Here is a 52438-nt window from a genome sequence, read left to right as displayed (position 1 = left end):
CCTATTCACGAACCTTTAGGCAAACTTTAACCCCTCGTGAGATTGTCAATAAAACTTTAGCTTTCTCTGATGAACTTTGCTTTTATTATGAGCTTTATCAACTCCTGCTCTTCCATTTTCAAGAAAAACGAGCAACTGAATTCTTTGAGCTCATTGAAGATCATTTGGATCTGGTCAATCAGCCATTTTTAATCGTCTTCAAGACCTTTCTCAAATACAAGGCTTACATTACAAATGCTCTTAACCTACCTTATTCTAACGCTAAACTGGAAGCTACCAACAAGCTCATCAAGGACATCAAACGCCAAGCTTTTGGCTTTCGAAACTTCAAAAACTTTAAAACTAAAATTCTCATCGCTTTGAACATGCAAAGAGAGAGAACCAATCTGATTCTCTCTCGTGCTTAGTTATAAGTCACCCACTACAGTTGACAATGAGCCGTTATAAGTCACCCACTACAGTTGACAATATGCCAAAATCTTGAGTATTCTCTCCACTCTTTTTTATCTGATTTAAAAAAACAATTAGTTACTCAGCCATCTAAAGTTTTAGATGCTATCTTAAGAAAAGGGCTGCGCTGGCTCTTATTTAACCACAATATTGACTAGTTTATTAGGCACTGCGATCACTTTGATGATTTTTTTCCCTGCAATTTCAGTCTTGATTTTGTCATTGTTTAGAGCAATTTGTTCCAATTCTTCACGTGTTAAATCTTTTGGAACAACAGCTTTTGCACGGACTTTCCCTTTTATTTGCAGGACAATTTCAATTTCATTTTCAACAAGTTTACTTTCGTCCCAAGTTGGCCAAGCGACGTAGCTGATAGACTCACCTGACTGCGTCAATACTTGCCAAAGTTCTTCAGACAAGTGCGGGGCAAATGGTGCTAATAATTGAACGAAGCCCTTGGCATAATCAACAAAGAGTTGTTCTTCCTTATTGGCAGCATTAACAAAAATCATCAATTGAGAAATAGCCGTGTTAAAACGCATGGCTTCAAGGTGCTCTGTTACTGTTTTTACAACTTCATTATAAACCTTGTCTAAATGACCATTGTTTTCAGCAACGATGTCTTTAGAAGTGATGAGACGATAAACGCGATCAAGGAATTTACGCGAGCCTTCCAGACCTTCTTCAGACCAAGCAATGGAAGCATCAAGCGGTCCCATGAACATTTCGTAAACACGAAGGGTATCGGCACCGTATTGTTCCACAACATCATCAGGGTTGACAACATTCTTGAGGGATTTAGACATCTTAGCTGGGGCTTGTTCCAGTTCTTCACCTGTTTCGATGTTGAAGAAGGATCCATTGCGTTTTTCAACCTTGTCTGTTGCCACAAGAGCACCGCGATGGTCACGATAGCTAGTTCCTAAAATCATGCCCTGGTTAAAGAGTTTTTGGAAGGGCTCTTTTGTTGGAACGACACCTAAATCATAGAGAAACTTATGCCAGAAACGTGCATAGAGCAAGTGAAGAACAGCGTGTTCAGCACCACCAACATAAATATCAACTGGCAGCCACTGTTTGAGCAGATCCTCATCAGCCAGTTTTTGGTCATTATGCGGATCAATGTAACGCAGGAAGTACCAGCTGGATCCTGCCCACTGCGGCATAGTATTTGTTTCGCGACGGCCTTTAACACCGTCCTCACGGGTTACTTCTAGCCAGTCTGTCAAGTTAGCAAGCGGACTCTCACCAGTACCAGAAGGCTTGATATCAGATGTCACTGGAAGAACAAGCGGTAATTGATCCTCTGGAACTGCTGTTGAAGTGCCATCTTCCCAATGAATAATTGGAATTGGCTCACCCCAATAGCGCTGACGGCTAAAGAGCCAATCGCGTAAGCGATAGGTTACTTTCTTATTCCCAACACCCTTTTCTTCCAACCATTCGACCATCTTATCAATAGCGGCAGCCTTGTCAAGACCATCTAAGAAGCCCGAGTTAATATGAAGACCGTCTTCGGTGTAAGCAGCGTCAGCCACATTTCCACCTTCAAGAACGGGAATAATATCAAGGTTAAACTGTTTGGCAAATTCCCAGTCTCGGTCGTCATGGGCAGGTACGGCCATGATAGCACCTGTACCGTAGCTGGCAAGGACATAGTCAGCAATCCAGATAGGGATCTCTTTGCCATTAACAGGATTGATAGCATAGGCACCGGTCCAAACACCGGTCTTTTCCTTGGCAAGGTCTGTACGAGCAAGGTCTGATTTAAGACTTGCTTGGTGTTTGTAGTCTGCGACTGCTTGGACTTGGTCAGCCGTTGTAATCGCATCTACCAAGTCATGCTCGGGAGCAAGAACAGCATAAGTGGCACCGAAAAGGGTATCCGGACGAGTGGTAAAAACGGTGAAGTCTTTGTCAGTGTCTTTGACCTTGAAGGTCACATTGGCTCCTGTTGATTTACCAATCCAGTTGCGCTGCATATCCTTGATAGATTCAGGCCAATCAAGGTCTTCCAAATCTTCTAAGAGGCGCTCTGCATAGGCTGTGATTTTCAGCATCCATTGGCGCATAGGCTTGCGCACGACTGGGTAACCACCGCGCTCTGATGTCCCGTCAGGCAGGACTTCTTCATTGGCAATGGCTGTTCCTAATTCTTCTACCCAGTTGACAGGCACTTCCGCTTCATATGCCAAGCCTTTTTCGTACAATTTGGTGAAAATCCACTGAGTCCATTTATAGTAGTTAGGATCAGTTGTGTTAATTTCACGGTCCCAGTCATAAGAAAAGCCAAGTGACTGAATTTGACGTTTAAAAGTCGCAATATTTTGTGCTGTAAAATCAGCAGGATCATGACCCGTATCCATAGCATATTGTTCAGCAGGCAAGCCAAAAGCATCCCAACCCATTGGATGCAGGACATTGTATCCCTGTGCGCGCTTGAAACGGCTGAGGATATCCGTTGCTGTGTAGCCCTCAGGATGCCCAACATGCAGCCCAGCTCCTGATGGGTAAGGAAACATATCAAGGGCGTAAAATTTAGGTTTTGTGGCATCTGTTCCAGTCTTAAAAGTATGATGAGCTTCCCAGAACTCTTGCCATTTATTCTCAATTGCTTTGTGATTGTAAGTTGCCATAATTTTATAAAGTCAATCCAAAAGAGATTTTAAGAGTAAGATACTAAATCTCAGATCCTTTTTGATTGATTTTGGCTCCTTTCTTCTTCAAAAATAATATCTTTTTTATTATAGCACGTTTAAGCTTATTAGAGAATACACACTTACTTGACTTCTCTATTTTTAGACAGGACATACTAAAACAAACCAAAATAAAAGACCGCAGACAACACCAATGACAAGGCCAGCGAGTACATCTCGTGGGTAATGCACACCAGCAATAACACGCAGCCCAGCAATGATCAAAGTCACCAATAAACAAAACAAGCCCGGCCATAGACTAACACTAATTACTGCCATGGAAATAAGGCTGGCTGAAAAAACATGACGGCTGGGCATAGAATTCCCCTTGACTTCCTTGACAAGAATTGGCTTAATATCCCAAGCCTCATAGGGGCGTTTCCAATTCATCTGAGATCGTATAAAAGACAGCAAAACAAAAGTGACCCCTGAAATCAGAAAATAAAGTAAAAACACTAACCAGCCTTTAACCCACAAAAGATAAAGAAGCAGAACTGGATAAATGAGATACATCACTCCCGTTAGACAGTAATTAACCAAAGCAATTTGGCGGGCATAGGGAACAAACGGTCTTGACAAGCGCTCATAGCGTTCCTTGTAAGTCATAACACCTCCATAATAAGACGGACACACGCCTGATTTCTGCACAATTACTCGCAAAAAATGCAGTTCAAAAGATTACATATCAAACTCTTGATTTCGCAGAAATCTCTTTTTCAGCAAATCTTCCCTTTTAGTTGCTAACCCAAAACGGGCTATGCTCAGACTGTTTTGACACAGACTTGCTTTTCCCATTTCCCAGATCTAACGGTCTGAGAAAAAAGCAACTTCTGCATGGTTTAAAAAGCTTGGAAAAGCTGTTGAAAGGTAAGATTAGGACTGCATAGCTAGGCTTACTTCCACCTACTGCATCAGATTGCTCTTACCGATATATTGATAAGAGGCTGGATCTTTGTCCCAGCCTCTTATATTCCTGATGTTTAAGCAAATTTATCTTCTGACACTATGAAATCAGAAAAACCACACCTGCAGCAAGTTCTTACAACTCTGCAATTTGGTACAATTCAAGTTCTGCAGCCGTTTCTGAACCAAACATATTAATCATAATCTTGACCTTGTTATTCTCAATTTCAATAACACGGCCTTCCTGTCCTATAAAGGCACCATCAATAATTTGAACAACGTCACCTTCCTTGATATTGGTGTCAAAGACCTCAACTGTTTGTCCCATGGAGATAAGGATTGAACGAATTTCCTCTTCCAAAAGCGGAGTCGGTTTTGAACGGTTCCCGTGAGAGCCCACAAATCCCGTAACATTAGGTGTGTTACGCACTACAAACCAAGCCTCGTCTGTCATGACCATCTCAACTAGCACATAACCTGGGAAACGATTTTCTTCGACTTCTTTGGTCTTACCATTTTTTTCAACATTTACAGTTTGTGTCGGAATTTCCACGCGCAAAATATTGTCCAGCATATTATAAGTTTGCGCACGCTGCAATAGATTTTCTTTAACCTTGTTTTCGTAGCCTGAGTAAGTTTGCAGGACAAACCAGCCTTTGTCAAATGAATCTAACATTCTTTTTACCTCTTTTTGAAAATAGCAGAGCAAAGCTCTTTTGATTACAATAAAAAAGCCATCAGGCTTTTAATGCATTTTCCTGCCTTTAGTATAACACAAAAAGAGCAGGACTGCCTACTCTTTTTTGTTTTTTCTCCTAGAAAAGTTTAATCAAAACCAGAAGCCCGCGTCTCAGCAATTCGTCAAAGGCAAAAATGATGACGGTAAAAAAGGCTGTGTATTCCAAAATAGAAATGAAATCATGCCAACGCTGAGTACGATTAGGCCATGTGGTGTCTTTTAAAACTTTAAAAATGCTTCCTGTACGTCTCACGGTATCTCCTATCTTGTTTCCTTATGCAAGGTATATTTCTTACAATGTTTACAGTATTTATTAACTTCTAATCGTGTTGGTTTTGGGGCGCTGCTCACACTGATTGAATAGTTGCGGCTCCCGCACTCTGTACACGCTAGGCTTGCTTTTTTTTGTGCCATAACGCCTCCGTTCTTATTATCTTAACATGTTTCCCACAGTTTGACAAGTTAGTTGAAGATACCTGTGATGCCATCCCACAAATCTTTTGCTCCCTGTTCAATATCGCTGATAACATCACCAGCTTTATCTGTCCAGCTCTTAGAAGAAGAGTCTGAACTGCTGCTGCCTGTTTCTTCCTCGGCTGTATAAGTTAAGGCCTGACCATCAGCAGCGTAAGCATTTTCCACATTAAATTCATTTCCTGCGGTATAAGGCAAGACACCTGAAGCCATGTAACTAAAGATAGAAGAGGCCGTTCCTGAACTGCTGTCGTCTAAATAATGATTTTCATCTGTAGTATCATAGCCCACCCAAGTGGTCAAGACCACATCAGGAGTATAACCAATTACCCATTGGTCACTCGTCAAATCACTGTTAAAGTTGGCTTCAACAGTTCCTGTCTTACCAGCTAGGGTATAGCCATACACATTGGCATTGACTGCTGAACCATTTGAGAAAGTTCCCAACATCATACTGGTCATTTTATCAGAAACCGATTTGCTGATGATTCGGTTAGAACTGCCTTTATGCTTTGCAATGACATCGCCGCTGGCATTTTCAATTTTGGTAATGAAGTGTGCATCATTCATCACACCGCCATTTGCAAAGGTTGAGTATGCCTGAGCCATCTTGAGCGGGCTTGCTGTCACACTGCCTCCCAAGGCAACACCAAGCTCTTTTGAAACACCATCAAAATTAAGGCCGAATTTCTTACCATAACTAATACCTTTATCAATGCCAATTTCATTAAGCAAATAAACGGCAGGAATATTATAAGAATTAGCCAAGGCTTGGTACATAGGCAGGTCTTCTGTTTCAATACCGCCGTAGTTTGTTGGAGCATAGCCATCATAATCTTTGACCGTATTTGGCAAATCAGTATCAATATCCCAGCCAGAAGCAACAGCAGGCGAATAGACCACTAAAGGTTTAATGGTTGAACCTGGACTGCGTGATGATTGCGTCGCATAATTGAAATCACGAAAAGTAGTGTCTGTTGTACTGTTGACACGCCCAACTAAACCTCTGACAGCACCGGTCGTTGGATCTATTGCCACACTGGCAGACTGGGCGCTTGTGCCATCATAAGCCGATGTTGGAAAGAGACCCGTGTAAGAATAGGTTTCTTGCATATTGGTTTGGTAATTGGTATCCATCTCCGTGTAAATCTTGTAGCCATTCTTGACAATGTCGTCCTCACTTAAACCATAAGTATCAATAGCTTCATTGATAACGGCATCAAAATAAGATGGGTAATTATAATCGTTTGTATCTCCAGAATAAGTATCCACCAACTCGCTGGCCATATCAGCACTTGCAGCTTGGTTAGCTTCGTCCTGTGTTATTTTTCCAGCATTGACCATATTATCAAGCACTGTATTGCGACGGTTAACAGAATTCTCTAAATTATCAATTGGATTATAAAATTCAGGACCTTTAAGCATTCCAGCTAAAGTAGCCGCCTGATCCAAGGTCAAGTTAGCTGCCGAGGTGCCAAAATATTTCTGGCTGGCATCTTCTACTCCCCAGACACCATTGCCAAAGTAAGCATTGTTGAGATACATGGTCAGTATCTCATCCTTAGTATACTTCTTGGTCAATTCCAGCGATAAAAAGAATTCTTTTGCCTTACGTGTAATTGTTTGTTCCTGACTCAAAAAGGCATTTTTCGCCAACTGCTGCGTAATGGTCGAACCACCGCCATAGCGCCCTAGGGTGACAACTGCCAGCAAGAAACGCTGGTAATTAATCCCGCTGTTTTCATAGAAAGTCCTATCTTCAGTCGCAATAACAGCCGCTTCCATATAATCACTCACAGCATCCAATTCCACATAAGAGCCTTTTTGACTGGAGAGCGATCCGGCCTGATTACCTTCGCGGTCATAAATAACGGTTGTTGCTTTTAAAGCATCCTGAAGTTCAGAAACCTTTGTCGTTTTAGCGATGTAAAACAGGTAAGAGCCCACTACCAAAACAAACAAGCCTGACAGAATCAGCAAAACCTTCCCCAAGTGATAACGCCGCCAAAAACGTCTCAGAGGATTACGAGGTGACAGTGCAAATTTTCCCAAAAAAGCTTTGACTTTCCCCAATCGGGTTGATCTGTCAATTTCTTTCTTTGGTTTAGAACGCCGATAATGCGAACTTACAGAAGGCTCTTCTTCAGCTGCCAAATCGTCGGCGGTTTTCTCATTATCTTTTTTGGTGAAAAGTTTTTTCAAACCAGAGCCAATAGACTGCTGGAATCCGCTTTTCTCAGCAGATTGTTTTTTTCTCTGCGGTCCATCTTTCAAAGGGGTAAACCAGGCGGTTTCTTCAAGATCACGCTCATTTTCCTGAGCATCTACAATCTCCGCATCCCGTTTATCCTTTCTAGAGAACCATTTTTTTAATGTATCAATAATTGCCATACTCCTATTATACCAAGTTTGTATTTTTTCTGTCTTAATTTAGCTGTCTCTTTTAGGAAAATAATGAGCTGCCGCTAGCTTCATGTTATAATAGAGGCATGACATTACACCTAAACTTCCCTAATCCCTACCCTGCCTGCACCGTCAAAGATCTGCTGGAGAAACACCTCTTAATCCCGCGAAAAATTAGGCATTTCTTACGCATCAAAAAGCATGTCACGATTAACGGAAAGGCTATTAACTGGAAAAGCTTGGTTCAAACTGGCGATGAAATCGCTCTTACTTTTGATGAGCAAGACTACCCTCAAAAAGTGATTCCATTTGGACAGGCAAACCTCGTTGACTGCCTCTACGAGGATGACCAATTTATTATCGTTAATAAACCTGAAGGCATGAAAACCCACGGTAATGAGCCTGATGAAATTGCTCTGCTTAATCATGTTGCTGCCTATTGCAAACAGACCTGCTATGTTGTCCACAGATTAGATAAAGAGACCAGCGGAGCCATTATTTTTGCTAAGAATCCATTTATACTGCCCATTCTCAATCGCCTGCTGGAGAATAAAAAAATTTCTCGCCAATATTGGGCTGTAATCCAAGGAGATATAAAGTCAAAAGAAGTAACCTACAATGATAGAATTGGCCGTGATCGACATGATCGCAGAAAGCGCCTTGTTGACCTCAAAAAAGGACTGACAGCTCTTACAAGAGTTACCAGACTCAAAACCTTTGAGCAATTTAGCCTAGTAAACTGTCGGCTGGCTACTGGCAGAACCCACCAAATCCGTGTCCATTTAGCTCATCATAATCATGCTATCATGGGCGACCCTCTTTATAGCAATATCCCAGCATCAAGACTTATGCTCCACGCTCACCAGCTCAGCCTCATTCATCCGCTGACTTTGGAAAAAATAAAAGTGAACGCTCCCTCCTCTACCTTTGAACAAGAACTTCATAAGTTAAAGTGATTTTCTTGAATCCATTTGACCCAACATAAAAATTTTTATATAATTATTCAGTCTTTATAGACTAATCTATAACTCATTTAGGAGGTTTTTTATGACTCGCGCTGAATTAAAAACTCGTGCCAAGCAAAAATTAGCTGGTAACTGGGGCTGGGCTGTTGGAATTTCAGCTATTCTGCTTGTTATTAACATTATCTTTGGTTTTAGTATCTCCAAAGATGTGGTAAGCGGAACCTATCAAATCCTGACAGAAACTGGCACAGATAGGTCTGTAATATCTGGAACATATCATATTTCTTTAAGTACACGCGCCCTACAATTTGTTGTCTCAATCTTAGCAGCTAGTATCTCACTTGGCTTTCTTCATCTGGTTGACAACCGAAGAGACAGTGATTCTTTCTCAGCCGCTTTTGCTGGTTTTCGTGAACAAAGGGTTGGCTCCTTCTTATTAACTTGGCTATTAAAATGGGTATTTACCTCCCTGTGGACACTTCTCTTTGTTATTCCAGGTATCATCAAATCATATTCGTACGCTATGTCTTTTTACATCGTAGATGATTTAAAGCGTCAAGGAAAAGACATCAGTGCAACTGAGGCTATTACAAAATCACGTCGTTTAATGGATGGCCATAAATTTGATCTCTTCGTCTTGGATTTGAGTTTCCTTGGCTGGAGTATTTTATGCCTGTTCACAGCTGGAATCGGCTATTTGTGGCTTGCCCCTTATGTGCAAACAACTCGATCAGAATTTTACCGTGCACTTGTCTCACAAAATCCATCTGCTCTATTAGATTAATAACACGAAGGCTAGGATAGCAATCCTGCCTTTTTTAAATGATAAATTGCAAGAATAAGTGCAACTTTTTAAAACTCATTCAAAAGTACCTCAAAGGGTGTTTCTGTAACCTAAACATTTGCGTGGTTGATGGTTAATGTGAAACAGCACTGAGAACAAGTCCTCATCACGAATGCCTAAATAAGATATCATGAATTTACCAGCTTAATGGGGAAGCAAAAATGGATAAGGAAGCTTTTAACAAAATCTGTCCCCAGACAGCTATTCTTCCTAAGCCTAGTCCTGATAAGATATAAATGATAGAATAAACACATGGTACGATATAAAGCAACAATTTCTTACGACGGGACTTTATTTGCTGGTTTTCAGCGGCAAACTAAAGAGCGATCCGTTCAGGAAGAATTAGAAAAAACTCTACAAAAACTTAATAGTGGCAAACCCGTTAAGCTGCAAGGAGCAGGCCGTACAGATTCTGGAGTTCATGCTTATGGTCAGGTTATTCATTTTGATTTGCCAGAAGAGCGGGATGCTGAAAAGCTGCGCTTTGGGCTGGATACACAAGCACCTGAGGATATTGATGTTATCAGCGTTGAAAGGGTTAGTGATAATTTTCATGCGCGTTATAACAAACACAGTAAGACCTATGAGTTTTTAGTGGACAGCGGCCGCCCCAAGAATCCTATGATGCGTAATTATGCTACTTCCTACCCTTATCCACTGGATTTAAGCCGTATGCAGGAAGCAATCAAAGATCTGGTAGGCACTCATGATTTCACCGGTTTTACGGCCTCTGGCAGCGCTGTTCAAAATAAGGTTCGCACCATTAGCCAAGCAAGGGTTGAGAAGGATAACAAGACTGGCTTTTTGGTCTTTACCTTCACAGGCAATGGCTTTCTTTACAAGCAAGTCAGAAATATGGTCGGCACACTTCTGAAAATCGGTAACGGACGCATGCCGGTCAGCCAGATTAAAACTGTTTTAGAATCGAAAAATCGCAGCCTTGCAGGCCCAACAGCTGCGGGGAGAGGACTTTATTTGAAGGAGATTAGTTATGACGACTAAATACATTTTGGCTATTTCAGGCAATGATATCTTCAGCGGCGGCGGTCTGCATGCAGATCTTGCAACTTACAGCACCAATCACCTGCATGGTTTTGTTGCTGTGACTTGCCTGACAGCAGTGACAGATACAGGCTTTGAAGTATTTGCCACAGACAAGACTGTTTTTCAGCACCAGTTAAATAGCTTGAAAGATATTGATTTCTCAGGGATTAAGCTGGGGCTTTTGCCTAATGTAGAAATAGCAGAGCTGACTTTAGACTTTGTTAAAGCGCACGCCTCTATTCCTTTAATCCTTGATCCTGTGCTTGTCTGTAAGGAAAGTCATGACGTTGAAGTTTCTGCACTCAGGACAGAGCTTCTGAAATTTTTCCCCTACACAAGTATCATCACACCAAATCTAGTAGAAGCTGAGCTATTGTCCCAAAAAACAATCAAAACCTTAGACGACATGAAGGCGGCCGCTCAAAAACTACACCAGCTAGGTGCCCAAAATGTGGTCATTAAAGGGGGCAATCGCTTTAGTCAGGAAAAAGCTATAGATGTCTTTTATGATGGTAAAAAACTGCATGTGCTTGAATACCCTGTACTAACCAATAACAATATAGGAGCTGGCTGTACCTTTGCTTCCAGCATTGCCAGTCAAATCGTTTTAGGTAAATCTGCTCTTGAGGCTGTTGAAATTTCCAAAGACTTTGTTTATCAAGCGATTTTGCATTCCGATCACTATGGAGTAGATCAAAACTATGAGAACTGAAAAAACTAAAGAACTAACACTAACGGCAATTTTGACGGCGCTAAGTGTCGTATTGGCTTACATACATATACCAACGCCAACAGGATTTTTGACCCTTTTGGATGTCGGCATTTATTTTGCAGCCTTTTATTTAGGGGCAAAGGCTGGCGCTGTGGTCGGCGGTTTGTCCGGCTTTCTGATTGATCTGCTGCTAGGTTACCCGCAGTACATGCTACATAGTCTGCTGGCTCATGGAATGCAGGGCTTCTTTGCTGGCTGGACTGGGAAGAAACGCTTATTAGGATTGGGACTTGCCAGTTTGGCTATGATTGGCTGGTACTTTGCTGCAGCCCTGCTTTTAGGATATGGCTGGGGCGCCGCTTGGGCTAGTGTTCTGGGAAATGCCCTGCAAAATTTCTCCGGTATGGTTATTGGCTATATTTTATTTTTAACCTTTGAAAAATTGGGAAAGCATTAATATTTATAAAAACAGTCATCAAGTATTCGCTTGATGACTGTTTTTTAAGTTTGATTTACCTTTTCACTTACATCATGCCACCCATCATTGAAGGATCCATGGCTGGTGCTGCAGGCGCTTCTGCTTCTGGTTTGTTAGCAACGACAGCTTCAGTTGTCAAAATAAGGCTGGCAACAGAGGCTGCATTTTGCAGAGCAGAGCGTGTCACCTTAACAGGATCAATGATTCCAGCTTCCACCATATCAGCCCATTCGCCGTTAGCAGCATTGAAACCTGTTCCGACTTCGCTATTTTTCAAGCGGTCAATGACAACAGAACCTTCATAACCTGCATTTTTAGCAATTTGACGGACAGGTTCTTCCAAAGCACGTTGGACAATGTTACGTCCAGTAGCTTCATCACCATCAAGGTCAAGAGCAGCGACTTTGCCGATAACATTGACAAGGGCAGTACCACCACCTGCAACAATACCTTCTTCAACAGCTGCGCGTGTGGCGTTGAGCGCATCTTCAATGCGTAGCTTCATTTCTTTGAGTTCGGTTTCAGTTGCAGCACCGACTTTGATAACTGCTACGCCGCCTGCTAACTTAGCCAAGCGTTCTTGCAATTTTTCGCGGTCAAATTCTGATGTTGTCGTTTCAATTTGTGATTTGATCAAAGCCACACGATTGGCAATGGCATCAGCAGCGCCAGCACCTTCGACAATGACAGTATTATCTTTATCAATCGTCACTTTAGCGGCCTGACCAAGCGCAGCAATTGTCGCATCTTTGAGCTCAAGGCCAAGATCTTCTGTGATAACCGTTCCGCCTGTCAAGATAGCAATGTCTTCAAGCATAGCTTTGCGGCGGTCACCAAAGCCAGGTGCTTTAACGGCAACAACATTGAACGTACCGCGGATCTTATTGAGGACAAGAGTCGGAAGAGCTTCGCCATCCACATCGTCTGCGATAATCAATAGCGGACGGCTGGTTTTGAGGACTTCTTCTAAGAGTGGCAGCACATCTTGAATGTTAGAGATTTTCTTATCTGTAATCAAGATGTAAGGATTATCAAGATCAGCTACCATTTTTTCGTTGTCAGTCACCATGTATTGTGACAGGTAGCCACGGTCAAACTGCATACCTTCAACCACATCAAGTTCAGTTTCCATACCGCGTGATTCTTCAATCGTGATGACACCGTCATTGCCAACTTTTTCCATGGCTTCTGAGATGTATTCACCAACTTTTTCAGAACGTGATGATACAGCCGCAACCTGTGCGATAGCTTCTTTACCGGAAACAGGCTGGGCAATCACTTTCAATTCTTCTACCGCAGTGGCAACAGCTGTCTCAATCCCGCGGCGAATACCGATTGGATTAGCACCTGCTGTGACGTTTTTCAAACCTTCACGGACAATAGCCTGTGTCAAGACAGTTGCTGTTGTTGTTCCGTCACCAGCAATGTCATTGGTTTTAGAAGCCACTTCGGACACGAGTTTGGCACCCATATTTTCAAAATGATCTTCTAATTCAATTTCTTTAGCAATGGTAACACCATCATTGGTAATAAGCGGTGAACCAAACGATTTTTCCAAAACCACATTGCGGCCTTTAGGGCCAAGTGTCACCTTAACGGTGTCAGCCAATGTATCCACACCGCGCACCATAGCTGCACGCGCATCTGATGAAAATTTAATTTCTTTTGCCATAATTATGATACCAAGTCCGTCCCTAATCAGACAGAAAAATATGACCTCAAGCACTAGCTAGCATTTTCAGGACAATTTCTTTCTGACGACAGGGACGGATTCAAATCCTTTCATACTTAAAATGTTATTTATTTTCGAGCTTGTATAGACTCATCCTTATGCCAAGACAGCCAAGATGTCTGCTTCACGTACAAGAGTAACAGTCTCATCTCCATCCTTGACTTCAATTCCTGCACCATTTTCTACAAGAACCCTGTCACCCTCATCAACACTAGGAGCTACCAAATCACCCGTCAATGTGCGAATGCCCTGACCAACTGCCACAACTGTTGCTTCCTGTGTTTGTTCTTTACTGCTTCCCGCTAGGACAAGTCCGCCAACAGTTTGTTCCTTTTCTTCCGCAATCTTTACGACCACGCGATCACCTAATGGTTTTAACATGTTTTTGCCTCCGTTTTATTTTTTAGAAAAAGCTGAGCTGAAAACCTTCTTTTTCCTTTTTAGCACTCTGTATGTATGAGTGCTAACTTTTACATTCCTTATTTTATCACTTGGTCAGAAATAGTCAAGAAAAAACCTCTGAAATCTTTGAAAATTTCAGAGGCAACAATTAATGAAAGGATTGTAACTTTGTTTCAAAATCATCAATCACGCGATTGACATTGCGTTTCCCTTTGTAAATACCATAGCCAAATAAGAGCATACCAAGTATTCCCAGAACAGTAAGAACGATTCCAATGATGAATCCAAGTAAAACGGTCTGATGAAAAAGATAAATCATAACCACACCGACACTTGCAAGAAGAAAGAGAAGAAAGGACCATCTTCCTAGATTATCAATCATATGTTTTTGATACTGAATCTCGCTTTCATAGCCTTGAATCAATTCTTGTTTTGTCATCGCATTCTCCATTATCACGATTAGTAAGAAAGACCTGGATCAAAGAATCCACAAAGTACACCAACTAAGGCAATAACCACCAAAAGCAGCATGACCTTAATAGGAGAGATATTTTTCTTGGCCATTAGCCACCAGCAAAAGACAATGAATGCTGCTGTCAATAAGCCCGGATAGACATTATCCAGTTGATCTTGAAGGACCAAATAAGGATGTTTAGCGCTGCCAAGCTGGAAAGAGGTCTTAACTGAAACCCAAGTTGCAGCTACACCACCGACAACCATTCCACCAATAATTGAAACGGCCTTGCGGATAGCTTGTCCTTGAGCTCCCACAAGAAACTCAACCGCCTTGTCACCAAGTTCATAACCTTTAAAGTAAGCAAAACGCATACCAAAGTAAGCCAAGAGGTTCCAAACAACAATGTAAAATACTGCACCAATTGGAGAACCGCCTTTAGACAGACCAAGAGCTATCCCAAGGATAACAGGTATGAGAGTCCCAACGACCATTGAGTCACCAATACCGGCAACCGGTCCCATCAAACCTGCACGAAGGCCATTGATGGTTTCATCATCAACTTCTCCAGAGCCATTAGCCCTAGCTTCTTCCAAACCAGCTGTGACCCCTACGATTACAGAACCAAGTTGAGGTTCAGTATTGAAGAAAGCTGTATAAGTTTGCATCGAACGTTCTTGGTCTTCTTTTTTATCATAAAGTTCTTCGATAATTGGAAGCATTGATGTTAAGTAACCAAACGTCTGCATATGCTCTTGAGAAAAGCAGGTCAAGTTACCATAATACCAATGATGGAAAGATTTTGTTAAGGTTTTCTTTGAAATTTTCTTTTGAGCCATCTTAGATATCCTCCTCATCATCGTCTTCAAAATCATCACCAGCTGCCGCCACTGTGACTCTGGCATTTTTAGCCATTTCCAGTTCGTAGAATAACACTGCGAAAATTAATGAAATCACTGCACATGATACCAAATTTAAACCAAGTGATGCTGCCAAGGTAAAGCCAACAAAAAATGGAATGAAATCAGTTGCTTTATCAACAATTTGTTTTAAGAGGATAGCAATCCCTACACATGGCAGCAAGGCACCAACGGTGAAGAGGGTCTTCATTGGAATGCCATCCATTGGCAAAGCATCACGCAAAGCTGTAACAGCTGTTGCACCAAGCTTACACATAATCAAAGTTGGAATGAATGAAAAGATAATGTGCGAAGCCCATGGATAGAGCCAGTCAACTTTGTAAAGCTGTTTAAAGTTTCCTTTTTCTACGGCTTTCCAACCGATATGCTGCCAAACTAGATTAAGAGTAGCAGTTCCATAAAAGAGAACCGTACCAACCGTACCAACAAGGGTTCCCATAGATTTAGCTAGGTTAGCTGCATCTGCTGAGTCTGCCGACAAACCTTGTGAATGGATGGCCACCATTGCCAAAGGAATACCAATATAAGAAACCGCACGAACATCAGCAGAAACGGTACCGCCTGGTGTTACAAGGGCAATGTAAACCAGCTGCATGGCAACCCCGCAAATAATCCCAGTTGTAAGATCTCCAAGAATAAGCCCACAGACCAAACCACCGACCAAAGGACGACCCAAAGTGTAGTTACCAATGGTAGTACCGCCTAGACCAGGCATAGAAGACAAACATGCAAACAAACCTAACAAGGCTGCTTGTAACCAAGAAATTGTCATAATAATTTTCTCCTGTCTATCAAGTTGTGAAGGGTAAACCAAAGCGCCTTACCCTCTTTAAGTACAATGTGAAATAACAATCTCAAAGAACAGCTGACCATTTTCAATAATCTGCTAAAGTTTTGATTAGCCAGCCAAGCGAGATTTTTTAGAAGCCAAATTTAGATTTGAAATCAGACCAATAACCGATTGAAACATCTGGTAAAAGTTGGAATTTCACTTTATAACCAGCCTTTTCAATAGCTTCAATAGCTTCTGCTTCTTCTTGCGTGATGGATTGGTTATTTCCCAATTTAACAGCGCCTGGACGGTCATTTGCTGGACCTACAATGATTTCTTTGACATCACTTGGTACGAAACCTTGATCAACCAAGATGGTCTTCATGTCAATAGGATTTTTAGTAATTAGGAAATAACGAGTATCTGAGTCCAGAACTTTTTGTGATTTTTGTCCGAAGGCGTCCACTGTCCAAACAAATGTTTTTTTATCTGAAGCTCCCTTGTAAGCCTGGGTTAAAACTTTATTAGCTGCTGCTGCATCATTGACAGCGATAAGACCATCGCATGGGTATTCCTTGGCCCAGCGTGTCACCGTTTGACCGTGAATCATACGGTCATCAATACGAACAAATGAAACTGACATAATTTTTCTCCTTTTTTATAAATCTTCTATCATTAAATATCATCGTCTTCAAAGTCTTCATCATCTGATACGACTTTGAACTCCTGCAGCGCAGCTTGCGCCTCTGGTAAAACAGCTGCGACAAATGCATCACCTTCAAGTGCATCTTTCATCACAACCGAAGTAACAGCCATTGGCAGATTCATCCCGCCAAGTACTACTGCTGAACTGAGCAAGCCTTTCTCTTCTAAAACACTGCAAGCCGTTGTCAATGGACTTCCGCCGACAATATCTGCTAAAACAACTACGGAATCAGCAGACGTCAGAGGAGCGATTGCCTCTCGAAATTCTTCTGCAAAATCATCAACAGATTTTCCATTTTTCAAACCAGTCGCTATGACCTGATCAATCTTATCCTCAGCAAACATGGCAAGCGAAGTCTTGAGACCTTCTGCAAAGCCGCCGTGACTGACTAAAATCAAATACTTCATAAGCACTCTCCTTTATTTCTTATCTTTATTTTACGCTTATAGTTAGCGCTTTCAAACTATGGTTTGTCATTTCTTAAGATGATAATTGTAATGGCATTTTTTGACAAATGTCATTTATAAAATTAAAAAATCAGAACACATATTTGTTCTGATTTTTGATGGCAATGATTAATCAATCGTATCCTCAATCTCCTGCTGAATTTGAGCGAGATCGGTATCAATAGTCCCTTTTGACAAAGACTGGGTAATGAGGTAGTCCGCTTTTTCCAGCAGATCATTATATTGCTTGAATTTAGGTTCTGGGATGGAAGTTTCAAGCATTTGATTGAGCGTATCCACCGTGAGTGCGGTTGAGCCAAAGCTGTCACCCTGTAAGATCTCTTTTGTGTCAGCGCTTTTCATAACTGACTTCAAAACAGACGCTCCCTGCGATTTCGCAAAAACTTCCTGCTGGGTTTCTTGATCCGCACAAAGCAGTTCTAAAAATTCCCAAGCTAATTCTGTCTGATTTGTTTTAGCCGACATGGCTAAAAGCGATGTGCTGGTTTGAGTCGTTGCTGTCACATCTGCGGCGCTTGGCATTTGCACACAAGTCCAAGTAAATGACGAATACTTAGACACATGATAAGGATAAGGTTTGTAGGTCCGATACTCAGCCAGAGTCATAGGCATAAAGGCAACATTGCCCTTGTCAAAATCCGTACTGGATACCGTGTAATTGCCATTTAAAGTATTTAGCTGACTCACCCAGTTTAGGATTTCCCGCATCTTCTCGTTGTTAAGATTGACTTCATCTCCAGCTTCATTAAACAGACTCAAACCATTCGCAGCAACCGCATTTTGCCAAGTATAGCCCACACTGCCATACTGATCAATAATGCCATCTCCGTCTGTATCTTTGGTTACCTTTTTACAAATTTCATAAAATTCTTCCAAGGTCCAGCCAGACTCGGGAATAGCAATATTCTCTTGCTTTAGCAGCTCGCTATTAATACACATCATGACGGGGTTGTTTTCAAATGGCAGAGCGTATTGATCATTTCTGTATTCTCCAGCCTTGAGACTGGAGCTATAAAAAATGGTCGTGTCTAAATCACGTTTCATCTTGCTGTTTAAACTAGCCAGAGCATTGGTAGAAGCCAAAAGATTGAAGTCATTTTCAGGCACCATAAAAACATCTGGCTGATCGCCTTCCACAATCTTGTCTGAAAGCCAGTTTGAATAATCTTCCTTGGAAATGCCGCTTTCATAGACGACTTTCACATTAGGATGTTCCTTTTCAAAACGCTTGATAACGTCATCAATAATCTGGCTGCCCTGGCCGCTAGGCACATCCCAACTGCTTCCGGTATAAACACCAACAGTCAGCACCTGCTGAGCAAAATAATGGCGATAAATCAGCCAGCCTAACCCGATTCCCAAAACAAACAGCAGCAACAGATAACGCTGTAGTTTGGAGCCAAATAATTTAATCTTCATCAGTATAATTCCTTGTGGTCACACCGGTTTGTACCGCCCAAATAGCTAACTGAGTGCGATCGCGCAGCTGCAATTTAGACAAAATGGTCGAAAGGTAATTGCGCACAGTCCCTTCAGACAAATAAAGTTTTGCTGCAATTTCTTTATTTGATAGGCCATTTCCAATCTGCTGAATAATCCGCCATTCTGCTTTTGAAATTGTTTCTGCTCCCTTTTGATTAACCTTAATAGTAGACTGAGGATGTGTCACTTGAGAGAAAAGCCGAAACACTCTGCTTGCAATATCAGGATTTAACATGGCATTCCCGCTATTTACCGTCAAAATAGCTTGATGTAAATCTTCCATCGAAATTCCTTTAAGAATGTATCCCGAAGCACCATATTGCAGAGCGCTGAAAATGAATTCATCATCATCAAAAGTCGTCAAAATAATCACTTTAATATCAGGATAGGAAGCCTTGACTGCTTTTGTGCAGACCACACCGTCCATATCAGGCATACGAATATCCATCAAGATAACATCAGCAGGATTGTCTTTCAAATAGTCTAATACCTCAAGACCATTGACACAAGAAGCTACCACCTCAATGTCTTCATAAGATGACAAAACAATCTTAATGGATTCTCGAATCAATTCTTGGTCATCAGCAATTATTACTTTTATCACGTTTCTTCTCCTTTTCGTTTAGGAATGATAATGGTTGTCTGAAAACCATCAGCACTGTCAAACTGAACCTGACCGCCTATAATAGCCAGACGTTCCTGCATTTGTGTTAAACCATAGCCATAGACCAAATTTTCACAGCCCACACCGTCATCATTGATGGTAATGACATAGTCAGTATCGCGGATATACATGCTAATTGCTACATGACTGGCATGACCATGACGAAGGGAATTGGTGATAGATTCTTGAATCACGCGAAAGATGATATCTTCTTTGGCAATGTCTAAATCCACCTGTTTCCATTGATAATCTAAGCTCACACTAAGCTTTGATAAATTTTCGTAGTCTGCAATCATTTTAAGCAGGGCTTCTTTCAGACTTCCGCGTTCTAAAGCTCCCGGGCGCAGTTTTTCCAAGGAACGGCGAACATCTTGAATCCCCTCACGAACCACACCCGAGATATTTTGCAGCTGTTTTTGTGCATGAGCTGGATCATGTTTAATCAGTACGGTCACAGCATCTATTCCTGCTGAAATTCCAGTTAAGGCGTGACCAAGAGTATCATGAATTTCTCTTGCAATCCGCTTACGCTCACGATCTTCAGCCATTTTTTCAGCCAGTGAAACATAGTTGGTCAACTCAGTATTCGCCCGATCAGCCATTCGCAGCTCTTCTTCAATCTTGTGGTTTTCTGACACCGAATACATGATGAAAGCTACTAGAGAAATAATAAAAACCACCATATTAATTAAGCTTAAAAAATTCTTGAAAAAAGTCAAGATAAACTTAAAAGATGTCGGTAGAAAGGCCAAATAAGCATCCAAAGACGGTAATTTAATAAGCATTGATAAAAGTTCAAAATTAGACAGCAAAAGCATGGTAAAGCTAGCCGAAATAAAAATAAACCAATAACGCTGCCGTTTGATCTTGTAAAAGTCAGTATAGCTATAAAAAATATCCAAAAAAACCAGCAGAATCAACCCATTATAAGAAAATTGCATGGAAGTCAAAAGCAAAAGCAGCAAGAGAACTTCCGCTACAGCCAGCCAGTCATTATGTTCTTTTAAATTCGCTGCTACATATTCTCGGCAATACATGATGATTAAAAGAAGGGCAAACAATGACAAGCTCAAACTAAAAATCGTAACCGGATTGTTGGGAATAGTTGTTAATTTTGACAAAAGCAAATGGCTCTGCCCTGTTTCAATGATATACTTGCTGGCAAACAAGTAAATAGATACATTGAAAATGACAGCCGCAATATTAATCCAAATCAGAACAAATTTGGACCAGCGGGCATAACGCCAATAAGAATATCCGCTCATCACTGCCACCCCGTTACATCATATTGGCCAATCGTATCTTTAGTAATCAATTCTACAGGAATCACAATTTTTGCGCGGCAAGACTGTCCTTTGGTTAATTGATAAGCGGATTTTATTGCTTCTTGTCCTATGCTATGAGGCGATTGAGCTACCGTAGCCTGAACATCGGTCGTTGTGGCAAGCAGACTTTTCATGTTAGGAGAGCCATCAATACCATAAACTAAGATATGATTGGTCAGCCCAGCCTCTTCGATAGCTGCCACTGCTCCCAGAGCCCCTTGATCATTTAAGGACATGACTGTATCAAAGATCACTCCTGATTTAATAACCTCCCGAACCGCTGGCAGTGCAAGCTCTGTTTGCCCTTGCACATCCACGCGTGAAACTACTTGATAAGCATCATTTTTAGCAACAGTATCTAAAAAGCCTCGGATACGGTCGCTTGCAGATTCCGTCGAACGGTGCTCCAAAAGCAATATTTTAGCCTTGTCTTTGTTTGCCATCAGATTTTGAGCACAAAGAACGCCTGCTTCGTAATTATCCGATAGGATTGTGGTATCAACAAAGTCTGCTTGATTCAACTGACTGTCAACCACTACTATCCGAATCCCTTTATGATGAGCTTTTTTGAGACTGCCAAGAAGAGCGGAACTGTCACTGTCAACAGGATTAATGATGATAACGTCTACACCTTCTTTGATAAAATAATTCACTTGCTCTGCCTGTTTGTTGGCATCCAAAGCTGGGTCCCTTGTGATGAGAAGGTCATTATTTTCCGTGACTTTTTGTTCAATTTCTTCATTGAGAATTTGATAAAATTCATTGTTCATGGTCATATAGGTTGCACCGATTTTGACCTGATTCGATAAAAGAGACATGCTTTGATATATTCTAAAGAGACCCAACACCAAGATTCCCAGCAGCAAAGCACCTGTTAGAAAGGGCAAATGAGCTTTAAGCTTTTTCATAAGCTCCCCTTTTCATCTATAATTTTTTCCAGCGCTTGAGCAATCCCATCATGATTGTGATCTGCAGTCACTCGGCCGATTCGTTTTTTGACTTCCTCAGGGCCATTGGCCATCACATAACCCTCACCGACAGCTTCCAGCATATCCAAGTCGTTAAAATTGTCGCCAAAAGCTATGGTATCAGCCATAGCAACCCCATAATGCTGCGCCAATGTTCTGACCGCCTGTCCTTTATGAATACCAGCAGCCATGATTTCAAGATAATAAGGCAAAGACCTTGCAATAGAAAGCTCGGGATAGAGCTGTTTGAGTTCTTCTTCCAAAACTGCTATCAGCTCTGGCTCCCCCATTAATAACAATTTATGAACCTCAGGAAGATGTCCTATCCGCTCTAAATCAGCCTCCTGAGACTGTAAACCAACCACCCTCTCTTCGCGGGCAATCCAAGTATTTTTTCTATCTTGAGACAGCCAAATTTCTCCACTGTAAACATTCCAAGCTATCTCTGCTCTCTCTGTTTCGACATATTGGCAGATAGCTCGAGCAAGCTGAGAAGACATAGGAGTAGAACCGATAACATTTCCCTGTATATCTTGTATAAAAGCTCCATTGTAAGAAATAATTGGTACAGCTGGCAAAAAATCCCCAATAATAGGCTTGATAGCTTCTGGCATACGAGCAGATACAGGTACAAATAAGATGCCTTTCCCCACTGCCTGACTCAGAATTTGGCGTGTTTTCTTACTTACCATCAAATCCTCATTAAGCAAAGTACCATCAATATCACTGAAAATAATCTTAACCATACCTATCCCCTTTATGTACGATTTTTCTAACTTACCTTTCAGTATAACATTTTTTGAAAGGGCTCTCAAACTTTCTAAAAATCCACTTAAAATAAAAAAGCGGCTGTAGCAGCAGCTTCTTATAATTCCATAGATTTCAAGGCATCTGCCAGCCTAGCAAAGTCTGCAATCGTCAGTGCCTCACCGCGAATAGATGGTTGCAGTTCTGCTATTTCCAAAGCCTTTTCCAACTTAGCCTTAATCTCTTCGGTCTTGCCAAAATGGCTGGTCAGATTGTTCCAAAGGGTCTTACGGCGATGAACAAAGGCAGCTTTGCACACACGGAAGAAGAAATCTTCGTCCTTTACTTGCACTAGCGGTTGCTCACGGCGGGTCATCTTGAGAATGGCCGAGTCTACATTAGGTGCTGGCACAAAAACTGTACGCGGTACGATGAAGGCTACCTTAGCCGTCATGTAATACTGCACAGCTATTGACAAGGAACCATAAGCCTTAGTATTGGGCTCAGCCGAGATACGGTCTGCTACCTCTTTTTGCATCATGACCACAAACTCCGCAAAAGGAATTTTACTCTCAATCAGGTGCATGAGGATAGGCGTCGTGATATAGTAAGGCAGGTTGGCCACCACCTTGATGGGCAGATCAGGATTGGCAAACTCCTTGATGCGAGTCTGCAAGTCCGACTTGAGAATATCCTCATTAACAACTTTGACATTGTCAAAATCGCGCAGGGTATCTGCCAAAATCGGAATGAGACGATCATCAATCTCAAAAGCCATGACCTCAGCCGCATTCTCCGCCAAAAACTCGGTCAAAGCACCGATACCAGGCCCAATTTCGATAACATTGACAGTCTTGTCAATCTCAGCTGTGTCCACAATCTTCTGCAAAATATTCGTGTCGGTCAAAAAGTTCTGACCAAATGATTTTTTAAAGGTAAACCCGTGACGCTCTAAGATAGCGCGGGTAACGGTTTTGTCTGCGATTTTCATAAAATCCTCTACTTCTCAATATTTATCCTTTAATCATATCGGAAATAATATTCGATGCTATTTGCGATATGACATCTATAGTAAATACACCTAATTTTTCAGTACGTGATTTGGTCTCTCTCCATATCTTTGGACTTCTTACAGAATCTAGAAACTGGTGACCATTATAAGTGAGACCGTTAATAAATCCCATTTGTAGTTCGTTATTTCCATACATAGGAGCCCATTTTAAAAAACCTGCTTCTTCAAGAAGGTTACAGTGATAGGTAATGGTTTTAATATCATACTTCTTCGCTCTATTGAATTTTTCGGGTGTTGAGAATGTAAATGGATTTGGATCCTGATGCAATTCCTCAACGTCCAATAAAATATCTCTAGCAACTTCTGGTTCAAATTTCATTAAATTTTCTCACTTTCGTAATTATTACTAGTAAACACTTATATATCTTAACCTTGTTTGCTAGTACCCTGTCATAATAAAGCAATTTTTCACTCTCTTATTGTAACACAAATAAAAAGCAGAGTCTGCCACTATTGACCTCTGCTTTGCCTTTATTCAATGATTTCCGTAAATTCTTCAACAGATTTTCTCACATGCGGATGACCTGCCTGCACTGCCTTTCCCACCGGCAGCATTAAAATAGGTTCCCAACCATTCGGCACGTCAATATAGGTTTTAATGGCATCAAAATTGACACCGCGCATAGGCACACTGTCATAGCCAAAAGCTCTCACTGCCTGCATGAGATTCATGGCAAAAAGGCCAACATCCAAACGTAAGCCCTCAATCTCCTTATCCTCGGGATGAAGGGCAAAGTACTGACCAATCCGCTCAGATCGGACAGCTGCCTCAGCTCTTGTAGCAAGACCTTTTTCCACATGAAATGCCTGCCACCAATCCAAATCATAGGCCTCTTTATCTCCAAATAAGAGAAACACTGCAGATGCTGTCTCAACCTGCGGCTGGTGGGCTGACAATTGCTTCAGCTCTTTTTGTTTTGCCTTATTTTTAACAACAACCACGCGCCAGGGCTGAAAATTGTTGCCAGACGGGGCATAGCTGGCATGCGCCAGCATTTCTCTGATAACTGCATTAGACATTTCTTCCTTAGCATCAAATTGACGAACTGAACGGCGTCCGTCTAAAAAATGTAAATAGTCATTCATGATTAGTCTCCTTACACTAGGATACAAAGCTGTTAAGCACTCCAAAAAAAATAGGGAACCCTTCTTGAATCATTAAAGATTCAAAGAAGGTGAGTTTTTTTCACAGGAGTGTAGGCGTGTTCATACTCTTTGAAAATCAATTAAGTTTTTTCAAGATAATTCCATTATAATAGGATTATCAAAAGAAAAACAGTAGGCACTTTTTTGTGACCTACTGAATCAGGAGAAATCATGCAAACAAAACCAAACTGGAATTGTGGTTTAACCCGCATCATGGACGCCCTTTCCGGCAAATGGGTATTACAGGTTTTTTGGAACATTTCTCAAAATGAACCCATACGCTTCAATCAATTGCAACGCGAGGTTAAAGGAATTACCAAAATCATGCTGACGCGTTCCTTGGACAGCCTGATTCAAAACGAACTCATTCTCAAAGAAGATTTCAAGACTTGGCCGCTTCATACCCAGTATTCCCTGACTAATAAAGGCAAGGAATTGTTAAATCTACTGATGTCTTTAAATGGCTGGGGTAAGGAAAATTTATAACATTTTACAAATAATCAAGTGCAGGAAATTTTTAACAAATTTGACACACTATTTTTTCTGTGTTAGACGAATGACTATTTGGAGATTTCAAAAACTATTAGGTTTGACTGCCTCAGCTTATCAGTGCCCTAACTGTTCAAACGGCAAACAAATTGACAAGAACAGAATTGATAAACTCATCCAAGACTAGGTAAAAAGAATGACTTGTATCGCCATTCTTTTTTACTTTTATTTGACATTCATTTAGTTAGCTCGTTTAAAAAAGGCTTTAATAGCTGGTTCATAAGCCTTTATTAGTTCAATATCCGACAGCCCTTGAGCTTCCTCTCCCCATATAGAATAGAGTGAACCAATCAAATACTTGGTCTGACTGCGGTTGCTGGGAGCTTCGTTTGTAGGGTAAGCGATGCCATTCCACATTTCTGGTTCCCAATAGTTCAAGGTATCTGATACTTCTTCCTCTAAATTTTCTTGTAAATCAGATAAATTTGTCTGCTTGGGAACACTGTAAAGGTAGTAGCTATTGGCATTAATAATATCGAATCCTGCCTGTTCCAGTTCCGTCAAGGTAGTCCTATTTTTACGCCGATAGCGATTCACTTCTTGATCCCAATCACTATTTTTATCATTGGCATCCCCGTTTAGACTCCAATAAATAATTTGAAGGTGCTCTCGTTTTAGGTTTGCTAAATCTTTTTTTAGCACCGTATCATTCCAAATTCTTGTTACAATGCCTTGCTTTGCCAAATGATTGCTCAGTGTATTGACATAGTGGACATAGGCTGGATTGCTAGCTTTCTGATCGTCATCAAATTCGTCGCCACCAATGACAAGAGCTTGCTGCCCTGCAAAAATTTTTGCTAATTCACCATATAGTTCTCTGGCAAAAGCTAGGCCCTCCTGTGTTTCGTAAGCCAATTGGTCCCCATCTAAAACTTGCTTTGCTATTTCGGAACGGTTGATACGTAAAAGCTGAGCTGCAGCTTCAAAATGACCTGGGGTGTCGAAATCCGGTATCAGTTTTATGCCTTTCTCATTGGCAAATTGTATTAACTTTGTCATTTCTTTTTTGGTTAAAAAAGGCTGATTGGTCTTTCGATTATAATGTATGCCGTCCCTGATTTCGCTCTGTTCTTCTGTCTGTCCTAAAGCTTCTAATTCTATGGCGACATTTTCATTATCGGATAGATGAAGCTGAATATAGGAGCCCCCATTTTCAGACACCTGATTTATCAATAATTTAATGGCCTGGGGACTATAAAATTTACGAGCAATATCCAAATTAACGCCGTTAGCAGCTGTTTTCAGCTGAGACCGATTCAAGTGAAAAACGGTTAAAAAAACCGCTAAGCTTCCCAGTAGCACCAAAAGGAAAAAAGCTCCAGTCCATTTTTTAATGTAAAACATACATTACTCCCTCTAAAAAAGGCTCATCTCACTCAATCGTACAATCACATTCAACTTTCTCATGGTAACTGTAATACCTAGTTGTTTTTCGAGATAGTTGGTGTTTAGTTTTTTCTTCTTGGCATCTCGCGGCAAATACATGTAAAGGCACTGACTGCACACAGCTCCTCATCGCCAAAATCCTGCTTCAACAGTTGGGCGATATTTCCATAAAATTACTTTCCGTACTCCTCCATACATTCCTCAACATCCGCCAAGGTCACACCAAAGAGTTCTAAGCGTTTCAATAGCTGTTTGCCGTTGGTATAACCTATGCGCAGTCTTTCGCCTAGGTACTCACGGCGTTTGCAGCTGTCTGATCCCATGGTGGTTATTTCATCATCGATCACCAACTTTATCAATTTTATTGGTCCAGACATAACCATCATAGCCTTTTGGTATCTGTTTCAAGTCAGTTAGGCTATCAAAACCTTCAGATTTTGACCCATTACCTAAAATCAGTTCAACTTTCGTATTGACACTGCGCATTCTTTCCATAAATTTATTTGGCCAGCCCCATAAAAAAGAGGCGTATTTTAAGGGAATTCTTAATTCAGTATTTTTAATATCATCGGGTAAATAGCCTGTAAAACCGGACACTTCGTAAAGAGCCAGTGCTCGTTTCATCCTATTTTTAGAAGATAGGCGCAGAGTTTTACTTTGCTTCCGCAAATAATCTGCTCCTTTGTCATTGGAACAAAAAATGGTTAAGAGCTTTCTTTCCTGCTCCGTCAGTTGGGATAATTTTTTCCAAACAGCCTCATAAGTCTCCATTTTCCCATCTTTTACCTCAATTAAGAATTCTTTCTTGGGAAATTTTTGCAGTACTTCATCCAAGCTTGGCATTAGCCCCACTCCTTTACCTCTGAAAGGATAGGTTTTGCCATTATCAGCCGTGTAACCATAACCAATATCCACTTTTTTGAGCTCCGATAGGGTGTAATCTTGAATTTCACCCGTTACATTTGTTCGATACTTGAGATTATTATCGTGAAAGAGAACCAAGTGGCCATCCTTACTCAATCTGACATCAAATTCAACTGCCTGAGCACCTTTATCAAATGCCGCCTGAATAGAAGCCAAAGTATTTTCCAGATAAGAATGCTCCGGCTTGTCAATGACAGCGGCAGTATTTGTCTCCATACCAACCTTAGACTCATCAAAAGTCTGTGCCATGCCCCTATGAGCAAGAAATACATAAGTATCAGCATTCTTTTTCACAAAGAGATTAGTATTATTCAGCCAAATGGCAAACATAAATGCCAATAGAATAACTAAGAACACACGCTTTCTTGACTTCTTACTCCTATTCAAAACGGGATATTTCTTATTAAATATCATGACGTTTCCTTTCAAAAAAGATACTTTCATTATTTTCACTCACGTATCAATTCTGACAATATCCGTCAGCGCCTTATTTCGGTAAATCAAGTCTTCTCTCACGGTGAAGCCGCACTTTTCCCAGAAGGCATTTCCTGCCTGATTGCGGTCAAAAACAACCAGAGCTGCCTTGTGAATTCCCTCCTTCTGAAGCGCAGCAAGTCCTTGGTCAACCAGCTGCTGACCAATTCCGCGATGTCTGAAATCTGGGTGAACCGCCGTATGATAAATATAGCCACGCCTGCCATCATGCCCTGCCAGAAGAACACCAACAATCGTATCTTTCTCAACAGCTACTAAGCAAGTTGTTGGATTGCGCTTAAGAAAAACAGCAATCCCTTCTCTCGAATCATCCAGATTATTCAGCCCCATCCCTTTGCAAGACATCCATAACTGGTAAACCGCGTCGTAATCAGAAATCGTCATCTCTCTAATCATGTGGTTCCTCCTATACCATTGTTGAATAAATACTGTACACTTATTTCTTTCCAATTTTAAAAAGGCAAGTTTTCATCATCAATATTCAAAGATGAAACAGACTTTGGAAACTTATTTTCATAAAAATCAATCAAAAACAACCCAAATGTTGCACAGGCATTCACTACAAAATAAGCGTATAAAGGTTGGTCAATCAAATATTTTTCTGACGCTTGTCCATGGTGCAATGTCTTATCGCTTCTCAAATCTTCAATTGCTTTTGAAACTGTTATTAAAGAACTACCAATTGCTTTCATTTCATCAGGCATTTTAGGGCTACCAGGATTAAGCTGAAATACTTTCAAAATTTGTCTAACCAAATTTTTGTTTTTTTCCGAGTACTCTATATCTTCAAAACGTTTATCTGATAAGATTTCTTTGATTATACTTTCTAAAACAGAATTTGCATAACCTACTGCTTCTTGTGGATCTGCTTCAATATTTTGAAATGCTTTCTCAAAACTTTTAGCGGCATTTTTATAATCAGATTTGAGCTTGTTCCTAAAAGTTGGAATTGAAGGAATAAAGTCAGGTGTCTCAATACCTAAATCTATAGCCATTTTTAATAGCAGTTCAGAATCTTCCTTTGCAATATAACTCAATGTTTTAAATAGATCAATGATATCTCCGTAAAGCGGGTCAGACAAACGGTAAATATAAAAATTCGAATTAAAATTATCATAATCTATTTGCCAAAAGAGCAAGTATTGCTCAACTTCATCATAACTTTTATATTTGTTTAAAAGCTCTTCTCGGACTTTGTTAACTAAATCCATTCTATAAACTGGCGATATTTCCATAAAATTACTTTCCGTACTCCTCCATCACTTCTTCCACCTCTGCCTTAGTCACACCAAAGAGTTCTAAGCGTTTCAATAGCTGTTTGCCGTTGGTATAGCCTATGCGCAGCTTTTCGCCCAAGTACTCGCGGCGTTTGCGGCTGTCAGTTCCCATGAGGAGACCGAGGCGCATAAGGTCTGATTTGGTGATATCAAAGCGATTGTCGTCATCATAGCTGCCAACAACACCTGCCAAGGCTTTTTGCAAATCGTCAAAGCTGGCATGTTCGACGCCCAGCGAACGGCCTTTAGTCTTAGACTTGGGCTTGGCTTCGTTACGGTTGAGAAAAGCATGCTTGACGTTTGGAATGGCATTCATGATAATTTTACGAATGCGTTCACCATTATAATCGGGGTCGGTAAAGACGATCACGCCACGCAGGTCATTGAGTTTTTCAATGCGCTCAAGGTCATCGTCAGTGATGGCAGAGCCTCTGGTTTCATAAGTGTCTACGTCATAGAAACGACGGAGATTGGCGGTGTCGTCCTTGCCTTCGACGACGAGGACTTCTTGTATTTTGATTTTTTCTGTCATAAATTCTTTTTTTTGACAGCTTGCCTGAGGTAGCATGGACGCAAGCAAACCTTCGGTTTCATTGCTAAACTTCAAGTCTAAGGTCTTGAAGTTTCCATCGTCCTCTAACAACTGTTTGTTAGAGGACTTTTGCTACGGCGGCAGCTGTCCTATCGAACGACCTTCGGTCGCATTCTCTTCTCCAATGTTTTTTAGCATCATGGTTCACAGCGGAAACTATCGGTTTAAGCGACCGTAGGTCGCTATTCCTCTAACCTAGTCTTTCAATCCAAATACCCGCATGGCATTGTCATAAGTTGCTTTTGCGACTTCTTCTGTTGTGAGACCGCGGAGTTCTGCGATTTTGTCAACGACGTAGCGGGTATAGGCGGTGCGATTTTCACGGCCGCGTTTGGGGACTGGGGCTAGGTAAGGTGCGTCGGTTTCGACGAGGATTTTATCCAGTGGCAAATGCTGCGCTGCTTCTTGGACATCCAGAGCCTTTTTAAAGGTGACCACGCCAGAAAATGAAATGGTCATGCCCAAATCAACAAAGCGCTCAGCCATTTCCAAAGAACCTGAATAAGAGTGCATAATACCACCACACGGACCAACACCAGCCTCCTTAATGACTTGGTAAGTGTCTTCGAGGGCGTCACGGGTGTGAACGACGAAGGGCAGATCGTGATCTTTAGACAGCTGGATCTGACGCTTGAAGACCTCAATCTGTAGCTCCTTAGGATCTTCCATCCAGTGGTAATCCAAGCCAATCTCGCCCAGAGCAATCACTTTTGGATCGTGCAGGTGGCTGACAATCCTGTCCTCCACTTCCTGCGTGTAAGAACCGGCCTCGGTCGGGTGCCAGCCAATAGTGGCGTAGAGTTCCGGATAGAGCTCTGTCAATTCAAGGGCGCGCTTGATGGTGGGCGCGTCAAAACCAACGATGTTGTGGCGGGTGACGCCTAGCTCCTTAGCAAGTGCTAGTTCCTCATCCTCGCGGCCGGCAAAATTGTCAATGTTTAAATGCGTATGGGTGTCAAATATTTGTAACATGCTAACATTATAACATAGGCTAACTAAAATTTAGTTCACTTTTTATTTGCTCAACGAGATCAAAAATCATATAATATGTATACAAACTATTTGTGTACATATTATATAAAAAGGGAATATCAAATGGAACTAAATGAATCCTTAGGCTATCTTTTAAACATAAGCGCAAAACTTATCAAAAGGAATCTTGACCTATTGCTTAAAGACTACAATCTCACTTCATCTCAATGGGCTGTTCTAAAATTATTAAGTTCTGAAAATGACTTATCACAAGCAGAAATTGCGGAAAAAACCAACACTGACCGTGCTACCTGCGGAGCTATTATTGATAAATTAATTGCAAAGCAAATGATCTATAAGTCATTATCGCCAACTGATCGTAGAAGTTATATTGTCAGCATTACATCAGATACAGATAAGCTAGTAAATCATATCTCACATTTAGCAGAGCAAACCAATCAGCAAGCCTTGCAAGGATTTTCAGCCAATGAAGAAAAACAATTAGTTACTTTTTTACATAGCATTATTAAAAATCTGGAAAAATTATAGGAGGGGTTAGATGTTATTAACGACAATCTTAGTACTTGTTTTTGGGCTTATTGAAATTATTGCAAATGGATTTTTTCTATTTCTTCTCTTTAAGCATAATAATTTGGAAATCGCTCAAAAATTTCACGGAGATTTACCTAAAACTGCCAGAAAATCTATTTGGAAATTTAAAATTCTAAGCTCATTTTTACTTGGTATTGTAGCACTGGTTGGCGCCCTTTTATTAGGCTTTCATCAAATCAGCCTTGGTTTATTCATCTGTCATCTATTCGCAATCGGCATGCTTTTACTGTGTCTCTTTCAATTTTATTGCTATGGTAAAGATTTTCTGCCTGCTCGACTAAGTCCTTTGTTTGCTTTATTGATTCTTGTACTTGTGCTTCTACATCCTTAAAGTATTAATTCTTAATTTATGAAGGGAGTGGGACAAACCACGATGATTGCTGTGCAATCACCCACAGAAGAGTGTAATCGTGAAGATTACGTATAAAAGAAAATATCCAGTGGATGTTTTCTTCATGAGCTTAAAAACAAAAAAGCGAAGCGGATTTCATAGAAATTGATTTCTCAGCAAGCCCTAATTTTTACTTGCTGATCTGAAACAGTCCACTGGACTGTTTTTGACATTTGCTTCGAAAGTTTCATTTCCCGATTTAAAAGGTCTCCCAGACCTTTTAAACCCACCTCGCACAAAATTGATTAGGGATTGATATGAACTAATACTCTTTGAAAATCAAAACTAAACGTCGTTGACTTCAGCTTGCCGTACGCCAGTAATCCCTGCGCTTTGTCGCCTAGTCTATTTTTGATTTTCTTTGAGTATAACGTTTATGGGATTAGATAAGCCCCAACAGTTCCACAAACTGTTGGAGCTATCACTTGCGTAATTGAACACGAGCTGCGGATTGTGTCAAAATAGGGATTTCCAATCAACCACTGCGTCAATCTGATAAATCTAGGACAAAACAAACAAAAGAGGCAGGACATTGGGCAAAAATCCAGCCTCTTTTACACTAAAGATATTTTCCATCCACCTTTAAGGCCTTACAAACAGCACGTAAATCATCTTTAGACAGAATATTATTTTCATAAATGGATTTTCCACTAATATTCTGTAAACTAAGAGCAATTTTTGCTGCCTTATCTACCGTTTCAATCAACCCAAAGCAATCTTGATAGCTTGTTCCTGTTGAAAGAACGCCATGCTTTGCCCAAACGACTAAACGATGATTGGATAATTGGGTAGCTGTATCCAAACCAATTTGGTAAGTTCCAGGCACTTCCCATGGCAAAACAGACACACCATCAGGAAAGACAACAATAGACTCTGTCAAGACGGACCATAAATCTAAAGTCAGAGATTCACTAGTAACCTCATTTAATAAGGAATAAATGACAATATTAGTCGCATGATTATGAACAACAACACGCTGATTCGGACTTTGTCTTAGTCGTGCTGAATGAGACAAAATGTGCATAAAAATTTCACTAGTAGGTTTCTTACCTGAATTAAAACCAGCAACAACCTGATAACCTTCTTTTGTCAATTGAATGATGCCTGTATCAATTTGCGGTTGATCTCGTAAATGCCGAAATTGACTGCCCGATGCTGTAATCAGTAAATATTGGCCCTGCATATTGTCAGGAATGGGCATGACAGCTACCTCTTCTAGTGGTTTATCATAAACAATAAAACTGGTATCTCTCAAATCTTCTGGTAGTGACTGAATTTGATTTTCAGTCAACCTGTAACTAACATTACCACCATTATACTCATCCCAACCTCGATACCACATATCATGTGTCAGTTCCATTAACTGACTAATATAATTAGGAAAAGTCATAGTAACGGCTCCTTTCTCGTTAAGTTCTCCTTTTTGCTAACTTGCTTTTCTTTTCATTTTCCCAATCTTTAAACAGATTTTGTTTTTCCAAATAAATACTTAATATTAATACCAATAATGTTAACCAAAGCTGCTGACTAATAATGGCATAGACAAATAAAACAGCAGATAAAACAATAAGAGATTTACGCATAAAGCCCCCCATCCTTTGTTTTTATAAGGTAAACTAGTCTTGTTTTAACGTTTGATTATATTTTTGACGATCTTTTATTAGCCAAACGAACAATCCTAGCCAAGCTATCATAAGAAGAATGGATAATATATTCCCTTGGAAAATTGTCGCCAAAAGGTAACGAATATCTGGTCCTTCAAATGTTGACCAACCAATCATTCCCTTATGTCCAAGCGTACCTGTCTCTTTAGCCAACCTTGTCATATATGGTGCAAAATAGGTTGCTCCGTACAAAAAGAATGGAGTTGTAATAAGACCATGAATAATCATACGAATAACATTACCATTCGTTAATAACAAGGAACCGACAACAAATGATAGATTGATGATACCTGCAAATGGTAAAACAATATTGCCAGGAAGAATAATAGAACCAATCAATAAGAAAGGAATGGTAAAGATAACAGCTACCCAAAGTTCATTACGCCCGCCAAGAATTGGCCAATCTAAACCAATATAGACTTCTCGATCTTCAAACCGATCACGCATAAAATCAGAGACAGCTTCTGAAATTGGAGACAAAGCTTGCGAGAACAATTTTGATACCATTGGAAATAGAGTTAGGGCTGTCGCTGCTTGAACAGCAAGTGTCAAAGCATATTTTACCCCATTTCCTGATGCAAGACCTAAGGCCAAGCCAATAATAGCTCCCATTACAGAATTCTCACCAAAAATACCAATTTTTTCTTTCAATTCATCTGCACTAAAATCTTTATTTAGAGCAGGTATTTTTTTAAGAAGTTCATCAATCGGATGTAATAAAACAGCTATCAAACAAATAAAATGCGGTACTGTTACCCCAGGAATACCTGTTAAACGTTCTACTTCAGGAGCAAAAGCGTCTCCTAATTTAAGTTCTAAGATCATAATAACTGCCGCGGCAACAAAACCTAGAATAATATTATTAGTAAAATAAGAAACAATGACAGCTGTAAAAATTTTATTCCAGACATTCCACAAATCAACATTTAATGTTTTTGTTTGATGAGTAACTAGCATCACAAAATTAATGACTAATTGTAGTGGAAAAGCCAGAAAAGCATACGGCCATGCCCAAGTAATAGCAGCAGCACCAGGCCAACCAATATCAACAGCAGGCAGCGATAAGCCAGTGTTTTTAGTTAAATCATTGGCTGCGGTCCCAACACTATCTTGAATAAAATTTATCAGTAAATTCATACCTGTAAAAGCAATACCCAAGGTCAAGGCTGCTGTGAAAGCATCTCTGAACTTCATTTTCATGCACAAACCAACTATCAGCATTAAGAAAGGGACAAAGACTGCTGCTCCAAGATCTAAGATATATTGAATAACTGTTTGTAATATATCCATAACGATACCTCCTAACTTTGGATAAACTTAATAATCTTTTCCAATTCTTGTTGTTGTCCTACTCCGGTTAAAAAAGCAATACCATTAAAAACCGGAACCCCATAATCTTTTTTAACTTTGACTATAGAAATGTAGCCATCAGCAGTTTTCAAGTGATGCTCCAACGATTTCATATCAACTGCCTCAATAGTACAAGCAACTTTGGCATCTTTCAACAAACGATCTACTTTCGAGGCTACTGTTTGAGAAGTAGCCACTCCTGAACCACAAGCAACAATTAATTTTTTCATAATAAGTCCTCCTTCATCTTTTTTAGAACTTGTCTTTATAATTTTTTTGCCATCTTTACCACCCAAGGAGATTGTTCTTTTAGTAAAGTTTGGGACAAAGATCCTAATCTCGCTATATAAAATGGTGATAACAGTTTGACGCAGTAGTTAGGAGTAAGACTAACTGGCTTTATGCTCAAAAAAAATCAAAATCAGACGAGGCAACGTCTTAAGAAAATCCGCTAATGCTGGATTTTCTACGCCAAGCTCTATGGAGCTGGCTAAAGCCCTTACTAGCTGTTGGTGAAATAATATCAATTTCACCTCCTCGCGTCGCAACGAACCACAGACAACTTCAATTATCCAGTGGATAGTTGAAGGCTGAAATGAGACAAACCTAACTTGTATCACTGGAGTACGGCAAGGCGAAGTTAACGATGTATTATTTTAATTTTCAAAGAGTATTAGTCCCATTTTCCTTTACTAAGCTAGCGCCTATCACATCACTAAACTATTTTCTACGAATACAGGTTCTTACCTTTTCGTAAACAGAGCAATAATTTCTTCCTGAGAATTCGAAAGAAGTAGTTTTTGAATAAAGTTCTTATTTCCAAATAATTCCATCAACTCAACTAATAACCCTGTTTGATTTTTAGGATCCGTTATTCCTAAAACAAGAACAAATCTCACCTCAACTTTCTGATCATCCGTTCCCATTTGAATAAAAGTTATCGGTTGCTCCAATTTATTAATATAAATAAAAGGTTCAACCACATGCTCAGAATAAGTATGAGGAATGGCAACGGCAGTATTTTCTAATTGTAATCCAGTTGGAAATTCTTCCTCTCTTAATAAAAGTGCTTTTTGAAAAGTTTCTCTGACATAAGCCTTAGCAAAAAGGTCTTCTGATAATTTCGATAGTAATTCTTCTTGATTATCTGCAAATTGATGAAGTTGAATAAGATCTTTTTTAATAAGCTGAGCAACAATTCCCATTACTTTCCTCCTTTTTCTTTTTTAATCATAAGTTACTTCTGAAAATAAATGTGATAAAAATACCTCTTTCTCATCTGATTGCCACAAATCATCAATATATTTAAAACTATCAATTTTAGAATAAATGCTAACTAAAGCATCAACATAGGCTTTCAAATCTCTTGATTCAATCGCCACTAACATGACTACCTTAACATAATTATTCCCCCACAAAATAGGCTTATCCAAAGTCATCATCAGCAATTGGGAATGTGACACAAATTCTGGATCGGCATGGGGCAGAGCGACACCTGTATAAGTACTAGTATTTCCAAGCTCCTCTCTTTTCCAAATCGATTTCTCATATTGTGGCTTGCTTAAATTTGCTTTGTGAGATTGTTTTATTAAATAATTTAAGCATTCTTCAACGCTAGTAAATTGACAATGAAGATAAATAGAATGATTTAATAATTTTTTGATTAAGGACTGAGAAAATAAATTATTGTTTCTTAAGAGAGAAACCATACTACGATTACTTTTGCTAAAACGATAATATTGTCTTTGAATTTCCTGCAATTCTTGATCTTTAATAATGGTTCCTACTAAAATATAGCGGGTATGAGGCAAGTCCAAATGCACAGAGCTGATTAGTAAATCGGTTTCTTTTAATTTAATTTTTGGCAAATCAGATAGCTCAACTTTGATAAGATGGTCATAATCTGAAATAATACGTCTTAGTTGACTCATTATTAATTCTGAGGTAGCTAAATTATGAGGACAGACAACATAGACTGTCAAGGGTTGGATTAATTTTTCAATGGCAATTTCAAAATGTATCGTTAAAAAGGCAACCTCAGCATCATTTAAAACAATATTAAATTGTTCATTGAGTATTTTAGATGAAATCCAAACAACATTATATAAAATGCTATATTGTGTTTTGATTTCCTCAACGATTTGATTTTCAATAATGATTTTATTTTTGAGGCGAAAAATCATTGGCTGAACATGGTTTAATAGCATCTGTCTCAGATAGTTATCAGATGATAAATCAAGACTAATCAAATGCCCCACATTTAAAATAAATTGTTCTACAATACGACTCATATTGTGGTTATAAACAACTTGAGCACTTTCATAACCAACTGATAACAGGGAATAAACAATGCTTACAATTTCATTTTCAGGAATTTGATTAATTTCCAATTCCAAGATGGAACTCAACAAATCACCCGAGAATAGAAAAACTTCATAGCCTTTGATATTTTTTGATAAAATCTTATCTACTTCCGTTAAAATTTTTTTATTATGAAATCTATGCCGAGCAATCAAAAGATCAAAAATCAAAAATAGCTTATAACTTTCGTTGAGATTAAAATGATAAAGATAGGAATAGCTATCTACTTTTTCTATAACCATTTTAATCTCAGACAAACTAAAAATGGTTTGAAGTTCTTTACATTGCAATATTTTGTCAAATTGATTGACATAATGATAAAGCAAATAATTTCGAGCAAATTTTCTAATATTCTGCTCACACCCCACTAAACGAATTTCCCCGCTTTTCCTTTCAAAATATAAGGAATAATCTGCTAATTTTGTTTCCAGTTTTTCAATATCTCTTCTGACTGATACTTCACTAACATAATTTAAAAGCGACCAATCAATAATATCAATCTTGCCCGAGCCAAAAATAAGTTCCTTAACAATCTTTGCTTCTCTCATTTCAGGAGATATCGTTTGGCTGTTCAATGGTAATTGTTGGTCATAAAAAGTTTTATAAAGTTCCTCTCTTTCTTCTCTATTAGCATCAAGAATAATTCCTTTTCTCGGAGTCCTTTTGATTCTTACAAAAAAAGATTCTAATGCTTCATTTATTAAATCAATATCATGATAAATTGTCTTCGTTGAGACAGAATAATTAGCGGATAAATCCTGCGCAGTTAGATAATTCGCCGCTGATAAAAATTGATGTAAAATATTTAATTGTCGAACGTTCAAAACAGCCTCCTTTCTCGAAGTACCTCTATGGTTTCATTATAGAAAAATAAAGATTTAATTAAAAGTCATTCTAGTTCTAGATTAATCTAGAAGTTCTGTTAATTTATTATGATCTTAAAGCCTGTATTTACAGAAAAATAGTTTAGCGTGTGATAAGTGTTAGCTTGGTAAAAAGTAATCGCAAGGTCACTATAAAAGGGCCGTCTCTACACCCAAAGAAACTGGCAAAAAAGTTCTGAATACAAGTTCTTAAATGTATTTTAGCCAACTTATCTCAAGAGTTTTTACAAAGTGGCTAACTTCAACTTGAAATTTGCTAATGAAAAAATTATTTATTTTTTGGCAAAAAAGTGTTGACAACTATCACTAACTAGTATATACTTAAATCATCCTAAACTTTTCTTTTTTCATACGAAGGTTTAATCCTCCTTCGTGTCATCTCTCTAATCTCCTTTAGAAGATGAAATCTCCTAACTCAGAGCGTCTGGTCTTCCCTCCAGACGCTCTTCTTTATGTTTAAAAATAAATAGCAAAAATCCCAGCAGGCTCGAGTTCCTACTGGGATTTTTAAATGAAGTCAATTCCATTATTAAGCTGACAAGACTTTACGTCCTTTACGGCGACGGCTAGCAAGCACACGACGTCCGTTTTTAGTTGCCATACGATGACGGAAACCATGTTTACGCTGACGGCGGATTTTACTTGGTTGATAAGTACGTTTCACCTTGAATACCTCCTCATAGATTTTCGTATTCGTTTAGCCGGCTATGTGATCATTACTAAACATACCATGCTATTCTATAAGAAATAGCAGAGCTTGTCAAGTTTTATTTTCTTGTTTTTCCTGTAACTTACGGTTAATCCTGCTAACACGTCGATAAAAGGTTAGGTAAACCACAAACCAAATCACAAGGTAAATCATTGCGAAATTCAGAAAGAAAGACAGAGACGAGGGACTAGCCGCCTTATTCAGAATATTCATCAAAATGACTAAGGCATAAACCGCTATAAAATGTAATATTATTTGCCAAAGCAGAGCCGGTCTCTCTAGTTCATAAATCATCGTCACAAGGCCTATTAGGGCACTAATCCAGACAACATTACCAATCTGACCAACCGTCTGCGTTTGAGCTCCTGCAGTCAGCAGACTAAGGACATAGATAAGCCCACCGAAACCAACACCGACGAGGATATAAATAATGATTTTTCTTAACATTTCTTTCACTGTTTTCACCTCACAATCCTAGGCGCTGCTCTAGATTTTTTAGGTAACGACGGCTCACATGCAGCTTACGTTGACCCGTTAGCAGCGCTAGCATATTGCCAGAAAAACTAGCTTCCAAGGCTTCTAAATGATTGATGTTGAGCAAACTTTGCTTGGAAACCTGCACAAAATCAGGGTTATTTAGTCGCTCCTTAAACTTGTAGAGTCGCTCTATAATGAGATACCGCCCTTTGAAAGTCTCCAAAATAAGATTCGTCCCGTCCACATCCACATAGATGAGGTCAGCAATTTTGAGCATTTCAATCCTATCGGCAGTTTTAATAGGAATAATAGCTGGCGCTTCAGTCTCATAAGCCGCTACATAATCCAAAAAGCGCTGAACAGATGATGTCAAACTTTGGCTGCGCACCAATACCTCAATCTCCTCTGCTGTCAGATTTGCTACCTCTTCAAATCGAAAATCCATGACAATCCTTTCTGAGTCCTATTTCTCCTATAGTACCTTTTTTGAGGACTTCATGCAAGCTGCAGCCTAAGCAAGGAAAATCATGAAGCACAGACATAGGATATAGAGATTACTAGAGTAGAGAAACAGCCGCTCCAACAAGCCAAAGTAAGGTTTAAGCGGAGGTAAAATCATGGCTGCAACAAGACCGTAAAGTCCAACCTTGACCAGTTGCTCTAAAAGGTGACAAACAGAATAGAGAGTTGGGTTGATAGGACCAATACTTTTGGTAACATTGAAAATAAAAATAGCTAGCGCTGTAAACTGCAAGACAGCAAATAATAAATGCAGGGCACCTATGAGCGTGCGCTCTTTGCCTTCAAGATCTGTTGGAAAAACAGCAACACCTACAAAACCAACTAAAGTCAAGGCTAGCAGAGCAATTCCTGTGCCCTTAAAAGAAAACGAATAAGACCAGCCGGCTAGTGCTAGCATCAGTGCGATAGTCCTTACCGTACTGACCAAACCTGCCAATTGAAAGTATTTTTGATAAGGTCCAACGCCATAGTCACTGACCGCATGTTTAATGGGATTATAGGTTCCCTTATTTTTAAGATGAAGTACTATCATCAAGTAACCATAAGCGATGATACCTAGAATGGCAACAAGACTAAATCCTTTTGAAATCATTTTGAATTTACCTTTCTTCTAAACCGTTTATCACAGAGCAAGGCTAACCTTCTCAGCTCTTTACCGCTAATTTTCCTAGACGCGTCTTGCCTTGTCCTTTTACCCAAAGAAAGCTAAAAAGGACAAGGAGACTGACAACAATTACGGCAGCTATAATAAGGATATTTTGCTGACAGGTCAACAGATGGTCTCCCCACTTAAGGTCAATACCTAGGTATTCTTTGATGTCAAGACTAGACTTCCATTTTGGAATATCATCTCCAACCAAAATTTGACGAAAGACTGAGGCTACATAGGCACCTGGTACCAGTTTAATGACCTTCTGAGCAACATCAGGAAGCGTTCCCATCGGCATGTAGACGCCCACCAAGAAACCTGATGCCGTTCCAATGATGGTTGACAGACGTTCTGCGACTTCTACAGTTTTCACAAATTGAACCAATAGCAAGGCAAGAAGGGCTGACATGACTGAACTTAAGACAATCACTCCTACTACGGAAGGGAGATTGCCCCCCTCAAAACGCAGACCATCTTGGTAATAAAAATAGAGAGACATAATGGCATACATGATAACCTGCATAACACTGCCAATCACACTGGCACTGAGCAGATAGCTGACGTTCAATCGGAAGTTCGTCGTATCTGCCAGCAGAAAATCAGAGAATTTCTGGCTTTCCTTATCACGAACCAGCCTTGCTGTTGCTGACCAAGTTGTCGTAATGCCAGTTACGGCTAGAATACCGCCCATTACCCAGCGATCCAGAAACTTCTCGGGGTGAGACAAGGTGCTCCAAGCATCTAGCATATTCTTTTGCAAGAAAATGATGTACAAAGCAAAGGCAATCCAAGCTCCCATCAGTGAGAAAAAGACACTAGCCTTGTTGCTAAAATAAAGTTGTAAATTGCGTTTAACGGTCGTTAGCATCAGCTAATCTCCTTTCCTGTGATGGCAATAAAGGCTTCGTTGATAGTGCCTTGTTTGAATTCGAAATCTGCTATAGCTTCTCGGTACTTGCCCAGTAGACCAATAACCTCCTGTGATGACAAACCTTCTATCAGGTAGCCTGCTTCCGTTTCTTTTAGGGAAAATGGCAGAGCTGCCAAGCTTGTTGGGTCTGCAACCTTGAGGAGCAGTTGACTCTTGGCATATTCCTTAACAAGGTCAAAAGCTGTGCCCTGTGCTAAAATTTTCCCGTGGTCAATGACATAAGTGACTTCAGCATTTTCAGCCTCTTCTAAGTAATGAGTGGTCAAGAAAATGGTCAACCCTTGCTCTTTTTTCAAGCGGTAAAGCAGCTGCCAAATCATCTGGCGGGTTTGGATATCAAGTCCAGTCGTTGGTTCATCCAGAAAGAGAAGGTCTGGTTTGTTGAGCAAAGCCCGTGCAATGTCCACGCGCCTGCGCTGACCGCCAGATAAGGTACCATATTTTTGTCCTAGAAAACCACTCAATCCTGTCAATTCTACCAATTCATTTAACCAAGTCTTATCAATGTGCTGATAAAGCCCCGCGCGATTTTTTAAGTTGGCACGAACCGTCAGTTCTTCATCCAGCACACTGTCCTGAAAGACAATGCCGATTTTTAAATCGGATGTCAGAATCACCTTACCAGAGGTTGGAGCCAGCAATCCCGTCAGCATTTTAATAGTCGTTGATTTGCCAGCTCCGTTTGTTCCTAGATAAGCAACTAAGCTACCCTTTGGAATTTCCAAGTTAAGCTGATTGACAACTGTTTTCTCTCCATAGGTTTTTGTGAGATTTTGGGTTTTCATTAACATCTTACAGTGTATTCCTTTCATTGCGTTTTTTCACGACGGCAAGTCTCAGTGAGTTAAGCAGCAGCAAGCCACAAATAATCGTAGCCAACTGATAATGGAGCAAAAAGCACACCAGAGTAAGCACAGCATTAATTCCTATTGCTATCAACGATTTTTTCATGTCTTAAACTTCCTTTCGTTTACAAGTCTTATCCTAACAAAAAAAGCGCCTCTCTGGGGCGCTTTTGCGGTAAGTGGTCAAAAGAAGAGGGTGAGCGGTAAAAAAACAGCCCATTCTTTTTATAATAAATAATTAATCAAATTATATTCCTGCACAGCATAAAAAAAGACTGGCTTCGCCAATCCCCCCTTAGTTAAAAAGTACCTTCCAAAGTCACTACCACATACCGATTAGGATCATCACCTTCAGAATGAGACGTCACACCATCAATTTGAGCAATGGCTTTGTGAACAATTTTACGTTCGCTGTTACTCATCGGATCCATGCGATAGACTTTCCCTGTCTCAAGAACACGATTGGCAGCTTTCCCTGCAAAATCAATTAAAGTCTCCGCACGTTGTTCTAAATAGTCATGAACATTCAAAGAAACCGTAAAATGCTTAGAATGCCGATCATGCAGATAATTTTGAGCCAAGAGCTGCAAAGATTTAAGCACCTTGCCATGATAACCAATAATACGGCCTGCTTCAGGTGTCTCAATCTGAATAATGATGGTGCGGCGATTGTGACGAACCTCTAAACTAGCTTCTAAGTCCATCTCATAAATAACATTTTCAATATAGGATTTAACATCTGCCGCCGCTGCTTCAACATCTTTATTATTAGCAGTCTCAACATCGTCAAATTCAGATGCAACAAATGTTTCAAAACTGCTTGCTTCAGATGAAACTGCTGAATCAACAGACACTGACTGACTTTCTTTCAGAGCTACTTCAGCAGCTTCTTGCTCCAGATTTTCAAGCAATTCATCCGTAATCACTGCCTTTTCCAAAACCTGAGTTTTCAGCAGTTTATTTTCCGACGATTTAGCCAGTCTGGATACCTTATTTAAAGCAAGAGCATCTTCTCTGGCACTGGTTACTGGGGTATTTTGACGATTAACAGCTTCTGGTACCCCCTTGACAGCTTCCTGATCAGCTTTGTGTGCTGTTTTTTCATTAATCGAATCAATGCTGACCTTTGCAGGTTTTCTGCCAAACCCCAAAAAACCTTTTTTCTCCCGATTGATTACTTTAATATGAGCTTTCATGCGGACAATACCCAGATCCGCAAGTCCCTTTTCGATAGCTTCCTCAACTGTCGCTCCCGTATAGACAACCATAGGAAACCTCCTTATCTACGTTTTTTTGCTTTCTTCTTCGCACGGCGAATTTTGGCCTGACGTTCTTTTTCCTCGGCTTCAAGACGCTCCCGCTCTGCAATAATTTTGAAAGGATTATTAAAAATCAATGTCTGACACACTTGGAATAAATTCGTCACTGCCCAATAAAGCGCCACACCAGATGATATTTGTGTCCCAAACCACAGAATAAAAACTGGCATAATAATCATCATGGCAGTCATCATCCCATTACGCTCCTTGGCAGACTTATTGGTCAGCCAGAGTGATAGGAATGTAAAGACAGCAGCCAAAAGCGGCAGAATGTAATAGGGATCCTTTTCACCCAAATTAACCCATAAAAAACTGCCTTCTTTTAGCTTAGGTACACGAATCAAAGCTTGATAAAGCGCCATCAAAAGCGGCAGCTGAATCAAGAGCGGCAGCATACTGGCGTAAGGATTGACCCCATGTTCCTTATAAAGTTCATTTTGAGCTACAGCCAAACCCTGACGGTCTCCAGCATGCTCTTTTTGCAATTCACGTAACTTAGGCTGTAATTCCTGAATATCGCGGCTAGCTGAAACCTGACGGTTATAAAGCGGTATCAAAAGTGTACGAACAAGAATGGTAAAGAGAATAATCCCAATACCAATAGAACCGCCAAAAGACAAACCTTGAATGGCCTGTCCAAAAATATAGATAAGCCGCTCCCATAACCCTACTGAATGGCTTGTCACCTCACTATTTCCACAGGCTGTAAGGACAAGCAAAGCCAGCCCAGTCAGCGCTGATAATTTAAGCTTTTTCTTCACCAAAAGACTCCTTTTTATATAATTTAGCTAATTTTAAAGCATGCGTCAGATTGCTAAGAATATCTTGATAATCAAGCTCTTCAACTCCCTTGCGGGCGATAATAACGAAATCATGATTTTCTAATTGAGGAGACAAATGCATCACAGCATGTCTCAAATGACGCTTTATCCGATTACGAACGACAGCATTCCCCAATTTTTTGCTAACCGACAAACCTACTCGATAATGCTTTTGTTCTTTGTTTAAACTGTAAATGACAAATTTGCGATTAGCGACACTGTGTCCCTGTTCAAAAATCGCTTGAAAGTCTTTTTCTTTCTTAACGCGATAAGATTTTCTCAAAACATACTCCAACTAATCAAAATTAGTTACTATTATATCACAAAAGACAAAAAAGCCCAAAACTACAATGATTTCAGGTCTTTTTTCCAAAATTATAATGTTTTTCTAGCTTCTTCAATCTGCCAGTTGACTTGCTCAAATCCCGTACCGCCAAGGGAATTACGACGTTCAACAGCCGTGTGTGATTTAAGGGTATCATAGATATCCGCCTCAATCAAATCAGAGATTTCCTGATAACGCGTAAAGGGCACATCTTGAAGATAAATACCTTTCTTGGTGCATTCCAAGACCAGCTGACCGACAATCTCATGCGCCTGACGGAAAGGCAAGCTCTTGCTAGCCAGATAATCGGCTAATTCAGTTGCATTTGAAAAATCTTTCTCGGTAGACTCAGCCATATGCTCTTTGTTCACCGTCATGGTCTTAAGCATACCCGCCAAGATATCAATGGCTACAGTAATGGTTTCAGCTGTGTCAAACATGCCTTCCTTATCCTCTTGCAGGTCTTTATTATAAGCCAAAGGCAGAGATTTCATGACTGTCAAAAGGCCAAAAAGATTGCCATAAACACGGCCCGATTTCCCACGAATGAGCTCTGCCATATCAGGATTTTTCTTCTGCGGCATAATGGACGAACCTGTTGAAAAGGTATCTGACAGAGTCACAAATTTAAATTCATTGGAACACCAACTGATGATTTCCTCACAGATCCGACTCATGTGCATCATAAGGATGCTGGCATTTGATAAAAACTCCAAGATAAAATCACGATCACTCACAGCATCCAGCGAGTTACTGTAAGGCTTAGTAAAGCCCATGAGTTGCGCTGTCATCTCACGATCAATCGGGAAGGTTGTACCTGCTAAGGCTGCTGCTCCAAGCGGTGAGATATCCGCATGCTTGATATTAAATTCAAAACGCTCACTGTCACGCGTAAACATGTTGTAGTAGGCCATAAGGTGATGCCCGAAAGAAATCGGCTGCGCGTGCTGCAAATGCGTGTAGCCTGGCATGATGGTGTAGGTATGCTCATCTGCTAACTTTACCAAAGTGCTGCGCAAATGGCGCAATTTTTCAATGACTTCATCCAGTTTGGCTTTGAGATAGAGGTGCATATCTGTCGCCACCTGATCATTACGCGACCGAGCGGTGTGAAGCTTCCCAGCCACCGAACCAATTTTAGCTGTCAAAAGACTTTCCATATTCATATGAATGTCTTCATTGGATACGTCAAAAGTGAGCTTCCCTGCTTTATAGTCGGTCAGCAACTCCTCCAGACCTGCCTTAATCTGTGCTGCTTCGTCCTGACTAATAATGCCCGTTTCACCCAACATGGTAACATGAGCTATTGATCCTTTCAAATCAAACTCTGCCATCTTCTGATCAAAGGAAATGGATGCACCAAACTCCTCCACCCATTTTTCCAGACCGGCCTCAAAACGGCCGCCCCATAATTTATGATTTTCTGCCATAATTGTTCTCTTTTCGTTAAAAACTTAGTAATAAATAAATAGAGTAGTTATAAAAGTCTTCCTTTTATGACAAACAAGTCCAAGGAGCGACCTCAGACTTGTTAGAATGCCTCACAGGACGGTTTACTTAAAGGCTTCTCTCAGAAAGCATTATTTAAGTTCGAGGTGCCTCTCTGAACACCTTTACGAAATGGATAAGTTATAAGAAAAGAGTCTCAGATCCAGCTCTCTGACTGTGATTATCTGATAAACTTTTCTAACGTTTTTTTGTTATAGATTCCAGCGAAGGTTCTCAGCTTAAAAGGAAATCGTTTTAAGCTGAGAACCTAGTGCAAACTTTAGCTGAGCTATATCAGGCTCAGCATCTCAGAAATAAGCTTTAGCTATTTCTGAGTAAGTTTGTTCCGCCATTATCTGAAGAATTTCTTATTGCATTTTAATTATTTACTTGACTATTGACTTGGGTTGGTAAGCCCCACAGTTTGATGAAGCCTACAGCAGCATCTTGGTCAAAACTATCAGCAGATGTGTATGTTGCCAGGTTTTCATCGTAAAGTGAATTAGGTGATTTTCTAGCCACAACTTGGGCATGACCCTTGTACAGTTTCACTTTAGCAGTACCATTGACCACTTTTTGCGTTTCTTTAAGGTAAGCAAGGATGGCTTTCGTTGCTGGGCTAAACCACAAAGCATTATAGATAAGATTGGACAATTCATTTTCAAGAATTGGTTTAAAGTGTGATACCTCACGTACCAAGGTCAAATCTTCAATTTCCTTATGAGCTGTCAAAAGCGTGATGGCTCCAGGACACTCATAAATCTCACGTGATTTAATACCGACAAGACGATTTTCCACATGGTCAATCCGCCCAACACCGTGTTTACCAGCAATAACATTGAGCTTTTGGATGAGGTCAGCCAGCTTGAGTTCCTCACCGTTAATAGCAATAGGTTTGCCAGCTTTGAACTCAATATCAACAAATTCTGCTTGGTCAGGAGCCGTTTCTGGTGAATTGGTAATACCGAAAGCTTCTTCTGGTGCTTGATTCCATGGATTTTCAAGGACACCGCATTCATTAGCACGACCCCAGAGATTTTGGTCAACTGAGTAAGGATTATCTAAATCAGCCGGTACTGGTACACCATTTTCTTTAGCGTACTCAATTTCCTCTTCACGAGACCATTTCCATTCACGGACAGGAGCAATAACTTTGAGACTTGGATCAAGAGCTGCGATAGCAACTTCGAAACGCACTTGGTCATTTCCCTTACCAGTACAGCCGTGAGCAATTGTTGTTGCACCTGTCTTATGAGCAATTTCGACCAATTTCTTAGAAATTACTGGACGGCTCAAAGCAGAAACCAATGGATACTTTTGCTCATAATAAGCATGTGCTTGAAGTGCTGGAAGGACATACTCCTCAGCAAATTCATCTTTAACATCAAGCACATAAGACTCAACAGCACCAACTGTCAAAGCTTTATCATGAATAAATTCAAGGTTTTTACCTTCACCGACATCCATGCAAACTGCAACAACATCATAATCTTTTTTGAGCCAAGTAATGGCAACTGACGTATCAAGACCGCCTGAATAGGCTAAAATAACTTTCTCTTTTGACATAGGATTTTTCTCTTTTCTTATAATTTCAGGTTTTCTTTTGTCACCTTATATTTTATATTGTATTGAATATTTATCCATCTGTCAACCATTTTTTGTATTTTTTTTCATTTATTTTTATAAATACTATAAAATTATTCAAGATCAAACAACAAATACTGGGAAGTGCCGCTTATTTAATACCATAAAATGCCGAAAAGCCTGTATTCTTATACAGGCTTTTCAAACAACAGCATCATCGGTAGAGATAGTACACCAAATATTTATGTGAACAGAATGAAAGAGGGAATAGTTATGCTTGGGGATTAAGCTTAAATCTTTCATTCTTTTCTTCTCTAACCGATTATCAGTATAACATGAGTATCAGTAATCATTAACCTTTTATCTCAAAATGCCCTTTTTCACTCCCAAAATGTTTAGCGTTAAAAAATGTCCCAATCATCAATTTTCATATTACGAAAATCACTTTTTTGACAGGCTACTAAATCAAACAAATACAAAATAAAGAGGACGGAACAAAAGTGTTCTATCCTCTTTAACATCATAAAAGATATGTAATGGGTAAAAAACTGTCAATGAAATGGGGATTAGGAAAAAGTTATATAAGTACATTAGTTTATCTTTGTAAGGTACTGTAGATTTTAACAAGATTGACGGTATCTCATTTCCGAATCACATATCTTGATAATATAATAATTTATTTCTCTTTAATTGTCTATACTATTTCACAAAATGTCTTTTTTTTGTCATGAATGGTATCTTTTATCTCTATAGTAGCAATTAAGCTTAACTTATTATAAGCATTTAAGTTCGTTATATTAAATATATTTATCCGACTAGTCTTTAAAAATGACAAAATTTCTGTCTATTAAAGATACTATTTGCTGCCAGTTTGGTGTTCTGACCATTTTTTTAGTAAATTTTTCAGCTTCAGCCTTGAAACAGGACAGGAATCCCCATTTTCAAAGTAAACCAATAGTTCTGATTTATCAACACGATATACGTTATCAAGATTAATCAAAAACGACCGGTGACAGGAAAAAAGATGATCATTTTCTGCAATAATTTTACCAAGATTAGCATAAAATTCTAAGCGTTCATCCTTGGTCATTAACATTACTTTGTGAGGAGTTGTCGAAGTTGCAAAATAATAAATATCGCGCATAGGAACTTGAACACGAGCCTGTGCTGTCTCAAAAATAAACATTTCTTCACCGATATCTTGACGGCCAATATTATCATTAACAAAGCACAAAGTCTGCTTAAGTTCTTGCCTGAATTGTTCATCAGAGACTGATTTATCAATAAAATCTAAAGCTGAAACTTTATATCTAAAACTAATAGGTGCAAATTCTGAGTGAGTTGTTACAAAGATTATAACAGCATTTCTATCCTGCTGACGAATTTTTGTTGCAACTTCCAATCCTTTACGAGTCTCTCCGTCAATATCAATATCCAAAAGAAAGACTTGATGATTCCCTTTTTCAGTAATGCTGTCTAAAAGTTTATGCGGTTTAGAAAAAACCTCTAGTTTTTTGAGAGAAAAAAGGCCTTCTGACGCCAGCCCCTTCAAAATAGTGTCAATTCGCGTTTGCTGTATAAGATCATCTTCTAAAACATAAATATTCATATAAGGTTCTCCTTTCTATAAATAATATTTAAATTTGTTGATTTCTTACTCAGGGACACATTAAGAAATTCATCATGACAGGTAAATTTCAAAACTTTAAAATGACTTCTTATGACTAACTTGTAACTGTTAACTTTGGTAACGCATTCTTTCAAAAGCTAGTCAGCTTTGTCCTTTAAATTATTTTCCTTATCAAACCGCTCATCTATTAAATCCTGACCAGCTTTTTTCAAGACATCCTGATAGGTACGTTCAATTAAATTAAAATCTCCGCTGTCAATACTGCTTTGCATACTGATTAAAATATTTTCATAATCGTGCTTGAAAGAACGAATATTTTTATAAGCTGCTTCAATTTGCTGATTGTAGGCTTCCAAATTGTGCAGGTGTTCTTCTTGTTCTTGTAAAATTCTTCTGTCTTGCAGTTCCTTGCTATAGGCAAAGAAACGAACCAAGATAAATATCAGAAAAACAATTCCTGACCAAATATAAGCAGGCATAAATGTCTTCATACGACTAATTTCTTCTGAGGTCAGTAAATTAAACCCTTTAAAATAAATAAAAGGATAATAAAGAATCATGATAATATCAATTCTAAGCAGCATTTTGTCATATTGCTTATCTTCACGTCCTGAGTAACTTTGTAAATCTGCATTAAGATTAAACAATTTTTGAAAAAGCAAAAAAGTAGGTACAACAATAATGTAAGTGATAATCAATCCAGGATGATGAGGAATTTCCCCAACATCACAATGGAATATAAATGGATAGACATAGTAGCTAAGAGCTCTTGAGACGATATCCACAAATATTGGCGGTAACAAAGCATAAAATATCTTTTCTGACTTCGTCAAATCAGGCAGAGCCCAGAAAGCTAAGATTAACAAATAAATAACATCTGGAAAATTGAAATGAAAAATTTGAAAGCTCAGCCATTTTACCAATAAAATCAAAAAGAAAAAAGGATAAAAACGGCTAGCCGGTAAACGACAGGAGGACAGCCGCTTAAAAATAAAGATAACCGAAGCAATAGTTAATCCCATGAAATAAATATCAAAAACAGCTCCCAAAACGGTTTCATTGGGATACATCATACGGCCTCCTCCTTTCTATCTTTAGGCTTGCTGAACTAAAAGCTGAGTAAAATAATGATTTTTACTTCGGGTTTCTAAATGGATATTGGGATATTTACTCAAGATAGTATCCACCTTGGCCAATCCAAGTCCTCTGCCTTCGCCTTTACTAGAATAACCTTCTTGAAAGACTTTGGAAATAGCTATATTTTCTTCCTGAGTCGTATTGGTTATCACAAGAATTAAATTATTATCTTCTTTAAAGAAGGCGATAGAGAGACTAGGCTGTTCTGAAAGCTCTGCGGCTTCAATAGCATTATCCAGAAAAATTGAAGAAACAACTACTAGATCCAAAATTTCCATTTGAGTATCACTAATAACATCCGGTAGCTCTAACTTAACCTGAATGCCTAAACTTTCAGCCTCTAAAATTTTAGCGGAGAAAAGACTCTTCAATGGAGAAATTTCCAAATTAATTAAACGAGAAAGCTCATAATTAGTGAGGCTAAGATTAGCTCCTGACTTTTCCAGCAAATCTGCATAGTGAGCCTTAACACCTGCTATATCATGAACCGCTATACTATCTTCCATTTCTCTTAAACCTATTTGATAGTCTCTTTTGACCTGAGAAATTTCACGATAAAGCTGTTCTAATTTACAGCTATATTCTTCAAGGCTCTCCTCATGACGATGCATTTCAAGAGCTAGCTTATCCTTTGCCTGCTGCTTCGAATAATTATTTAAAGAACTAAAGAAATATAAAAACAATAAACCATAAAGAATAGATAAGACCCCTCCTATATTTGCAGGAATAGGTACCAAATCCGTTCGATGCTGATTGTCAATATAAAGACTCATATAGAGAATTATAACTGAAAGGATGAGATAAAAAGCTGTTAAAGCCGTCAAAATAATATTTTGAGTACGATAATTTTTATTTCGTTCAACCTGCTTCAAGGCTTCAAAATCCAGAAGAAATGTATTTTTTATAATAACAAAAATAGGATAGACTGCCACAAGTGACAACACTACTAAAAAGTAGCTTGATCTTACTTGATCATAACTAAGCTGCAGAAAAATAGGAAGCAGATAAACTTGCAATATTTTATTAATAACCTCAACAAATATCCAAGGTAAAATAGTAAAAATAAACGGATTTTGCTGGGTAATACTTCTTCGGTTTAAAACATACCAAATCAAAAGAACTGCCAAATTTGCACCAATTCCCCCCAGCAAAAAAGAGAGAGAAATCCCACCAAGTATAACAAAAAGGCTGGCTTTCCAAGAAGTCAGTATGTTAGAAATACTTCTGCTGATTAATAAAATTACTACTGACCTCAGGACACTTATCATTATTGCCCAGAAAAATCCCCAGAAATCTTCGATCATCCTAACTCCTTTTTTATTCTTTTACATTACATTGTAACACAAATATCACTTTTTCAGAACATTTTTCTAAAAAGCACAAAAAAGCTTCATGAATTTTATATGAAGCTTTTTATTCCTAATCTATTCCCATTATCAATCGCAATTTAATACAGACCTACAATCCAACGGAACCATGGCCAGCCAAAGTTTACAGAAAAAGCATCTTGAGTTGCAAGTACCAAAGCAAGTGCTGCAACTACTGCCAATGGCAACAACAATTGTTTTTTAGTCATAATATCGTATCTCCAATTCCGATTAGATTTTAGACAAAGCCTTCAAGTTTAGTTGGCTATCTTAAAAACTTACATCCGCCATCATTATAACATTAAGATTAAAAAAGTGCAATTTTTCTGATATAAATATCTCAAAAATTTTGTTTTATCCTACTTTTATTAAATAATCTAAAAATAATTTTATAGCTTCAAGAAATCTTTCAAGTCCATTGTTCAACTCGAACAAGCTATCACAGATTACATTTTTTACTACAACAAACACATTAAAGGCAAACTAAAAGGGCTCTATAATATCTGTAGTGGGTAAATCTCATTCAGATATTATAGGGCTTTTTGAGTGTATACACAAAAAGTCCCATATGACTTATAATGAAAAGCGACAAAACCATCATTAGAAAGATTC

General features: G+C 39.4%; 57 protein-coding genes and 3 pseudogenes. 10 read left to right on the top strand and 50 right to left on the bottom strand.

Features of this window, described 5'->3' with window-relative positions:
* The coding region (locus tag ACVRZ8_RS07955; RefSeq protein ID WP_447448783.1) for a transposase at positions 1–407 on the top strand (407 nt) is incomplete at its 5' end.
* Positions 408–584: 177 nt separating this feature from the next.
* Here ACVRZ8_RS07955 and leuS read toward each other — a convergent pair.
* From leuS to pbp2a, 6 genes are all read right to left on the bottom strand, one after another.
* Complete coding sequence (gene leuS, locus ACVRZ8_RS07950; protein ID WP_447448782.1) at positions 585–3086, bottom strand: leucine--tRNA ligase; 2502 nt, start codon at positions 3084–3086, stop codon at positions 585–587.
* A 162-nt stretch (positions 3087–3248) separates the two neighbouring features.
* Positions 3249–3752, bottom strand: coding sequence for a phosphatase PAP2 family protein (locus ACVRZ8_RS07945; protein ID WP_447448781.1), 504 nt, complete (start codon positions 3750–3752; stop codon positions 3249–3251).
* 433 nt (positions 3753–4185) lie between these two features.
* The gene (gene nusG / locus ACVRZ8_RS07940; RefSeq protein ID WP_447448780.1) at positions 4186–4725 is read right to left on the bottom strand and encodes a transcription termination/antitermination protein NusG; all 540 of its coding nucleotides are present in this window, start codon (positions 4723–4725) and stop codon (positions 4186–4188) included.
* Between the two features lie 139 nt (positions 4726–4864).
* Positions 4865–5041 carry a preprotein translocase subunit SecE gene (secE, locus tag ACVRZ8_RS07935; RefSeq protein WP_447448779.1) on the bottom strand — a complete coding sequence of 59 codons (177 nt, stop codon included), beginning with the start codon at positions 5039–5041 and terminating at the stop codon, positions 4865–4867.
* Between the two features lie 8 nt (positions 5042–5049).
* The gene (rpmG, locus tag ACVRZ8_RS07930) at positions 5050–5202 is read right to left on the bottom strand and encodes a 50S ribosomal protein L33 (RefSeq protein WP_447448778.1); all 153 of its coding nucleotides are present in this window, start codon (positions 5200–5202) and stop codon (positions 5050–5052) included.
* 48 nt (positions 5203–5250) lie between these two features.
* Positions 5251–7653: a penicillin-binding protein PBP2A gene (gene pbp2a, locus ACVRZ8_RS07925; protein WP_447448777.1), complete on the bottom strand. Its 2403-nt coding sequence runs from the start codon at positions 7651–7653 to the stop codon at positions 5251–5253.
* Positions 7654–7751: 98 nt separating this feature from the next.
* On the opposite strand from pbp2a, the gene ACVRZ8_RS07920 reads away from it, so the two are divergent.
* The 5 genes from ACVRZ8_RS07920 (at position 7752) to ACVRZ8_RS07900 (ending at position 11687) form a co-directional block, all read left to right on the top strand.
* A complete protein-coding gene (locus ACVRZ8_RS07920) occupies positions 7752–8621 on the top strand; it encodes an RluA family pseudouridine synthase (RefSeq protein ID WP_447448776.1) in 870 nt (289 codons plus the stop codon).
* 91 nt (positions 8622–8712) lie between these two features.
* On the top strand, positions 8713–9414 hold the full coding sequence (locus tag ACVRZ8_RS07915; protein ID WP_447448775.1) for a DUF975 family protein: 702 nt from the start codon (positions 8713–8715) through the stop codon (positions 9412–9414).
* Between the two features lie 312 nt (positions 9415–9726).
* Entirely contained in the window at positions 9727–10476 is a 750-nt protein-coding gene (truA, locus tag ACVRZ8_RS07910) for a tRNA pseudouridine(38-40) synthase TruA (RefSeq protein WP_447448774.1), read from the top strand.
* Positions 10466–11230 carry a bifunctional hydroxymethylpyrimidine kinase/phosphomethylpyrimidine kinase gene (locus ACVRZ8_RS07905; RefSeq protein ID WP_447448773.1) on the top strand — a complete coding sequence of 255 codons (765 nt, stop codon included), beginning with the start codon at positions 10466–10468 and terminating at the stop codon, positions 11228–11230. Before truA ends, ACVRZ8_RS07905 begins: the two co-directional genes overlap by 11 nt.
* Positions 11220–11687 (top strand): ECF transporter S component, encoded by a 468-nt coding sequence (locus ACVRZ8_RS07900; RefSeq protein WP_447448772.1) that lies wholly within the window; start codon positions 11220–11222, stop codon positions 11685–11687. Before ACVRZ8_RS07905 ends, ACVRZ8_RS07900 begins: the two co-directional genes overlap by 11 nt.
* A 67-nt stretch (positions 11688–11754) precedes the next feature.
* On the opposite strand, the gene groL is transcribed toward ACVRZ8_RS07900, so the two are convergent.
* The 15 genes from groL to ACVRZ8_RS07825 all read right to left on the bottom strand — a co-directional run bounded on the left by groL (position 11755) and on the right by ACVRZ8_RS07825 (position 24505).
* The gene (gene groL, locus ACVRZ8_RS07895) at positions 11755–13380 is read right to left on the bottom strand and encodes a chaperonin GroEL (protein WP_447448771.1); all 1626 of its coding nucleotides are present in this window, start codon (positions 13378–13380) and stop codon (positions 11755–11757) included.
* Between the two features lie 156 nt (positions 13381–13536).
* Positions 13537–13821, bottom strand: coding sequence for a co-chaperone GroES (groES, locus tag ACVRZ8_RS07890; protein WP_447448770.1), 285 nt, complete (start codon positions 13819–13821; stop codon positions 13537–13539).
* A gap of 169 nt (positions 13822–13990) precedes the next feature.
* Positions 13991–14281, bottom strand: a complete 291-nt coding sequence (locus ACVRZ8_RS07885; protein WP_447448769.1) for a DUF202 domain-containing protein — start codon at positions 14279–14281, stop codon at positions 13991–13993.
* A 20-nt stretch (positions 14282–14301) separates the two neighbouring features.
* Entirely contained in the window at positions 14302–15135 is an 834-nt protein-coding gene (locus tag ACVRZ8_RS07880) for a PTS system mannose/fructose/sorbose family transporter subunit IID (RefSeq protein ID WP_447448768.1), read from the bottom strand.
* 1 nt (position 15136) lies between these two features.
* Complete coding sequence (locus tag ACVRZ8_RS07875; RefSeq protein WP_447448767.1) at positions 15137–15988, bottom strand: PTS mannose/fructose/sorbose/N-acetylgalactosamine transporter subunit IIC; 852 nt, start codon at positions 15986–15988, stop codon at positions 15137–15139.
* Between the two features lie 148 nt (positions 15989–16136).
* Positions 16137–16631, bottom strand: coding sequence for a PTS sugar transporter subunit IIB (locus ACVRZ8_RS07870; RefSeq protein WP_447448766.1), 495 nt, complete (start codon positions 16629–16631; stop codon positions 16137–16139).
* Positions 16632–16663: 32 nt separating this feature from the next.
* On the bottom strand, positions 16664–17101 hold the full coding sequence (locus tag ACVRZ8_RS07865) for a PTS sugar transporter subunit IIA (RefSeq protein ID WP_447448765.1): 438 nt from the start codon (positions 17099–17101) through the stop codon (positions 16664–16666).
* A 168-nt stretch (positions 17102–17269) separates the two neighbouring features.
* Complete coding sequence (locus ACVRZ8_RS07860; protein ID WP_447448764.1) at positions 17270–18580, bottom strand: ABC transporter substrate-binding protein; 1311 nt, start codon at positions 18578–18580, stop codon at positions 17270–17272.
* Complete coding sequence (locus tag ACVRZ8_RS07855; protein ID WP_447448763.1) at positions 18570–19247, bottom strand: response regulator; 678 nt, start codon at positions 19245–19247, stop codon at positions 18570–18572. Before ACVRZ8_RS07855 ends, ACVRZ8_RS07860 begins: the two co-directional genes overlap by 11 nt.
* Entirely contained in the window at positions 19244–20572 is a 1329-nt protein-coding gene (locus ACVRZ8_RS07850; RefSeq protein WP_447448762.1) for a sensor histidine kinase, read from the bottom strand. The genes ACVRZ8_RS07855 and ACVRZ8_RS07850 overlap by 4 nt, the downstream gene beginning before the upstream one ends.
* Positions 20572–21540, bottom strand: a complete 969-nt coding sequence (locus ACVRZ8_RS07845; RefSeq protein WP_447448761.1) for a sugar ABC transporter substrate-binding protein — start codon at positions 21538–21540, stop codon at positions 20572–20574. The genes ACVRZ8_RS07850 and ACVRZ8_RS07845 overlap by 1 nt, the downstream gene beginning before the upstream one ends.
* Complete coding sequence (locus tag ACVRZ8_RS07840; RefSeq protein WP_447448760.1) at positions 21537–22346, bottom strand: Cof-type HAD-IIB family hydrolase; 810 nt, start codon at positions 22344–22346, stop codon at positions 21537–21539. Before ACVRZ8_RS07840 ends, ACVRZ8_RS07845 begins: the two co-directional genes overlap by 4 nt.
* A gap of 119 nt (positions 22347–22465) precedes the next feature.
* Entirely contained in the window at positions 22466–23338 is an 873-nt protein-coding gene (gene rsmA / locus ACVRZ8_RS07835) for a 16S rRNA (adenine(1518)-N(6)/adenine(1519)-N(6))-dimethyltransferase RsmA (RefSeq protein WP_447448759.1), read from the bottom strand.
* A 22-nt stretch (positions 23339–23360) separates the two neighbouring features.
* A complete protein-coding gene (locus ACVRZ8_RS07830; RefSeq protein WP_447448758.1) occupies positions 23361–23738 on the bottom strand; it encodes a DUF2513 domain-containing protein in 378 nt (125 codons plus the stop codon).
* A 152-nt stretch (positions 23739–23890) separates the two neighbouring features.
* Positions 23891–24505, bottom strand: a complete 615-nt coding sequence (locus ACVRZ8_RS07825) for a nitroreductase family protein (protein WP_447448757.1) — start codon at positions 24503–24505, stop codon at positions 23891–23893.
* A 231-nt stretch (positions 24506–24736) separates the two neighbouring features.
* On the opposite strand from ACVRZ8_RS07825, the gene ACVRZ8_RS07820 reads away from it, so the two are divergent.
* Complete coding sequence (locus ACVRZ8_RS07820; RefSeq protein ID WP_447448756.1) at positions 24737–25051, top strand: winged helix-turn-helix transcriptional regulator; 315 nt, start codon at positions 24737–24739, stop codon at positions 25049–25051.
* A 243-nt stretch (positions 25052–25294) separates the two neighbouring features.
* Here the strand turns inward: ACVRZ8_RS07820 and ACVRZ8_RS07815 are convergent, their stop codons facing one another.
* The 8 genes and pseudogenes from ACVRZ8_RS07815 to ACVRZ8_RS07780 all read right to left on the bottom strand — a co-directional run bounded on the left by ACVRZ8_RS07815 (position 25295) and on the right by ACVRZ8_RS07780 (position 30760).
* Positions 25295–26458: a family 20 glycosylhydrolase gene (locus ACVRZ8_RS07815; RefSeq protein ID WP_447448755.1), complete on the bottom strand. Its 1164-nt coding sequence runs from the start codon at positions 26456–26458 to the stop codon at positions 25295–25297.
* Between the two features lie 12 nt (positions 26459–26470).
* Positions 26471–26652, bottom strand: a pseudogene (locus ACVRZ8_RS07810) (DUF1697 domain-containing protein); the annotation flags it as partial.
* A 21-nt stretch (positions 26653–26673) separates the two neighbouring features.
* Positions 26674–26823, bottom strand: a pseudogene (locus ACVRZ8_RS07805) (DUF4093 domain-containing protein); the annotation flags it as partial.
* A gap of 13 nt (positions 26824–26836) precedes the next feature.
* Positions 26837–27838: a glycerophosphodiester phosphodiesterase family protein gene (locus ACVRZ8_RS07800; protein WP_447448754.1), complete on the bottom strand. Its 1002-nt coding sequence runs from the start codon at positions 27836–27838 to the stop codon at positions 26837–26839.
* 39 nt (positions 27839–27877) lie between these two features.
* Complete coding sequence (locus ACVRZ8_RS07795) at positions 27878–28315, bottom strand: GNAT family N-acetyltransferase (RefSeq protein WP_447448753.1); 438 nt, start codon at positions 28313–28315, stop codon at positions 27878–27880.
* A 56-nt stretch (positions 28316–28371) separates the two neighbouring features.
* Positions 28372–29154, bottom strand: coding sequence for an abortive infection family protein (locus ACVRZ8_RS07790; RefSeq protein WP_447448752.1), 783 nt, complete (start codon positions 29152–29154; stop codon positions 28372–28374).
* Positions 29155–29158: 4 nt separating this feature from the next.
* Complete coding sequence (rnmV, locus tag ACVRZ8_RS07785; RefSeq protein WP_447448751.1) at positions 29159–29728, bottom strand: ribonuclease M5; 570 nt, start codon at positions 29726–29728, stop codon at positions 29159–29161.
* Positions 29729–29983: 255 nt separating this feature from the next.
* A complete protein-coding gene (locus ACVRZ8_RS07780) occupies positions 29984–30760 on the bottom strand; it encodes a TatD family hydrolase (RefSeq protein ID WP_447448750.1) in 777 nt (258 codons plus the stop codon).
* Between the two features lie 123 nt (positions 30761–30883).
* On the opposite strand from ACVRZ8_RS07780, the gene ACVRZ8_RS07775 reads away from it, so the two are divergent.
* The gene (locus ACVRZ8_RS07775) at positions 30884–31309 is read left to right on the top strand and encodes a MarR family winged helix-turn-helix transcriptional regulator (RefSeq protein ID WP_447448749.1); all 426 of its coding nucleotides are present in this window, start codon (positions 30884–30886) and stop codon (positions 31307–31309) included.
* A 10-nt stretch (positions 31310–31319) separates the two neighbouring features.
* On the top strand, positions 31320–31703 hold the full coding sequence (locus tag ACVRZ8_RS07770) for a hypothetical protein (RefSeq protein WP_447448748.1): 384 nt from the start codon (positions 31320–31322) through the stop codon (positions 31701–31703).
* Between the two features lie 619 nt (positions 31704–32322).
* On the opposite strand, the gene rhaD is transcribed toward ACVRZ8_RS07770, so the two are convergent.
* From rhaD to ACVRZ8_RS07665, 21 genes are all read right to left on the bottom strand, one after another.
* Positions 32323–33153, bottom strand: a complete 831-nt coding sequence (gene rhaD / locus ACVRZ8_RS07765) for a rhamnulose-1-phosphate aldolase (protein WP_447448747.1) — start codon at positions 33151–33153, stop codon at positions 32323–32325.
* 19 nt (positions 33154–33172) lie between these two features.
* Positions 33173–33346: a hypothetical protein gene (locus ACVRZ8_RS07760; protein WP_447448746.1), complete on the bottom strand. Its 174-nt coding sequence runs from the start codon at positions 33344–33346 to the stop codon at positions 33173–33175.
* A gap of 33 nt (positions 33347–33379) precedes the next feature.
* A complete protein-coding gene (locus tag ACVRZ8_RS07755) occupies positions 33380–34717 on the bottom strand; it encodes a PTS galactitol transporter subunit IIC (RefSeq protein WP_447448745.1) in 1338 nt (445 codons plus the stop codon).
* 11 nt (positions 34718–34728) lie between these two features.
* The gene (locus ACVRZ8_RS07750) at positions 34729–35007 is read right to left on the bottom strand and encodes a PTS sugar transporter subunit IIB (protein ID WP_447448744.1); all 279 of its coding nucleotides are present in this window, start codon (positions 35005–35007) and stop codon (positions 34729–34731) included.
* A 513-nt stretch (positions 35008–35520) separates the two neighbouring features.
* The gene (locus ACVRZ8_RS07745; protein ID WP_447448786.1) at positions 35521–35976 is read right to left on the bottom strand and encodes a PTS sugar transporter subunit IIA; all 456 of its coding nucleotides are present in this window, start codon (positions 35974–35976) and stop codon (positions 35521–35523) included.
* 27 nt (positions 35977–36003) lie between these two features.
* Positions 36004–37962 (bottom strand): BglG family transcription antiterminator, encoded by a 1959-nt coding sequence (locus ACVRZ8_RS07740; RefSeq protein WP_447448743.1) that lies wholly within the window; start codon positions 37960–37962, stop codon positions 36004–36006.
* A gap of 589 nt (positions 37963–38551) precedes the next feature.
* Positions 38552–38686, bottom strand: a complete 135-nt coding sequence (gene rpmH / locus ACVRZ8_RS07735) for a 50S ribosomal protein L34 (RefSeq protein WP_003102296.1) — start codon at positions 38684–38686, stop codon at positions 38552–38554.
* A gap of 96 nt (positions 38687–38782) precedes the next feature.
* On the bottom strand, positions 38783–39178 hold the full coding sequence (locus ACVRZ8_RS07730; RefSeq protein ID WP_447448785.1) for a DUF3021 domain-containing protein: 396 nt from the start codon (positions 39176–39178) through the stop codon (positions 38783–38785).
* Positions 39179–39197: 19 nt separating this feature from the next.
* Positions 39198–39653 carry a LytTR family DNA-binding domain-containing protein gene (locus ACVRZ8_RS07725; RefSeq protein ID WP_447448742.1) on the bottom strand — a complete coding sequence of 152 codons (456 nt, stop codon included), beginning with the start codon at positions 39651–39653 and terminating at the stop codon, positions 39198–39200.
* A 66-nt stretch (positions 39654–39719) separates the two neighbouring features.
* Positions 39720–40322: a DUF998 domain-containing protein gene (locus tag ACVRZ8_RS07720; RefSeq protein ID WP_447448741.1), complete on the bottom strand. Its 603-nt coding sequence runs from the start codon at positions 40320–40322 to the stop codon at positions 39720–39722.
* A 52-nt stretch (positions 40323–40374) separates the two neighbouring features.
* The gene (locus ACVRZ8_RS07715; protein ID WP_447448740.1) at positions 40375–41247 is read right to left on the bottom strand and encodes an ABC transporter permease; all 873 of its coding nucleotides are present in this window, start codon (positions 41245–41247) and stop codon (positions 40375–40377) included.
* A complete protein-coding gene (locus tag ACVRZ8_RS07710; RefSeq protein ID WP_447448739.1) occupies positions 41247–42101 on the bottom strand; it encodes an ABC transporter ATP-binding protein in 855 nt (284 codons plus the stop codon). The genes ACVRZ8_RS07715 and ACVRZ8_RS07710 overlap by 1 nt, the downstream gene beginning before the upstream one ends.
* 353 nt (positions 42102–42454) lie before the next feature.
* A complete protein-coding gene (jag, locus tag ACVRZ8_RS07705) occupies positions 42455–43423 on the bottom strand; it encodes an RNA-binding cell elongation regulator Jag/EloR (RefSeq protein ID WP_447448738.1) in 969 nt (322 codons plus the stop codon).
* 11 nt (positions 43424–43434) lie between these two features.
* On the bottom strand, positions 43435–44235 hold the full coding sequence (locus ACVRZ8_RS07700; protein WP_447448737.1) for a membrane protein insertase YidC: 801 nt from the start codon (positions 44233–44235) through the stop codon (positions 43435–43437).
* Positions 44219–44578 carry a ribonuclease P protein component gene (rnpA, locus tag ACVRZ8_RS07695; protein ID WP_447448736.1) on the bottom strand — a complete coding sequence of 120 codons (360 nt, stop codon included), beginning with the start codon at positions 44576–44578 and terminating at the stop codon, positions 44219–44221. Before rnpA ends, ACVRZ8_RS07700 begins: the two co-directional genes overlap by 17 nt.
* Positions 44579–44670: 92 nt before the next feature.
* On the bottom strand, positions 44671–46053 hold the full coding sequence (gene argH / locus ACVRZ8_RS07690; protein ID WP_447448784.1) for an argininosuccinate lyase: 1383 nt from the start codon (positions 46051–46053) through the stop codon (positions 44671–44673).
* Positions 46054–46486: 433 nt separating this feature from the next.
* Positions 46487–47674 carry an argininosuccinate synthase gene (locus ACVRZ8_RS07685; protein WP_447448735.1) on the bottom strand — a complete coding sequence of 396 codons (1188 nt, stop codon included), beginning with the start codon at positions 47672–47674 and terminating at the stop codon, positions 46487–46489.
* 874 nt (positions 47675–48548) lie between these two features.
* Entirely contained in the window at positions 48549–49301 is a 753-nt protein-coding gene (locus tag ACVRZ8_RS07680) for a response regulator transcription factor (RefSeq protein WP_447448734.1), read from the bottom strand.
* Positions 49302–49459: 158 nt separating this feature from the next.
* Complete coding sequence (locus tag ACVRZ8_RS07675; RefSeq protein WP_447448733.1) at positions 49460–50395, bottom strand: histidine kinase; 936 nt, start codon at positions 50393–50395, stop codon at positions 49460–49462.
* Positions 50396–50416: 21 nt separating this feature from the next.
* Positions 50417–51763, bottom strand: coding sequence for a GHKL domain-containing protein (locus tag ACVRZ8_RS07670; RefSeq protein WP_447448732.1), 1347 nt, complete (start codon positions 51761–51763; stop codon positions 50417–50419).
* Between the two features lie 143 nt (positions 51764–51906).
* The gene (locus ACVRZ8_RS07665) at positions 51907–52035 is read right to left on the bottom strand and encodes a hypothetical protein (RefSeq protein WP_447448731.1); all 129 of its coding nucleotides are present in this window, start codon (positions 52033–52035) and stop codon (positions 51907–51909) included.
* 178 nt (positions 52036–52213) lie between these two features.
* Here ACVRZ8_RS07665 and ACVRZ8_RS07660 point away from each other — a divergent pair.
* Positions 52214–52342, top strand: a pseudogene (locus tag ACVRZ8_RS07660) (IS3 family transposase); the annotation flags it as partial.
* Positions 52343–52438 lie beyond the last annotated feature (96 nt).

This window comes from Streptococcus dentiloxodontae, assembly GCF_053206925.1.
The sequence above is the reverse complement of the archived record's forward strand: the minus strand, read 5'-3'. Positions and strand labels throughout refer to the sequence as shown.

Excerpts from the sequence above, each read along its gene's own strand:
- leuS (WP_447448782.1), bottom strand. The coding sequence starts at position 3,086 with ATGGCAACTTACAATCACAAAGCAATTGAGAATAAATGGCAAGAGTTC.
- ACVRZ8_RS07945 (WP_447448781.1), bottom strand. The coding sequence starts at position 3,752 with ATGACTTACAAGGAACGCTATGAGCGCTTGTCAAGACCGTTTGTTCCC.
- nusG (WP_447448780.1), bottom strand. The coding sequence starts at position 4,725 with ATGTTAGATTCATTTGACAAAGGCTGGTTTGTCCTGCAAACTTACTCA.
- rpmG (WP_447448778.1), bottom strand. The coding sequence starts at position 5,202 with ATGGCACAAAAAAAAGCAAGCCTAGCGTGTACAGAGTGCGGGAGCCGC.
- pbp2a (WP_447448777.1), bottom strand. The coding sequence starts at position 7,653 with ATGGCAATTATTGATACATTAAAAAAATGGTTCTCTAGAAAGGATAAA.
- ACVRZ8_RS07920 (WP_447448776.1), top strand. The coding sequence starts at position 7,752 with ATGACATTACACCTAAACTTCCCTAATCCCTACCCTGCCTGCACCGTC.
- ACVRZ8_RS07915 (WP_447448775.1), top strand. The coding sequence starts at position 8,713 with ATGACTCGCGCTGAATTAAAAACTCGTGCCAAGCAAAAATTAGCTGGT.
- truA (WP_447448774.1), top strand. The coding sequence starts at position 9,727 with ATGGTACGATATAAAGCAACAATTTCTTACGACGGGACTTTATTTGCT.
- ACVRZ8_RS07905 (WP_447448773.1), top strand. The coding sequence starts at position 10,466 with ATGACGACTAAATACATTTTGGCTATTTCAGGCAATGATATCTTCAGC.
- ACVRZ8_RS07900 (WP_447448772.1), top strand. The coding sequence starts at position 11,220 with ATGAGAACTGAAAAAACTAAAGAACTAACACTAACGGCAATTTTGACG.
- groL (WP_447448771.1), bottom strand. The coding sequence starts at position 13,380 with ATGGCAAAAGAAATTAAATTTTCATCAGATGCGCGTGCAGCTATGGTG.
- groES (WP_447448770.1), bottom strand. The coding sequence starts at position 13,821 with ATGTTAAAACCATTAGGTGATCGCGTGGTCGTAAAGATTGCGGAAGAA.
- ACVRZ8_RS07885 (WP_447448769.1), bottom strand. The coding sequence starts at position 14,281 with ATGACAAAACAAGAATTGATTCAAGGCTATGAAAGCGAGATTCAGTAT.
- ACVRZ8_RS07880 (WP_447448768.1), bottom strand. The coding sequence starts at position 15,135 with ATGGCTCAAAAGAAAATTTCAAAGAAAACCTTAACAAAATCTTTCCAT.
- ACVRZ8_RS07875 (WP_447448767.1), bottom strand. The coding sequence starts at position 15,988 with ATGACAATTTCTTGGTTACAAGCAGCCTTGTTAGGTTTGTTTGCATGT.
- ACVRZ8_RS07870 (WP_447448766.1), bottom strand. The coding sequence starts at position 16,631 with ATGTCAGTTTCATTTGTTCGTATTGATGACCGTATGATTCACGGTCAA.
- ACVRZ8_RS07865 (WP_447448765.1), bottom strand. The coding sequence starts at position 17,101 with ATGAAGTATTTGATTTTAGTCAGTCACGGCGGCTTTGCAGAAGGTCTC.
- ACVRZ8_RS07860 (WP_447448764.1), bottom strand. The coding sequence starts at position 18,580 with ATGAAGATTAAATTATTTGGCTCCAAACTACAGCGTTATCTGTTGCTG.
- ACVRZ8_RS07850 (WP_447448762.1), bottom strand. The coding sequence starts at position 20,572 with ATGAGCGGATATTCTTATTGGCGTTATGCCCGCTGGTCCAAATTTGTT.
- ACVRZ8_RS07845 (WP_447448761.1), bottom strand. The coding sequence starts at position 21,540 with ATGAAAAAGCTTAAAGCTCATTTGCCCTTTCTAACAGGTGCTTTGCTG.
- ACVRZ8_RS07840 (WP_447448760.1), bottom strand. The coding sequence starts at position 22,346 with ATGGTTAAGATTATTTTCAGTGATATTGATGGTACTTTGCTTAATGAG.
- rsmA (WP_447448759.1), bottom strand. The coding sequence starts at position 23,338 with ATGAAAATCGCAGACAAAACCGTTACCCGCGCTATCTTAGAGCGTCAC.
- ACVRZ8_RS07830 (WP_447448758.1), bottom strand. The coding sequence starts at position 23,738 with ATGAAATTTGAACCAGAAGTTGCTAGAGATATTTTATTGGACGTTGAG.
- ACVRZ8_RS07825 (WP_447448757.1), bottom strand. The coding sequence starts at position 24,505 with ATGAATGACTATTTACATTTTTTAGACGGACGCCGTTCAGTTCGTCAA.
- ACVRZ8_RS07820 (WP_447448756.1), top strand. The coding sequence starts at position 24,737 with ATGCAAACAAAACCAAACTGGAATTGTGGTTTAACCCGCATCATGGAC.
- ACVRZ8_RS07815 (WP_447448755.1), bottom strand. The coding sequence starts at position 26,458 with ATGTTTTACATTAAAAAATGGACTGGAGCTTTTTTCCTTTTGGTGCTA.
- ACVRZ8_RS07800 (WP_447448754.1), bottom strand. The coding sequence starts at position 27,838 with ATGATATTTAATAAGAAATATCCCGTTTTGAATAGGAGTAAGAAGTCA.
- ACVRZ8_RS07795 (WP_447448753.1), bottom strand. The coding sequence starts at position 28,315 with ATGATTAGAGAGATGACGATTTCTGATTACGACGCGGTTTACCAGTTA.
- ACVRZ8_RS07790 (WP_447448752.1), bottom strand. The coding sequence starts at position 29,154 with ATGGAAATATCGCCAGTTTATAGAATGGATTTAGTTAACAAAGTCCGA.
- rnmV (WP_447448751.1), bottom strand. The coding sequence starts at position 29,728 with ATGACAGAAAAAATCAAAATACAAGAAGTCCTCGTCGTCGAAGGCAAG.
- ACVRZ8_RS07780 (WP_447448750.1), bottom strand. The coding sequence starts at position 30,760 with ATGTTACAAATATTTGACACCCATACGCATTTAAACATTGACAATTTT.
- ACVRZ8_RS07775 (WP_447448749.1), top strand. The coding sequence starts at position 30,884 with ATGGAACTAAATGAATCCTTAGGCTATCTTTTAAACATAAGCGCAAAA.
- ACVRZ8_RS07770 (WP_447448748.1), top strand. The coding sequence starts at position 31,320 with ATGTTATTAACGACAATCTTAGTACTTGTTTTTGGGCTTATTGAAATT.
- rhaD (WP_447448747.1), bottom strand. The coding sequence starts at position 33,153 with ATGACTTTTCCTAATTATATTAGTCAGTTAATGGAACTGACACATGAT.
- ACVRZ8_RS07760 (WP_447448746.1), bottom strand. The coding sequence starts at position 33,346 with ATGCGTAAATCTCTTATTGTTTTATCTGCTGTTTTATTTGTCTATGCC.
- ACVRZ8_RS07755 (WP_447448745.1), bottom strand. The coding sequence starts at position 34,717 with ATGGATATATTACAAACAGTTATTCAATATATCTTAGATCTTGGAGCA.
- ACVRZ8_RS07750 (WP_447448744.1), bottom strand. The coding sequence starts at position 35,007 with ATGAAAAAATTAATTGTTGCTTGTGGTTCAGGAGTGGCTACTTCTCAA.
- ACVRZ8_RS07730 (WP_447448785.1), bottom strand. The coding sequence starts at position 39,178 with ATGTTAAGAAAAATCATTATTTATATCCTCGTCGGTGTTGGTTTCGGT.
- ACVRZ8_RS07725 (WP_447448742.1), bottom strand. The coding sequence starts at position 39,653 with ATGGATTTTCGATTTGAAGAGGTAGCAAATCTGACAGCAGAGGAGATT.
- ACVRZ8_RS07720 (WP_447448741.1), bottom strand. The coding sequence starts at position 40,322 with ATGATTTCAAAAGGATTTAGTCTTGTTGCCATTCTAGGTATCATCGCT.
- ACVRZ8_RS07715 (WP_447448740.1), bottom strand. The coding sequence starts at position 41,247 with ATGCTAACGACCGTTAAACGCAATTTACAACTTTATTTTAGCAACAAG.
- ACVRZ8_RS07710 (WP_447448739.1), bottom strand. The coding sequence starts at position 42,101 with ATGTTAATGAAAACCCAAAATCTCACAAAAACCTATGGAGAGAAAACA.
- jag (WP_447448738.1), bottom strand. The coding sequence starts at position 43,423 with ATGGTTGTCTATACGGGAGCGACAGTTGAGGAAGCTATCGAAAAGGGA.
- ACVRZ8_RS07685 (WP_447448735.1), bottom strand. The coding sequence starts at position 47,674 with ATGTCAAAAGAGAAAGTTATTTTAGCCTATTCAGGCGGTCTTGATACG.
- ACVRZ8_RS07680 (WP_447448734.1), bottom strand. The coding sequence starts at position 49,301 with ATGAATATTTATGTTTTAGAAGATGATCTTATACAGCAAACGCGAATT.
- ACVRZ8_RS07675 (WP_447448733.1), bottom strand. The coding sequence starts at position 50,395 with ATGATGTATCCCAATGAAACCGTTTTGGGAGCTGTTTTTGATATTTAT.
- ACVRZ8_RS07670 (WP_447448732.1), bottom strand. The coding sequence starts at position 51,763 with ATGATCGAAGATTTCTGGGGATTTTTCTGGGCAATAATGATAAGTGTC.
- ACVRZ8_RS07665 (WP_447448731.1), bottom strand. The coding sequence starts at position 52,035 with ATGACTAAAAAACAATTGTTGTTGCCATTGGCAGTAGTTGCAGCACTT.